The 50773-nt window shown below is 69.2% G+C and carries 90 protein-coding genes (2 of these 90 only partly in view); 84 read left to right on the top strand and 6 right to left on the bottom strand.

The genetic code is table 11. From position 1 onward, the window contains the following. From ABT154_RS21685 to ABT154_RS21675, 3 genes are all read right to left on the bottom strand, one after another. On the bottom strand, positions 1-121 hold the 5' end (the start) of the coding sequence (locus ABT154_RS21685) for a phage integrase SAM-like domain-containing protein (protein WP_351858471.1). The gene continues 1334 nt to the left of window position 1, outside the view; the window shows 121 of its 1455 coding nt (coding positions 1-121); its start codon is at positions 119-121; the stop codon falls past the left edge of the window. A 78-nt stretch (positions 122-199) separates the two neighbouring features. Continuing rightward, positions 200-400 carry a hypothetical protein gene (locus ABT154_RS21680; protein ID WP_351858470.1) on the bottom strand — a complete coding sequence of 67 codons (201 nt, stop codon included), beginning with the start codon at positions 398-400 and terminating at the stop codon, positions 200-202. A gap of 155 nt (positions 401-555) precedes the next feature. Next, entirely contained in the window at positions 556-975 is a 420-nt protein-coding gene (locus ABT154_RS21675) for a hypothetical protein (RefSeq protein ID WP_351858469.1), read from the bottom strand. A 202-nt stretch (positions 976-1177) separates the two neighbouring features. Between ABT154_RS21675 and ABT154_RS21670 the strand changes: the two genes are divergently transcribed. The 38 genes from ABT154_RS21670 to ABT154_RS21485 all read left to right on the top strand — a co-directional run bounded on the left by ABT154_RS21670 (position 1178) and on the right by ABT154_RS21485 (position 18240). Continuing rightward, positions 1178-1423 (top strand): helix-turn-helix domain-containing protein, encoded by a 246-nt coding sequence (locus tag ABT154_RS21670; RefSeq protein ID WP_351858468.1) that lies wholly within the window; start codon positions 1178-1180, stop codon positions 1421-1423. Position 1424: 1 nt separating this feature from the next. Further along, on the top strand, positions 1425-1715 hold the full coding sequence (locus ABT154_RS21665) for a DNA-binding protein (protein WP_351858467.1): 291 nt from the start codon (positions 1425-1427) through the stop codon (positions 1713-1715). Between the two features lie 98 nt (positions 1716-1813). Continuing rightward, on the top strand, positions 1814-2053 hold the full coding sequence (locus tag ABT154_RS21660; RefSeq protein ID WP_351858466.1) for a hypothetical protein: 240 nt from the start codon (positions 1814-1816) through the stop codon (positions 2051-2053). Further along, complete coding sequence (locus ABT154_RS21655; RefSeq protein WP_351858465.1) at positions 2050-2292, top strand: hypothetical protein; 243 nt, start codon at positions 2050-2052, stop codon at positions 2290-2292. Before ABT154_RS21660 ends, ABT154_RS21655 begins: the two co-directional genes overlap by 4 nt. Beyond that, complete coding sequence (locus tag ABT154_RS21650; protein WP_351858464.1) at positions 2289-2582, top strand: hypothetical protein; 294 nt, start codon at positions 2289-2291, stop codon at positions 2580-2582. The genes ABT154_RS21655 and ABT154_RS21650 overlap by 4 nt, the downstream gene beginning before the upstream one ends. Further along, positions 2579-2767, top strand: a complete 189-nt coding sequence (locus tag ABT154_RS21645) for a hypothetical protein (RefSeq protein WP_351858463.1) — start codon at positions 2579-2581, stop codon at positions 2765-2767. The genes ABT154_RS21650 and ABT154_RS21645 overlap by 4 nt, the downstream gene beginning before the upstream one ends. Then, entirely contained in the window at positions 2764-3066 is a 303-nt protein-coding gene (locus ABT154_RS21640) for a hypothetical protein (protein ID WP_351858462.1), read from the top strand. The genes ABT154_RS21645 and ABT154_RS21640 overlap by 4 nt, the downstream gene beginning before the upstream one ends. Continuing rightward, a complete protein-coding gene (locus ABT154_RS21635) occupies positions 3063-3572 on the top strand; it encodes a hypothetical protein (RefSeq protein ID WP_351858461.1) in 510 nt (169 codons plus the stop codon). The genes ABT154_RS21640 and ABT154_RS21635 overlap by 4 nt, the downstream gene beginning before the upstream one ends. Further along, the gene (locus ABT154_RS21630; RefSeq protein WP_351858460.1) at positions 3569-4177 is read left to right on the top strand and encodes a hypothetical protein; all 609 of its coding nucleotides are present in this window, start codon (positions 3569-3571) and stop codon (positions 4175-4177) included. Before ABT154_RS21635 ends, ABT154_RS21630 begins: the two co-directional genes overlap by 4 nt. Before the next feature lie 88 nt (positions 4178-4265). Then, entirely contained in the window at positions 4266-4544 is a 279-nt protein-coding gene (locus ABT154_RS21625) for a hypothetical protein (RefSeq protein ID WP_351858459.1), read from the top strand. Next, positions 4541-4723 (top strand): hypothetical protein, encoded by a 183-nt coding sequence (locus tag ABT154_RS21620; RefSeq protein WP_351858458.1) that lies wholly within the window; start codon positions 4541-4543, stop codon positions 4721-4723. The genes ABT154_RS21625 and ABT154_RS21620 overlap by 4 nt, the downstream gene beginning before the upstream one ends. Before the next feature lie 162 nt (positions 4724-4885). Continuing rightward, positions 4886-5110, top strand: coding sequence for a hypothetical protein (locus ABT154_RS21615; RefSeq protein ID WP_351858457.1), 225 nt, complete (start codon positions 4886-4888; stop codon positions 5108-5110). After that, a complete protein-coding gene (locus ABT154_RS21610) occupies positions 5110-5994 on the top strand; it encodes a YqaJ viral recombinase family nuclease (protein ID WP_351858456.1) in 885 nt (294 codons plus the stop codon). Before ABT154_RS21615 ends, ABT154_RS21610 begins: the two co-directional genes overlap by 1 nt. Next, a complete protein-coding gene (locus ABT154_RS21605) occupies positions 5991-6788 on the top strand; it encodes a recombinase RecT (protein ID WP_351858455.1) in 798 nt (265 codons plus the stop codon). Before ABT154_RS21610 ends, ABT154_RS21605 begins: the two co-directional genes overlap by 4 nt. Before the next feature lie 71 nt (positions 6789-6859). Beyond that, entirely contained in the window at positions 6860-7234 is a 375-nt protein-coding gene (locus tag ABT154_RS21600; protein ID WP_351858454.1) for a hypothetical protein, read from the top strand. Then, complete coding sequence (locus ABT154_RS21595; protein ID WP_351858453.1) at positions 7231-7416, top strand: hypothetical protein; 186 nt, start codon at positions 7231-7233, stop codon at positions 7414-7416. The genes ABT154_RS21600 and ABT154_RS21595 overlap by 4 nt, the downstream gene beginning before the upstream one ends. Continuing rightward, a complete protein-coding gene (locus tag ABT154_RS21590) occupies positions 7413-8219 on the top strand; it encodes a hypothetical protein (RefSeq protein WP_351858452.1) in 807 nt (268 codons plus the stop codon). Before ABT154_RS21595 ends, ABT154_RS21590 begins: the two co-directional genes overlap by 4 nt. Beyond that, positions 8219-9652 carry a DNA cytosine methyltransferase gene (locus ABT154_RS21585; RefSeq protein ID WP_351858451.1) on the top strand — a complete coding sequence of 478 codons (1434 nt, stop codon included), beginning with the start codon at positions 8219-8221 and terminating at the stop codon, positions 9650-9652. Before ABT154_RS21590 ends, ABT154_RS21585 begins: the two co-directional genes overlap by 1 nt. Continuing rightward, positions 9649-10230, top strand: coding sequence for a hypothetical protein (locus ABT154_RS21580; protein WP_351858450.1), 582 nt, complete (start codon positions 9649-9651; stop codon positions 10228-10230). The genes ABT154_RS21585 and ABT154_RS21580 overlap by 4 nt, the downstream gene beginning before the upstream one ends. A 143-nt stretch (positions 10231-10373) precedes the next feature. Then, the gene (locus ABT154_RS21575) at positions 10374-11507 is read left to right on the top strand and encodes a hypothetical protein (protein ID WP_351858449.1); all 1134 of its coding nucleotides are present in this window, start codon (positions 10374-10376) and stop codon (positions 11505-11507) included. Beyond that, entirely contained in the window at positions 11504-12340 is an 837-nt protein-coding gene (locus tag ABT154_RS21570) for a zinc finger domain-containing protein (protein WP_351858448.1), read from the top strand. The genes ABT154_RS21575 and ABT154_RS21570 overlap by 4 nt, the downstream gene beginning before the upstream one ends. Continuing rightward, entirely contained in the window at positions 12333-12671 is a 339-nt protein-coding gene (locus ABT154_RS21565; RefSeq protein ID WP_351858447.1) for a hypothetical protein, read from the top strand. The genes ABT154_RS21570 and ABT154_RS21565 overlap by 8 nt, the downstream gene beginning before the upstream one ends. Beyond that, complete coding sequence (locus ABT154_RS21560; RefSeq protein WP_351858446.1) at positions 12668-12976, top strand: zinc finger domain-containing protein; 309 nt, start codon at positions 12668-12670, stop codon at positions 12974-12976. Before ABT154_RS21565 ends, ABT154_RS21560 begins: the two co-directional genes overlap by 4 nt. After that, positions 12973-13224, top strand: a complete 252-nt coding sequence (locus tag ABT154_RS21555) for a helix-turn-helix domain-containing protein (protein ID WP_351858445.1) — start codon at positions 12973-12975, stop codon at positions 13222-13224. Before ABT154_RS21560 ends, ABT154_RS21555 begins: the two co-directional genes overlap by 4 nt. Before the next feature lie 25 nt (positions 13225-13249). Then, positions 13250-13609, top strand: a complete 360-nt coding sequence (locus ABT154_RS21550) for a hypothetical protein (protein WP_351858444.1) — start codon at positions 13250-13252, stop codon at positions 13607-13609. 24 nt (positions 13610-13633) lie between these two features. Then, positions 13634-13822: a hypothetical protein gene (locus tag ABT154_RS21545; RefSeq protein WP_351858443.1), complete on the top strand. Its 189-nt coding sequence runs from the start codon at positions 13634-13636 to the stop codon at positions 13820-13822. Between the two features lie 28 nt (positions 13823-13850). Next, positions 13851-14261, top strand: coding sequence for a hypothetical protein (locus ABT154_RS21540; RefSeq protein ID WP_351858442.1), 411 nt, complete (start codon positions 13851-13853; stop codon positions 14259-14261). A gap of 83 nt (positions 14262-14344) precedes the next feature. After that, positions 14345-14539: a hypothetical protein gene (locus tag ABT154_RS21535; RefSeq protein ID WP_351858441.1), complete on the top strand. Its 195-nt coding sequence runs from the start codon at positions 14345-14347 to the stop codon at positions 14537-14539. Positions 14540-14590: 51 nt separating this feature from the next. After that, positions 14591-14773 (top strand): hypothetical protein, encoded by a 183-nt coding sequence (locus tag ABT154_RS21530; RefSeq protein WP_351858440.1) that lies wholly within the window; start codon positions 14591-14593, stop codon positions 14771-14773. 18 nt (positions 14774-14791) lie between these two features. After that, complete coding sequence (locus tag ABT154_RS21525; RefSeq protein WP_351858439.1) at positions 14792-15421, top strand: hypothetical protein; 630 nt, start codon at positions 14792-14794, stop codon at positions 15419-15421. Continuing rightward, on the top strand, positions 15418-15624 hold the full coding sequence (locus ABT154_RS21520) for a hypothetical protein (RefSeq protein ID WP_351858438.1): 207 nt from the start codon (positions 15418-15420) through the stop codon (positions 15622-15624). Before ABT154_RS21525 ends, ABT154_RS21520 begins: the two co-directional genes overlap by 4 nt. Beyond that, positions 15621-15998 (top strand): HIT family protein, encoded by a 378-nt coding sequence (locus ABT154_RS21515; protein WP_351858437.1) that lies wholly within the window; start codon positions 15621-15623, stop codon positions 15996-15998. Before ABT154_RS21520 ends, ABT154_RS21515 begins: the two co-directional genes overlap by 4 nt. A 46-nt stretch (positions 15999-16044) precedes the next feature. Next, a complete protein-coding gene (locus tag ABT154_RS21510; protein WP_351858436.1) occupies positions 16045-16371 on the top strand; it encodes a hypothetical protein in 327 nt (108 codons plus the stop codon). Next, on the top strand, positions 16368-16676 hold the full coding sequence (locus ABT154_RS21505; RefSeq protein ID WP_351858435.1) for a hypothetical protein: 309 nt from the start codon (positions 16368-16370) through the stop codon (positions 16674-16676). Before ABT154_RS21510 ends, ABT154_RS21505 begins: the two co-directional genes overlap by 4 nt. Before the next feature lie 61 nt (positions 16677-16737). Beyond that, the gene (locus tag ABT154_RS21500) at positions 16738-16920 is read left to right on the top strand and encodes a hypothetical protein (protein ID WP_351858434.1); all 183 of its coding nucleotides are present in this window, start codon (positions 16738-16740) and stop codon (positions 16918-16920) included. Further along, a complete protein-coding gene (locus ABT154_RS21495; RefSeq protein ID WP_351858433.1) occupies positions 16920-17216 on the top strand; it encodes a hypothetical protein in 297 nt (98 codons plus the stop codon). The genes ABT154_RS21500 and ABT154_RS21495 overlap by 1 nt, the downstream gene beginning before the upstream one ends. 68 nt (positions 17217-17284) lie before the next feature. Beyond that, positions 17285-17587, top strand: a complete 303-nt coding sequence (locus ABT154_RS21490; RefSeq protein ID WP_351858432.1) for a hypothetical protein — start codon at positions 17285-17287, stop codon at positions 17585-17587. 35 nt (positions 17588-17622) lie between these two features. After that, positions 17623-18240 carry a hypothetical protein gene (locus tag ABT154_RS21485; RefSeq protein ID WP_351858431.1) on the top strand — a complete coding sequence of 206 codons (618 nt, stop codon included), beginning with the start codon at positions 17623-17625 and terminating at the stop codon, positions 18238-18240. A gap of 101 nt (positions 18241-18341) precedes the next feature. Here ABT154_RS21485 and ABT154_RS21480 read toward each other — a convergent pair whose 3' ends face one another. From ABT154_RS21480 to ABT154_RS21470, 3 genes are all read right to left on the bottom strand, one after another. Next, positions 18342-18686, bottom strand: a complete 345-nt coding sequence (locus ABT154_RS21480) for a GIY-YIG nuclease family protein (RefSeq protein ID WP_351858430.1) — start codon at positions 18684-18686, stop codon at positions 18342-18344. Further along, entirely contained in the window at positions 18683-20167 is a 1485-nt protein-coding gene (locus ABT154_RS21475) for a peptide deformylase (RefSeq protein WP_351858429.1), read from the bottom strand. The genes ABT154_RS21480 and ABT154_RS21475 overlap by 4 nt, the downstream gene beginning before the upstream one ends. Positions 20168-20276: 109 nt before the next feature. Then, positions 20277-20513 (bottom strand): hypothetical protein, encoded by a 237-nt coding sequence (locus ABT154_RS21470; protein WP_351858428.1) that lies wholly within the window; start codon positions 20511-20513, stop codon positions 20277-20279. Positions 20514-20725: 212 nt separating this feature from the next. Here ABT154_RS21470 and ABT154_RS21465 point away from each other — a divergent pair, with 212 nt between their 5' ends. The 46 genes from ABT154_RS21465 to ABT154_RS21240 all read left to right on the top strand — a co-directional run. Further along, a complete protein-coding gene (locus tag ABT154_RS21465; protein WP_351858427.1) occupies positions 20726-21043 on the top strand; it encodes a hypothetical protein in 318 nt (105 codons plus the stop codon). Continuing rightward, positions 21040-21201, top strand: a complete 162-nt coding sequence (locus ABT154_RS21460; RefSeq protein WP_351858426.1) for a hypothetical protein — start codon at positions 21040-21042, stop codon at positions 21199-21201. Before ABT154_RS21465 ends, ABT154_RS21460 begins: the two co-directional genes overlap by 4 nt. A gap of 14 nt (positions 21202-21215) precedes the next feature. Beyond that, positions 21216-21374 carry a hypothetical protein gene (locus ABT154_RS21455; RefSeq protein WP_351858425.1) on the top strand — a complete coding sequence of 53 codons (159 nt, stop codon included), beginning with the start codon at positions 21216-21218 and terminating at the stop codon, positions 21372-21374. Positions 21375-21483: 109 nt separating this feature from the next. After that, entirely contained in the window at positions 21484-21729 is a 246-nt protein-coding gene (locus ABT154_RS21450; protein ID WP_351858424.1) for a hypothetical protein, read from the top strand. Next, positions 21729-22112 (top strand): RapZ C-terminal domain-containing protein, encoded by a 384-nt coding sequence (locus ABT154_RS21445; RefSeq protein WP_351858423.1) that lies wholly within the window; start codon positions 21729-21731, stop codon positions 22110-22112. Before ABT154_RS21450 ends, ABT154_RS21445 begins: the two co-directional genes overlap by 1 nt. Positions 22113-22252: 140 nt before the next feature. Then, positions 22253-22420: a hypothetical protein gene (locus ABT154_RS21440; RefSeq protein ID WP_351858422.1), complete on the top strand. Its 168-nt coding sequence runs from the start codon at positions 22253-22255 to the stop codon at positions 22418-22420. A gap of 95 nt (positions 22421-22515) precedes the next feature. Beyond that, on the top strand, positions 22516-22749 hold the full coding sequence (locus tag ABT154_RS21435) for a hypothetical protein (protein WP_351858421.1): 234 nt from the start codon (positions 22516-22518) through the stop codon (positions 22747-22749). Then, entirely contained in the window at positions 22746-22907 is a 162-nt protein-coding gene (locus ABT154_RS21430; RefSeq protein ID WP_351858420.1) for a hypothetical protein, read from the top strand. The genes ABT154_RS21435 and ABT154_RS21430 overlap by 4 nt, the downstream gene beginning before the upstream one ends. Before the next feature lie 9 nt (positions 22908-22916). Further along, on the top strand, positions 22917-23126 hold the full coding sequence (locus ABT154_RS21425) for a hypothetical protein (RefSeq protein ID WP_351858419.1): 210 nt from the start codon (positions 22917-22919) through the stop codon (positions 23124-23126). Positions 23127-23144: 18 nt separating this feature from the next. After that, a complete protein-coding gene (locus tag ABT154_RS21420) occupies positions 23145-23447 on the top strand; it encodes a hypothetical protein (RefSeq protein WP_351858418.1) in 303 nt (100 codons plus the stop codon). A gap of 21 nt (positions 23448-23468) precedes the next feature. Further along, positions 23469-23768, top strand: coding sequence for a DUF7739 domain-containing protein (locus ABT154_RS21415; RefSeq protein ID WP_351858417.1), 300 nt, complete (start codon positions 23469-23471; stop codon positions 23766-23768). Continuing rightward, complete coding sequence (locus tag ABT154_RS21410; protein WP_351858416.1) at positions 23768-24307, top strand: DUF6919 domain-containing protein; 540 nt, start codon at positions 23768-23770, stop codon at positions 24305-24307. The genes ABT154_RS21415 and ABT154_RS21410 overlap by 1 nt, the downstream gene beginning before the upstream one ends. Then, positions 24304-24522: a hypothetical protein gene (locus tag ABT154_RS21405; protein WP_351858415.1), complete on the top strand. Its 219-nt coding sequence runs from the start codon at positions 24304-24306 to the stop codon at positions 24520-24522. The genes ABT154_RS21410 and ABT154_RS21405 overlap by 4 nt, the downstream gene beginning before the upstream one ends. Before the next feature lie 25 nt (positions 24523-24547). Next, positions 24548-25936 carry a hypothetical protein gene (locus ABT154_RS21400; RefSeq protein ID WP_351858414.1) on the top strand — a complete coding sequence of 463 codons (1389 nt, stop codon included), beginning with the start codon at positions 24548-24550 and terminating at the stop codon, positions 25934-25936. An 8-nt stretch (positions 25937-25944) separates the two neighbouring features. Next, a complete protein-coding gene (locus tag ABT154_RS21395) occupies positions 25945-27978 on the top strand; it encodes a hypothetical protein (protein WP_351858413.1) in 2034 nt (677 codons plus the stop codon). 275 nt (positions 27979-28253) lie between these two features. Next, positions 28254-28442: a hypothetical protein gene (locus ABT154_RS21390; protein WP_351858412.1), complete on the top strand. Its 189-nt coding sequence runs from the start codon at positions 28254-28256 to the stop codon at positions 28440-28442. Then, positions 28439-28834 (top strand): hypothetical protein, encoded by a 396-nt coding sequence (locus tag ABT154_RS21385; protein WP_351858411.1) that lies wholly within the window; start codon positions 28439-28441, stop codon positions 28832-28834. The genes ABT154_RS21390 and ABT154_RS21385 overlap by 4 nt, the downstream gene beginning before the upstream one ends. Positions 28835-28920: 86 nt before the next feature. Then, positions 28921-29112 (top strand): hypothetical protein, encoded by a 192-nt coding sequence (locus ABT154_RS21380; RefSeq protein WP_351858410.1) that lies wholly within the window; start codon positions 28921-28923, stop codon positions 29110-29112. 70 nt (positions 29113-29182) lie between these two features. Further along, complete coding sequence (locus ABT154_RS21375; protein WP_351858409.1) at positions 29183-29371, top strand: hypothetical protein; 189 nt, start codon at positions 29183-29185, stop codon at positions 29369-29371. 105 nt (positions 29372-29476) lie between these two features. Continuing rightward, positions 29477-29656 carry a hypothetical protein gene (locus ABT154_RS21370; protein WP_351858408.1) on the top strand — a complete coding sequence of 60 codons (180 nt, stop codon included), beginning with the start codon at positions 29477-29479 and terminating at the stop codon, positions 29654-29656. Between the two features lie 40 nt (positions 29657-29696). Next, positions 29697-29888 carry a hypothetical protein gene (locus tag ABT154_RS21365; RefSeq protein ID WP_351858407.1) on the top strand — a complete coding sequence of 64 codons (192 nt, stop codon included), beginning with the start codon at positions 29697-29699 and terminating at the stop codon, positions 29886-29888. A gap of 37 nt (positions 29889-29925) precedes the next feature. Next, positions 29926-30495 carry a DUF6197 family protein gene (locus tag ABT154_RS21360; RefSeq protein WP_351858406.1) on the top strand — a complete coding sequence of 190 codons (570 nt, stop codon included), beginning with the start codon at positions 29926-29928 and terminating at the stop codon, positions 30493-30495. A gap of 24 nt (positions 30496-30519) precedes the next feature. After that, positions 30520-30657: a hypothetical protein gene (locus ABT154_RS21355; RefSeq protein WP_351858405.1), complete on the top strand. Its 138-nt coding sequence runs from the start codon at positions 30520-30522 to the stop codon at positions 30655-30657. Between the two features lie 127 nt (positions 30658-30784). Next, the gene (locus tag ABT154_RS21350; RefSeq protein ID WP_351858404.1) at positions 30785-31024 is read left to right on the top strand and encodes a DNA-binding protein; all 240 of its coding nucleotides are present in this window, start codon (positions 30785-30787) and stop codon (positions 31022-31024) included. A 56-nt stretch (positions 31025-31080) separates the two neighbouring features. After that, positions 31081-31434, top strand: a complete 354-nt coding sequence (locus ABT154_RS21345) for a hypothetical protein (protein WP_351858403.1) — start codon at positions 31081-31083, stop codon at positions 31432-31434. 59 nt (positions 31435-31493) lie between these two features. Beyond that, entirely contained in the window at positions 31494-31727 is a 234-nt protein-coding gene (locus tag ABT154_RS21340; RefSeq protein WP_351858402.1) for an HNH endonuclease, read from the top strand. 2 nt (positions 31728-31729) lie between these two features. Beyond that, complete coding sequence (locus ABT154_RS21335; protein ID WP_351858401.1) at positions 31730-32128, top strand: hypothetical protein; 399 nt, start codon at positions 31730-31732, stop codon at positions 32126-32128. Between the two features lie 785 nt (positions 32129-32913). Beyond that, positions 32914-33354 carry an AAA family ATPase gene (locus ABT154_RS21330; protein ID WP_351858400.1) on the top strand — a complete coding sequence of 147 codons (441 nt, stop codon included), beginning with the start codon at positions 32914-32916 and terminating at the stop codon, positions 33352-33354. 475 nt (positions 33355-33829) lie between these two features. Continuing rightward, a complete protein-coding gene (locus ABT154_RS21325) occupies positions 33830-35356 on the top strand; it encodes a terminase large subunit domain-containing protein (protein ID WP_351858399.1) in 1527 nt (508 codons plus the stop codon). Positions 35357-35367: 11 nt separating this feature from the next. Further along, entirely contained in the window at positions 35368-35562 is a 195-nt protein-coding gene (locus ABT154_RS21320; RefSeq protein WP_351858398.1) for a hypothetical protein, read from the top strand. Next, positions 35559-36719: a phage portal protein gene (locus ABT154_RS21315; RefSeq protein ID WP_351858397.1), complete on the top strand. Its 1161-nt coding sequence runs from the start codon at positions 35559-35561 to the stop codon at positions 36717-36719. Before ABT154_RS21320 ends, ABT154_RS21315 begins: the two co-directional genes overlap by 4 nt. After that, positions 36716-37399, top strand: coding sequence for an HK97 family phage prohead protease (locus ABT154_RS21310; RefSeq protein ID WP_351858396.1), 684 nt, complete (start codon positions 36716-36718; stop codon positions 37397-37399). The genes ABT154_RS21315 and ABT154_RS21310 overlap by 4 nt, the downstream gene beginning before the upstream one ends. Before the next feature lie 145 nt (positions 37400-37544). Then, positions 37545-38912 carry a phage major capsid protein gene (locus ABT154_RS21305; RefSeq protein ID WP_351858395.1) on the top strand — a complete coding sequence of 456 codons (1368 nt, stop codon included), beginning with the start codon at positions 37545-37547 and terminating at the stop codon, positions 38910-38912. Positions 38913-39266: 354 nt separating this feature from the next. Then, the gene (locus tag ABT154_RS21300) at positions 39267-39617 is read left to right on the top strand and encodes an HNH endonuclease (RefSeq protein WP_351858394.1); all 351 of its coding nucleotides are present in this window, start codon (positions 39267-39269) and stop codon (positions 39615-39617) included. A gap of 98 nt (positions 39618-39715) precedes the next feature. Next, positions 39716-39889, top strand: a complete 174-nt coding sequence (locus ABT154_RS21295) for a hypothetical protein (RefSeq protein ID WP_351858393.1) — start codon at positions 39716-39718, stop codon at positions 39887-39889. 13 nt (positions 39890-39902) lie between these two features. After that, positions 39903-40451 (top strand): head-tail connector protein, encoded by a 549-nt coding sequence (locus ABT154_RS21290; RefSeq protein ID WP_351858392.1) that lies wholly within the window; start codon positions 39903-39905, stop codon positions 40449-40451. Further along, the gene (locus tag ABT154_RS21285) at positions 40451-40915 is read left to right on the top strand and encodes a hypothetical protein (RefSeq protein WP_351858391.1); all 465 of its coding nucleotides are present in this window, start codon (positions 40451-40453) and stop codon (positions 40913-40915) included. Before ABT154_RS21290 ends, ABT154_RS21285 begins: the two co-directional genes overlap by 1 nt. A gap of 23 nt (positions 40916-40938) precedes the next feature. Then, positions 40939-41187, top strand: a complete 249-nt coding sequence (locus tag ABT154_RS21280) for a hypothetical protein (RefSeq protein ID WP_351858390.1) — start codon at positions 40939-40941, stop codon at positions 41185-41187. Between the two features lie 3 nt (positions 41188-41190). Next, on the top strand, positions 41191-42177 hold the full coding sequence (locus ABT154_RS21275; RefSeq protein WP_351858389.1) for a phage tail tube protein: 987 nt from the start codon (positions 41191-41193) through the stop codon (positions 42175-42177). A gap of 10 nt (positions 42178-42187) precedes the next feature. Then, positions 42188-42700: a hypothetical protein gene (locus tag ABT154_RS21270; RefSeq protein WP_351858388.1), complete on the top strand. Its 513-nt coding sequence runs from the start codon at positions 42188-42190 to the stop codon at positions 42698-42700. A 10-nt stretch (positions 42701-42710) separates the two neighbouring features. Next, positions 42711-43262, top strand: coding sequence for a hypothetical protein (locus ABT154_RS21265; RefSeq protein ID WP_351858387.1), 552 nt, complete (start codon positions 42711-42713; stop codon positions 43260-43262). A gap of 70 nt (positions 43263-43332) precedes the next feature. Next, positions 43333-47085, top strand: coding sequence for a hypothetical protein (locus tag ABT154_RS21260; RefSeq protein WP_351858386.1), 3753 nt, complete (start codon positions 43333-43335; stop codon positions 47083-47085). Positions 47086-47090: 5 nt separating this feature from the next. Next, a complete protein-coding gene (locus ABT154_RS21255; RefSeq protein ID WP_351858385.1) occupies positions 47091-49421 on the top strand; it encodes a hypothetical protein in 2331 nt (776 codons plus the stop codon). A 10-nt stretch (positions 49422-49431) separates the two neighbouring features. Further along, entirely contained in the window at positions 49432-49821 is a 390-nt protein-coding gene (locus ABT154_RS21250) for a hypothetical protein (RefSeq protein WP_351858384.1), read from the top strand. A 45-nt stretch (positions 49822-49866) separates the two neighbouring features. Next, positions 49867-50325, top strand: coding sequence for a hypothetical protein (locus tag ABT154_RS21245; RefSeq protein ID WP_351858383.1), 459 nt, complete (start codon positions 49867-49869; stop codon positions 50323-50325). Between the two features lie 67 nt (positions 50326-50392). Continuing rightward, a protein-coding gene (locus ABT154_RS21240; protein WP_351858382.1) for an endolysin crosses the window boundary here: on the top strand, positions 50393-50773 show its 5' end (the start). The gene runs 528 nt beyond the window's last position; only the first 381 of its 909 coding nucleotides appear in the window; its start codon is at positions 50393-50395; its stop codon lies beyond the right edge, outside the window.

The raw sequence follows: 50773 nt of genomic DNA, 5'->3' as shown, positions 1-50773 counted from the left end.
TGAAGCCACCCTTGGACTCGTACCGTTTCCGCCCGTTGGGGTGGCACTCGCCAGTCCACCACTTGACCCGACACGTGCCGCCCCGCCACTCGACGTAGACGTGCTGGTCGACGCTGGCCATGGCTCGCTCCCCTCTGTCGCTGGAGGACGCGGTGCCCGGCCGGTTCCCCAACCGCCGGGCCTCCGCGATGCCATGATCTCAGGGAAGGCTGCCGAGAGGGCAACCCGCGCACTGACCACAGCGACCTCCCAGTCCCTCGACCAGCTCCTTGAGGACGGTGCCGTCCTCGTCACGCCGAAGCTGGCGGGGGATCACGCAGACGATCCCGTCGTCGGTCTTGAGGGCCGTTCCATGGAAGACCGGCCCGTAGTCGACTATGAGTGCGTCCGTTTTCTGCATGGGCTCCCCCTGTCGGGTTGATGCGGGAGCCTTCGAGGGTGTGCACCGACTCTGCCACGGAAAGTGGAAGTTGGGACTAGTTGTGACGGAAGTTAGACGCTCGGTTTTGTCAGCATCTGAACTTCCCTGATGGTTGTACGACCATCGGATGAGTTTCAGCCGCCGAGGAGGCCTTTCTCCTTGAGGTCGCGCACCACCTTCTCGCTGAGGGCGCGGATCTCATCCGCCGTCAGGCCGCTGGTCGTAGCGATGGCGGCGAGCTGGACGACGTCCTTCACCGTTTCCAGCGCTTCGGGTGGCATCGGCGAGATCGAGACGCCCGCCTCGCCCTCCATGGGAGCCACTAGAACTGGCGACCGCCCGTCGAGGACTGCCGTGCAGCTGCCGGGGGCCCAGTGCAGCACCGGGTCCACCTTGGCGTAGCTGATCTCGCGGACTGGCAGCCCAGTCTCGATGCGCTTCCAGGTGTCGGGGGCGATGCCGGCGTCGTTGGCGGCCCTCTTGTAGCCGAGGGCGAGCTCGATGCGGCGCTTCTTGACGGCCTTCGCGAGGGCGTCCAGGTCACGGGGTGCCATGGACCCATCTTGACAGGGCCAGCTAGGGCCAGCCAGGACCGGGGTCAACTTAGGCCGAATCCTTGACCAGCCATTAACGCCCACTTAAGGCCTGCCGACCAGGCACCCGATGCCAGGAGAGTCGATCTATTTGACCAACACGCTCCATCTAGGGGCTAACTGGCGCTGGACAAGGAGGTCTAGGTAGGTCTAACTTCAAGGCATGCACCAAGCCCCAACCACCCTCCCGGTGGACGGGTCGGAGCTGCGCAGACGGCGTAAGGACGCAGGTCTCGAAATCGACGACCTCGCCACGGCCGCCGGCATAAGCCGCCGATACCTGAGCCACCTGGAAACCGGGTCCCGCACCCGCATGCGACCCACGCGCCACAAGCGCCTGTTCGACGCCCTCGCGGCAGCAGAACAGAGCCGAACTACCCCCACCCGGGGAGACCAAGACAAGGAGTGACATGCCTGCCGAAAGCGACAGGTCCCAGCGAGTCCTCAAGTACGAGACCCCCACCGCCCCCGCCGACCCCAACGCGGAGTACATGACCGTGCAGGAGACGGCCTTCATCCTCATGTGCAGCGTGCCGACCATCCGGCGCCGCCTCAAGGAACTGGGGCTCACCAGGAAGCCCGGCCGCAGGGTCGTCACCACCAAGGCCGACCGCGACGCCCTCATCGAGTCGAGCCTGGTCCGGCCGCCCAGCGGCCGCCGCGGCCGCGGCCGTAAGCCGCTGCGCCCCCTCGCCGCTTAGAGCGGTATGCGGGCTGCCGCCGGAGGTCAGAGCCCGACGGCCGCCCTACGAGATCCACCCCTCTACACGCATGCATCTGCGAGAGAGATGAGGACCCCGTGTCCAGCAACGTTACCCCCCGCCCCACCAACACCCACCCGGCCACCACGTACCGCGCCGCCGCACAGGCCGCCCACGAGGAGCGCTGTAACCACTGCCGCACCCTCACCGAGGCCGCCGACGCCCGCCGCACCTCGATGGCCCGCCTCACCCGCCTCGAACACAAGCAGCTCGGCCTGATCCTCGACATGAGCGACGGCACCTTCGCCACCCGGCTCGTCAAGGCGGTGGCCTCGTGATCGCCCTCGCCTACACGGGAGTCCCCATCCCGGACGCCGTGGTCACCCTGATCGGCCGCCAGATCCCCGAGCACGTGCTGGACGCCGAGATCGAGGCGACGAAGCTCGCCTACAACATCAGCCTCTGCCGGGGCGACCGGTACCGCGAGGCCCGCGAGCAGTGCATCGCCGACCTGGCCCGCGCCAACAAGACCCTCGCCCAGTTCGACCCGCGGCTCATCGTGCGAGGTGCGGCATGAGCGCGAACCCCAAGCTGATCAACGCGACGGCTGACGTGATCCAGGCGTCGATGGCCCGGGGCAACCGCGAGGCCCTTTCGTTCGCCTTCGACCTGGACGCCGCCGGTCTGCTCCAGACGCCGGGGGCTGGGCCGCTCGCATGGGCCAACGAGCTGGACGCGAAGTCGCTCGACAACTTCCTCACCACGCTCGGCCTCGCAACGGAGCACGAGCCGATGGACGAGGCGATCGACCAGATCCACGAGCTGATTCGGTCGTTCCGCGAAGCGGTCCAGGGCGGTGCCCGGTGACCGTCAACCCGATTGAGCGCCTGGACGTGCCGACCGCCGACGTGGAGCAGCAGATCGCCGACATCCGCGCTCACGCCCTCGCCGCCAACCCGATCCCCGACGGCAACCACTGGGACCAGTGGCACGCCTTCCTCGACATCGACCCCGACCTCCGCGGACGGGACTACACCGGAGGCACCCGATGAGCTTCAGCGCAACGTGGTTCCTGACCCCGCAGACGTCGATCCGTAGCTCCACAGCCGTGGGCCCGGTCCTGTACATCGAGCCGGACGGCATGGCCTACGGGGCCATCAACCTGCAGATGAAGTCCGGTCTCACGCTCGACGAGAAGGTGCAGATCGCGGACCGCGTCGCCTCCGAGGTCACCCGCTGGCGCGACGGGATCGCCGCCCGCGCGGACAAGGAGCGCACGGCCGCCGACGAGCTGGCCGCTGCCCACGCCGAGATCGCCCGCCTCAAGGCCGAAGCCGAGGGGGCGGCATGAGCTACCGCGATCGCCTCGAGAAGGCCAAGGCCAAGGGTCAGCAGACCGCCGATGCCTGGAACGCCGCTCACGCGGTCGGCACCCGCGTCATCGCCTACCCCGCCTGCCGGCCCGAGTACGACGCGGCTGACGCGGCCAGGACGCGCCTTGTCACCACGACCCGCACCCCGGCCTGGATTCTCGGCCACGGAACGCCTGTCGTGTCCGTCCACGGCTACGCCGGCGGCATCACCCTCGACCACGTCGACATCGACCACGACAGCCCGCTTGGCGACGGCAAGATCCTCGCCCACACCCTGACCGTCGAGAACCTGAACCGATTCGACGACTGGCTCGACGACCTCGGCATCTACGCGAAGGGCTACTGGGAGGACGTCGACGGGAAGCTGACCGTCACCGGCCTCCGGATCGGCTCCGGCTCGGACCGGGTGGTCGCCAGGTTCGGCGACACGATCATCCGGCGCGCCGACGGCAGCTTCACCGTCCGGCAGGCGGTGGCGTCGTGACCGACATGCAGAAGGCCGCTGCCCGGTTCGCCGACGACGTCAGCGAGCACGAGCTGGAGATCATCCTCGACCAGGGCGTACACCGGCACCTGCTCTTCAAGGCCCCGGGCCACAGCTTCTACTGGTTCGAGATCGTCACCTGGCCCGGCAGCCTCGTCATCCGCGGGGACGTCAGCGACCACGCGTTCTCCCAGCAGACCACGTTCATACTCAACCTGGCCGAGGACATGCTGCCGTACTTTCGCGGCAACGGCTTCAACCCGTCGTACTGGGTACAGAAGGTCCGCGGCGGCGAGGGCGCCAAGCGCTACTCCCCGGACGCGTTCCGCCGGCAGGTCGTCGAGGAGCTCAAGACCTACGGAGCCGACGCCCAGCTGACGGCCGCAGTCCGCGAGGAGCTGCTGGAGGACTCCGATCTCCGAACGGAGGAAGCCGCCCGCGAAGCCCTGGACTCCTTCTCCGCCGGCGACTTCCGGTTCCACGACACCTTCGAGTGGGACCTGACCGAGTTCACGCCGCAGTTCCTCTGGTGCCTCCGGGCCATTTTGTGGGGCATCGCCCGCTACGACGAGGCCAAGGCCGACGTCCCCGAGGCCGCCTCGTGACCCGGGCCTGGCTGCAGCTCGCCGCCACCACCGCCGCTTCCGTCGTGCTGTTGGCCCTCGGCCGCCACCTCTCCAAGGAGCCTGCCGCATGAAGCTCATCGTCCAGATCGGCGACACCCTCATCCCGCTCTCCCAGTGCTTCTGGGTCCGCGCCAACCCGGCCGGCTGCGTCTACAGCAGCAGCCACGGCAACACCGCGATCAACCCGGGCGAGGCCCACAAGGACTTCACTCCGCGGCAGCGCGACCGCGACCGCGAGCTGAAGAACGGCTGGACGATCCGGCTCATCACCCGCAAGCAGTGGAACGAGCAGGCCGCCCCCTGCATCAAGGGCAGCTGCGAGCACCGGAAGCAGGCCGCAGCATGACCGCCTACCTGCGCTGCCCGGCACCCGGCTGCACCCACCACGAGCACGTCACCCCCGCCCGGACCGCGGCCGAGGACATGACCGACCACCTCGTCGCCAAGCACCAGCTGCCCGAGGTCTCCGCCAGCTACCAGGCGCAGATGCTCCTCCCCATCACCGGCCCCCGCGCCGCCGCCTGAACCGCCCGCCGGCCTGACGTGCACGACAACCGCCCGGCCGGCGGGACAAGCGCCACAACCCGATAGACCGGCGCGTCGAGCCACCCCCCGGCTCCGCGCCAGCCAGCCGCCCCGACCCCCCAGCGCGGGGCGGCTGGCACCCCACACCCTCAGGAGCCCCAGATGACCGTGCGTATCGGCCGAGTACTCCTCGATCTCCACCGAAGCGCCCTCTACATCGCCAGGGAACCCGACCCCAACTGCCCGGACTGCAGGGGCAGCTGCGGCGGCTGGATCCCCAACGGAGCCAACACCGACTGGGACGAGTGCCACTGCCTTAGCCAGCTCCGCACCTGGACCCTCCGCCTCTGGCCCCGCCGCAACCCCGCGAAGGAGTACCCCTTCTAATGCTCACCGTCCAGCCCCCGACCGGCGTCCTCCTCGGCCGGTACGTCCCCGGAACCGAAGAGTGGGAGAAGGCCCGCAGCGGCCTGTGCATCACCGCCACCGAAATCGCCGCGGTCGTCAACCTGTCCCCGTGGCAGTCCCGCTTCAGCCTCTGGCACAAGAAGGCAGGCCTGCCGACCGCGCCGTTCCAGCCCAACCCGGCCGTGGAGTGGGGCAACCGCCTTGAGGACGCCGTCGCCCGCAAGTTCGCCGACGAACACGGCATGGAGCTCCACGAGACCGGCACGTGGCGCCACAGCGACCGGGACTGGCAGCGTGCCACCCCCGACCGTATCGGCGACAACTGCCTCGTCGAGGTGAAGACGTCCCCGTTCGGCGAAGGCTGGGGACCGGCCGGCAGCGACGAGATCCCCGTCTACTACCGCTGCCAGGTCCAGTGGCAGATGGACGTCACCGGCTACCGCACCACCCACGTTGCTCTTCTCGTCTCCGGCCACGACTACCGCGAATACACCGTCGAGTACGACAAGGCCGACGCGAGGATCCTCCGCGAGGCCGCCTGGCGGTTCCTCGACGACGTCCGCCACGGCAACCGGCCCCCCATCGACGGAGCCGACGCCACCTACCAGACCATCCGCGTCCAGCCCACCGGGCGCGAGGACCGCGACGTCGACATCCCCCTCGAACTCGCCGCCCGCTACGAGGTCATCGGCGACCAGCGGCGCACCGTCGACGCCGAGTTCACCCAGGTCCGCGGCGAAGTCCTCGACCTCATCGGCAACGGCTACCGGGCCGTCTGTGGAGAGCGCCGCATCGCCTACCGGACGGTCAACCCCGACGGCACGACCCTCGCCCTCCAGCCGTACAGGAGCACCCACGCATGAGCCAGATCGGCAACGAGATCGCCCGCCAGTCCCACACACCGGCGGCCATGATCGAGCAGTACAAGCCCGAGCTCGCCGTCGTCGCCGCCAGCCACGTCCGTGTTGACACGTTCGCCCGACTTGCCGTCGGCGTCCTCCGCCAGAACGAGAAGCTCGCGGCTGCCGCACAGAACAACCCCGGCAGCCTCATGAGCGCCCTCATGACCGCCGCCCGCCTCGGCCTCGAACCCGGCACCGAGCAGTTCTACCTCCGCCCGATCAAGCGCAAGGGGCAGCTCGAAGTCCAGGGCATCGTCGGCTACCAGGGCATCGTCGAGCTCATCTACAACGCCGGTGCCGCCCAGTCCGTCGTCGTCGAAGTCGTCCGCACCAACGACGAGTTCGCCTGGACGCCCGGCGCCCTCGACGACCACCGGCCGCCGCGCTGGCCCGGAGCGATGAAGCAGCCCCACCACAAGGTCGACTGGTTCGGCGAACGCGGCCCCCTCGTCGGCGCCTACGCCTACGCCGTCATGCAGGGCGGGGCGATCAGCAAAGTCGTCGTCCTCAACCGCGACCACATCGCCCGAGCCAAGGCCAAGTCCGACGGCGCCGACAGCGACTACAGCCCCTGGCGGACGGACGAGGAAGCCATGTGGCTGAAGACGGCGGCCCGCCGGCTCGGCAAGTGGGTGCCCACCTCGGCCGAGAAGCGCAACGGGGTCATCGAACGCCTCGACGCCCCCGCCCTCCCGCTCGGCGAGATCGACCCCGACGAGGACGACGAGCCCATCGACGGCGAACTCGTCGACTAACCCGCGTCACAACTCGCCCCCTGCCGCCCCATAACTAACTCGTCCAAAGGAACCGTCGAAGGGAACCCGTCATGGCCCGCCGCCTCACCGTCGCCGAGCAGCTCGCGGCCGAGGAGAAGGACTTCCGCCTCGCCAGCATCGCCGATCAGTCCGACTGGTCCCAGTTCCTCGTCATGCAGGCCGTGCTCGCCTTCGGCCAGGAGCACGACACCTTCAGCTGCAACCAGCTGCGGGACGTTCTCCCCGAGATGGGCCACGGGTTCCTCGGCGCCGCGATCAACGCCCTCCGGCAGGGCGGCATCCTCCAGCACACCGGCCAGTACGTGCCCTCCACGTCGCCAGCCACCCACGGCCACCCCATCGCCCTGTGGCGGTTGTCTGTCAAGGGCCTACTGATAGCCGAGCAGCGCCGCGCACGGGCCCAGCAGACGAGGCCTGCGGCATGAGCTTCCGCGACCGGCAGGAACGCCGCTGCAAGCGCGAGATCGCCGCGCTACGAATCCTCGCCGACCTCCACCGATGGCGAGCCGACCAGCGCATGCGCGAAGACCGCGAATCCCTCGCCCTCTGCCAGACCCTCTACGACCTCCCCGCACACCAGCCCGCCCGGAAGGAGACAGGACAGTGACCAAGCCGGTTCCCGCGCACGGCACCGAGGCTCGCTACCAGGGAAGCATCACCCGCCCGCCATGCCGCTGCCCCAAGTGCATCACGGGCTGGACCCAGGCTGGCCAAAAGCGCCTCCTGGCACGTCTTCAAGGCCGCCCCGCCACCATCCCCGCAGAATCTGTGACCCGGTACATCGCTCTCCTCCACGCCGCCGACATGACCACCGGCCAGATCGCCGCAGCATCCGGCGTGAACGCCAGCACGGTTCGTGATCACGCTCGGGCGGCGTTCCCCACCATTCGCCGTACCACCGCAGAGAAGATCCTCGCTGTTCGGCCTCGATGCCAGGTCAACCTCGGACACGTCCCCGCTCTCGCCAGCACACGCCGCTGCCGAGCCCTCTACGCCGCAGGGCACGCGCCCGCCACTATCGCGGCCGCCCATCCCAACCTGCAGATCCGCACCGTCGAGTACGTCGTCCAAGGCGCCCGGCGCCTTGTATCGGTGGCGAATCACAGCGCCATCGCAGAGGCGTACCAGAAGCTCGCGGCTACGCCGGGCGCCAGCCACCGGGTCCGCGAGCGTGCCGCCGCTGAAGGCTGGGCAGGCCCCGACTTCTGGGACGACGAGGACTTCGACAATCCGGACTTCACCCCGGCGCTGAGCGACGACCTGAACGTCCTCAAGCTCGGCTCGCACCGGCGCCACGAGATCCAGCACCTGGCCTCGTTCAACGTCCCCGAGCACGAGATCGCCGATCGCCTCGGCATGGCCCGCGCATACGTCCACGACCTCATCCGAGACATGGGAAAGGCCGCCTGATGACCATCTCGTTCACTGACATCTTCTGCGGCGCGGGGGGCTCGTCGACCGGGCTCGTCGCCGCCGGGTACGAGCTGAAGCTCGCCGCGAACCACTGGCAGCGCGCCATCGAGACCCACGCCGCGAACCACCCGGATGCCGACCACCTCTGCGCCGACGTCAACAACTACGACATGCGGCGCCTGCCCCGCACCGACATCCTGTGGGCGTCGCCGATCTGCACCGAGATCAGCCCCGCCGGCGGCCGCAAGCGCACCAAGGGCCAGATGTCCCTGCTCGACTACGGCTCCGTCCCGGACGCCGCGTGGGAGCGCACCAGGGCGACCGCCTACGACGTGATCCGCGCAACCGAGGTCCACCGGTACAAGGCCATCCTCTGCGAGAACGTCGTCGAGTTCGCCGTCGACTGGGAGCTGTTCGCCTGGTGGCGCACGGGCATGGAGATGCTCGGCTACAACTCCCAGGTGGTGTCCGCCTCCTCGGCGCACATCGGCGGCGACGACAACGCCCACGCCCCACAGTGGCGCGACCGGATCTACATCGTCTTCACCCGCAAGGGCATCCCCCTGCCCGACCTGAAGCCCCGTCCCCTCGCCTGGTGCCAGGAGTGCAGCGAGGACGTCCACGCCGTCCAGTCGTGGCGCAACGGCCGCACGATTGGGAAGTACAAGCAGCAGTACGACTACCGCTGCCCGAACACCCGCTGCCGCCACACCCTCGTCGAGCCGTACATCCGCCCCGCAGCCGACATCATCGACTGGTCCAACACCGGCTCCCGTATCGGCGACCGGGCCCGGCCGCTCGCCGAGGCCACGATGCGCCGCATCCGCAAGGGCCTGGAGCAGTACCCCGAGACCCGCACTGTCCTCACGGTCAACCACTCCGGCCACGACGGGCGCGCGTTCCCCGCCGACGGGGCGCCGCTGCCGTCCCGTACCGTGAAGATCGGCGAGGGCCTTCTCGTCCCGTCCGGCGGCACGTGGAACACCGAGCCCACCCACACCGGGCAGCCGATGCGGACCCGCATGGCCAACCCAAAGGGCTTCGAGGCCCTGGTCGCCTCGCCGTTCGTCGTCGAGTACCGGCGCAACGGCGGTGCGGAGAGCGTCCGTCAGCCCCTGGCCACCGTCACCGCCGGCGGGAACCACCACGGCCTCGTCATCCCGTACCGCAACGCCGCGCCCAAGACCACGGCCGAGCCGATGCTCACCCTCAGCACGAAGGACTCCGCCGGCCTCCTCGCCCCGGCCCCCGCAGTCGAGGACTGCTACTTCCGCATGGTGCAGCCGCGCGAGCAGCTCCTCGCGCAGCGGTTCCCCCACGACTACGTCGTCCTCGGCAACAAGGGCGAGCAGACCATGCAGGCCGGGAACGCCGTGTCGGTGAACGCCGCACAGTGGCTCGGCGAGCGCGTCAAGGCGGTGCTGGCATGAAGCGGCAGGCACGTGGGTGCTCCGTCGCCGAGTGCCCGAAACCTCACCGACGTAACGGTCTGTGCGACACGCACGATCAGCGGCTGAAGCGCACCGGAACAACGGACGATCCGCAGAAGCAGACGCTCGCCGACCGGTTCTGGTCCAAGGTCGATCGTCGCGGCCCCAACGACTGCTGGCCTTGGACTGCTGCGACCAACGAGCACGGGTACGGCGTAATGCGCCCGGAAGGCCGGCGCTCCGGTCCGACGGTGAAGGCTCACCGGGCGTCACTGCAGCTTTCCGGCCTCGAGGTCGACGGCATGTACGTCCTGCACTCGTGCGACAACCCGCCTTGTGTGAATCCTGCGCACCTCTCTGTCGGAACCCCTGCCGAGAACGCGGCTGACAGGAACCGGCGCGGCCGGACGGCTCAGGGCTCCCGGTCTGGCACTCACAAGCTGGCTGAGGGCCAGGTCGGCGAGATCAGGCGCCGGGCCGCAGCAGGTGAGCTTCACCGCCTTCTTGCCGCCGAATTCGGAGTGAGCCGGCCGACGATCTCGCGAGTCGTGAACGGCAAGGGCTGGACCCATGTCTAACGCCGTCACCCCGAACGCCGCCGAGATCCTCGTCTGCGCCCTCGTCGAAGCAGTCACCGGCGAGCAGATCGACAGGCACGCCGAGCCCGCCTTCGCGGCCGCCGCCTAGACCACCACCTCTTACTTCAGGAAGCAGACCTCCCATGGCACGTGGCCACGGCCGGATCCTCTCCAGCATCTGGGAGGACGGCGACTTCATCTCCCTCGACGAGCAGCAGCAGCGGCTCTTCTTCTTCCTCATCTCCCAGCCGAACCTCAACCACGCCGGTCTGCTCCCGCTCACCCTGCGCCGCTGGTCCCGCAAGGCCCGGGGTCTCACCTCGCTGGAGCTGGAGAAGCGTCTGGACGCTCTGGAGGCCGCGCGCTTCGTCGTCATCGACGAGGACACCGAGGAACTCCTCATCCGGTCCTTCGTCCGCAACGACCGCGTCTACAAGCAGCCGAGGGTCATGGGCGCCATGGTGTCCGACGCTCTGGAGATCTCCTCGAAGCACCTGCGGAGGGCCCTCCTCGACGAGATGGACCGGATCCCGCTCGGCGAACTGAGCGACGAGCCGACGAAGTACCGCGGCGAGGAAGGGCCGTCGATCCGGACCCAGATCGCCACCCACATCCAGGACCTTCGCAAGGCGTTCGGAGACCCCACACCGGACCCCTCCGGAAGGGGTTACGCAACCCCCTCGGGATCCCCTTCGACAACCCCTTCGGCAACCCCCTCCGATACCCCTTCCGAAGGGGGTGACCAGGGGGATCCGAGACCCTCTACGCGCGGGCGCGCGCGGGCATCACGCGCGCATTCCCCTTCCCCTTCCCCTTCCCCTACCCCAGCCCCGGAAGAGAGAGGGGTCGCTGCGGAGGTCGGTCAGGGCGAGATCGTCGTGGTCACCGAGGCCGACTTCGTCGGAGCGGCAGAAGCCGCCCCTGAAGTCGATGCCGAGACCGTCAGCGCCCAGACGATCGTCGGCGAGTGGCTGAGTCGCGTGAACAAGCGGCCCCCGAGCAACGTCATCGGCCAGACCAGCAAGCAGATCAAGAAGCTGCTCGACGAAGGCATCGAGCCGGACGACATCCGAGCCGGCCTCAGCCGCTGGATGCACAAGGGCTCCGCCCCCTCCGCGATCCCCAGCTTCGTCAACGAGGCCATGAACGCCGCCCCCCAGCCAGCGGCCAACGTCTTCCGGCTGCCCACCGGCCAGCCCCTCGTCGGCACCGACGCGAAGGCCGCCGGCTGGCTGGCCCTCGCCGAACAACTCCGCCAGGAAGGAGACCCCGCATGAACGCCGACGAGGCAGCAGAGCTCCTCGGCCACTGCTCAGGCTTCGACAACCGGCAGCCCTCCATCGTTGCTGCCAAGTCCTGGGCCTCGGCCCTGTACGACGTGCCCCTCGACAACGACACCAAGGCCGCCGTCGCCGCCTACTACGCGACCCCGCCGCAGAACCCGAACGACCGTCTGTGGATCCTGCCCCACCACGTCCGCACCCTCCGCTCCAAGATCCGGTCCGCCCGGCTGGAGAACTTCCAGTACGAGCCCCGCCCCGACGAGACCACCGGCGAGTACCTCGCCCGGTACCGCGGCCAGGTCCAGGCCATCGCCAGCGGTCGTTTCCCGGCCCCCACCGGCAGGCTGCAGCTCGAAGGCGGACCCCACCCCCGCGTCCTGGACGGGCTCGAAGCCCGCGGCTGGGGCGGCAACCGGTCCGTGCCCGACGACGAGGCCGCCGCCATCCCCCAGCCCCGGCTGGCCGACACTGTCCGCCGCCCCGGACCGCTCGGCGTCATCTGCCCCGCGTGCTCGGCCGAGCTCGGGCACCCCTGCAAGGGCCCTGTCGCCACCGCCAAGCACCCGCTGGGCAAGCCTCTCGCCAAGCCGCACACCGCCCGGCGACGGGCCGCGGCCGGCGAACCGGAAGTCGAGCGTGCCCGGCAGGCCGCTGAGGAAGAGCGAGTCCGCGAAGCCTCACGCCTGGCCCTCGCCCGCATCGAGGCCGAGCAGGCCGAGCGGGAAGCCGCGGCCGCAGCCAAGCAGCCCACCGCCGCCTCCGAGAGCCCGGCCGAGCAGGCCATTCCGGACGCCGAGATCGTCGATGAGGAGCCCGCCGATGAGTGACGACTTCAGCACCGAGGACATCGCGGCCATGCGACGCGAGGGCGACCTGTCCAGCTTCCTCCGCGAACAGCTCCGCGCCGGACGGGCCCAGCGCGACCAGCCCGCCATCCCGGCCCCTCGGAGGCCCACAGGGCGCCCGCCAGGCGCCTGGCCGGCAGGCACCACCCCCGCCGAACGCCAGCCCTCCAGGCACACGGCAGCCGACTGGACCCGCGCCCTCGACGAGTACCGCGAATGGCTCCGCACCGCTGACCACCCCGAGCTCATGGACCAAGGCCAGATCTGCGGCTGCACCGGCTGCACCCCGCCCACCCGCAAGGAGGACCAGTGACCATCCGCCCCGCCGCCCCCATGCCGAACGAACTCCGGCACTTCATGCGCGCTGGCCAGCACCCCGCCCGCTCCGTCGCCTGCCCCCACTGCGCCGCCGCCACCCACCGGCCCTGCCGCGTCATGTCCAGCGGCCGCACCCTCACCGACATCCACCCCGCCCGACGCTCCGCCTGGGCCGAACTCACCGCCGTCTGCCCCCACTGCCAGGTCGCCCCCGGCACCCCCTGCCACACCGACGGCATCCCGCTCCCCGACCAGGTCCACGCCCGCCGCTACCTCGAAGCAGAGGAGATGGCCGCGTGAAGATCCGGACCGACATCGCCGCCCTGGTCCGCGCTGGCCACTCCGACGCCTCCATCGCACTCCGCCTCGGATGCGGCCGCGGCACCGCCAACCAGACCCGCCGTGCCCTCGCATCCCTGGCCCGCCTGTACGCCGAGGCAGCCCCGACCGGACAGGTCCGCGACTACCGGCCCGAACGGATGCCCACCTCGCCCGCACAACAAGCCGCCAACCGGGCACGGCTCCTCGCCGCCCTCACCGCCGCCTGACCCGCTCCCGCGAAGGAGACACCCCATGACCACCGTGACGCCCCTCGACTCGCTCGTCGACAAGCCCTCCATGGCCGGCATGTACTACGGCATCGGCGTCTCCGACTTCGGCGAGGACGGCGGCATGATCGCCCTCGGCCACCACACCCCCCGCCGCGCCCTCGCCGTGTTCAACGCCCACGCCCGCCGCCACTGGGGCATGCGCAACCTCGCGGACGACCGGAACGCCCACGCCCAGCCGTGGCTCGACGTGATCGTCACCCGCTGGGCCCTCTTCCGCCGCCCCGACCCGTCGCAGGGCGAACACCCCGACTGGCTCTGGTACGCGGAGTCCACGGTGCCCGGCACACCAGACGCGCAGCCCGTCACGATCCTCACCGCCTGACCCGACCGCCACGAAGGAGACCCCGTGCGTAGCAATCGAACCGCCACTGTCCAGACCACCTGCGACAACGAGGACTGCACCGCCTACGCGATCACTGCCGGGCTGTCGGCAACCCGCGAGGAGCGGGACGCCAAGCACCGCCGAATGCTGGCCGACGACGGCTGGACGGACCTGGAGGGCCGCGACTACTGCCCCGACCACCCCGCCGCCTGACCCGCCCACCACGAAGGAGACACACGACATGACCGAGAAGCCCACCCCCAAGGCCACCATCACCCTCGACACCACGGGCGACCCCGAGTTCCCGATTTACCAGCTCAGCATCAACGCCATGCTCGACGAGACCCACGGCCACGGTTACCGGCTCATGGGGCCCAAGTACATCGGTCGGTCCCGGAACCTGCGGACCGAGAAGCTGACGCAGCGTGACGCCGACGAGATCCGCGCCGTGCTGGACGAGGCGTTCCCGCTGGGCCTGCGCACCCTCACCCCGCTGGAGCACGACCGCGCCTGGCATGCCATCGAAGGCACCGCCGGAGCCGAGGACGCCGACCCCGGGACCGTCCTCGCCGCCGTCCTCCGCGCCCTCCGCATCAACGCTCCGACGGCCGAGGACGAGACGGCCGCCATCCTCCGCAAGCGCACCGCCTGACCCCGCACGCAAGCCGGCCGCCCCGCAGGCGAAGTGCGGGGCGGCCACCCACAGCATCCCACCACCAAGGAGCAGCAGCCCCCATGCGAATCGGCCCCCGCACCGACGAGTACGAGAACCACGTCCAGCACTTCTGGAGCCGCCGAATCAACGGCGCCCGCTACAGCTTCGTCCACGTCAAGGTGTCACGCCTTGGCCACCCGTACATCGCCGTCTCGCGCGACAACGTGCCGATCCGGTGCACGTGCCGCCGCTCCGACTGTCCGACCCCCGCCTGACCTTCACCCCGTCGGGCCGTCCTCCGGGACAGCCCCCACCAAGGAGCCCTCGTGTCCGCTGGCGTCATCCCCACCATCCGCTGCGACCACCACGACCCCGCCGGCGAGCAGTGCGACGCCGAACGGTTCGCCCCCGTGACGATGCCCCACCACCGCGCCCTCCGCGCCTTCCTCCGCGCCCAGGGCTGGCGCCGCCGCCGCGACGGCCGCGACCTCTGCCCCGACCACGCCTGACCACCAGGAGCCGCCACCATGACCGAGCCCATCCGCACCCTCACGCCGCTGGAGCACGACCGCGCCTGGCACGCCATCGAGGGCGCCGAGGATCCCGACCCCGGCACCATCCTCGCCGCCGTCCTCCACGCCCTGCGCATCGTCCCGCCGACCGTCGAGGACGAGCAGGCCGCGAGCCCCCGCCTCCGGGACGCCGCCCGCACGGCCGCCGCCCGCCAGACCAAGCCCGCCGTCGCGTACAGCGACGGCAAGGGACGCGCCTACTGCGTGCGCTGCGCCCGCACGGTCGAGGCCGCGAACGCACCTCTCACCGTCGACCACGTCGACCACTGGGAGCTCTGCCCGAGCTGCGGGCGCCACGTGGTCGACGTCGCCCGCCAGACCACCGGACAGGACGACACCGAGCCGAGCTCCAGGCCGACAGCAGCCGTCACGCTGGCCACGCCGTGCGACAACTGCGACCACGCACTGAACTGGCACGGGAACCACGCCGCGTGCATCTTCGCTTTCTGCGGCTGCGGGCGGTTCCGTGCGCCCGAGCCCGCTGTCGGGCAGCCGGCCGAAGCACACGACACCGACGCCCAGCCCGACGCCGAGTTCGCGCTCGTGCGGGAGACGACCACCTGGACCGTGGAGGACGAGCGATGACCCAGCCCACCACCAACGAGGCCCGCGCCCGCCTGGCCGCCCTCATCGGCTACGAGCCCGGCGAGCACGACGCTTTGTTCGAGTCGCACCTCGACACGTACCGGGCCGCCGTCCTCCGCGAAGCCGCCGATCGGTTCGCCGCGTTCGACCTCCACACCGAAGCCGCAGCGCTCCGCCGGATGGCCGAGGAGGCCCGCTCATGACCACCCCCGCCGCGCCCTGCCCGTTCTGCGAGATCAACACCGGCCGCGCGCCCGCCACGTTCGTGCACGAGTGGTCCGACGCCTTCGCGATCACCCCTCTGAACCCCGTGGTCGAGGGGCACACCCTCGTAATCCCCAAGACCCACGTCACCGACTTTGCCGAGAACCCCGACGTATCCGGGGCGACCGCGCGGCGGGCGGCGCAGCTCTGCCGCGACCTGGACCTGGCACACGCCAACCTCATCACCAGCAAGGGCCGCGAGGCCACCCAGTCCGTGTTCCACCTCCACCTGCACCTGGTGCCGCGCGCCGAGAACGACGGTCTCGCGCTGCCCTGGTACAGCGGGCGCACCCGAAAGGCAGACACCCGATGACCCAGCCCAGCCTTGGCCAGCACCAAACCCAGGAGATGACCTGACCATGGACAAACACCAGCGCCGCGCCCGCGCCATCCGCCTGCGTCAGGAAAACCCCCTGCCCCACCGACGCCTCGGCAACCTCCACGAGAAAATCCTCCCGGACCTCGACGCCATCGACGCCGCCACCACCGACCCGGTCGTCCGCGCAGCCACCGCCCGGATCCGCGCCACCCTCGGGCCCCGGCCCGACACCCCATGCGCGGCCACCCAACCCGACTCTGCGGGAGGCGCCCCCTACACCTGCTCCCACACCATCCACATCGACGGCTCCCCGCACTTCGACGAGCAGCGCCAAGTGCACTGGCTCCCCACCCAGGAGACCCGATGACCCAGACCCCGGACCGGCCCGGCATCGACCACCTCACCAGCGATGGGCTTGACCAGCTGTACGGCGAGCGAGACCTGACCCGCCACCTTCTCGCCAAGGTCAGAGAGACCAGCGCCGAACTCATCAACCGCGAGCAGCTGCGTGCCGAGCGGGCCGAGGCCACCCTCACCGCCGTGCGCGCCGAGCTCGGCGCCATCGAGCAGGGCCACAAGCACCTCGACTGCGAATGCGAAGCCGAAGCATCCGCCGCCGTGATCGCCCGCATCCTCACCGTCCTCGACCAGCACGGCCAGACCCCCGCGTAACCCCAGACCCGCCCGGGGCGCGCCACCTACCGGCGCGCCCCGACCCCCCGCAAGGAGCACCGTGACCACCACCTGTGAACCCCTCTGGCTGGACGGCTGGGAGCAGGAAGCCGACGAGAAGGCCAGCATCCACCGCCGACAGCCCCGGCGCCGGGCCAAGAAGATCCCCGCCGACTACGGCCGGCCCTGCAGCCGTCCTGACATACCCAGCCGACGAGCCGTCGACGTCATCAGGAGTCTGTGATGGCCAGACACATCACCACAAAGCAGCTGCTGAACCTTGTCGACCGAGCCGAACGCGGACGCCTCTCCACCGAGGAGGCCGTGCGGCTCCGGTCCGGAATTGTTCAGCTCAAGACCGACCGGGCCTCCCTGCAGTCGCGGCTCCGCGTACAGAGCCGGCGCACCAACGAGGCCACCACCGAACTCAAGGCCCTCCACGGCCTCATCACGCGAAGCCAGGAGCGGGGCGTGGCTCAGGTTCCCGTCTGGGCCGTGGCCGCACTACTCAGCGACGAACCGAACCGGGAGGCAGCATGAACCCCAACACGACCCCGCCAGAGGGACTGTGCGCCCGCTGGAGCGACTCAGAGGCAGAGCAGGTATCCGTGGAGGTTCGACCGGAGAACGGGCCGCAGACGGGCACGCAGGGGCTTCGCGCGCCGGATGCGGAGCTCCACGCCCGACGCGCCGGCGAGGACCAGACCCTCATCGATCAGATCGCCGCAGCGATCTACGAGTGGTCCTGCCAGCCGCACAAGTGGCCAGACGCGCACCCCCACGACGTCCTCGCCTACCGCGGCGACGCACACGCCGTCATGGCAGCCGTCGTTCGGCCCCTCCTAGACCGTGCCAAGCAGGCCGAGGCCGCCGTGGAGCGCGCCCGCGCCGCCCTCGACGCCACCGCCTGACCGTCCCGCCCCGCACTGCCGCAAGGAGAGCCGCTGTGAACGACCTGCCCACCTGCACCTGCTGCCGCCGCGATCTCCGCGACTACGAGGCCGGCCGGTACGCCTGCACCCCGTGTGAGGACCGCATCGCCGTCCATCTCGGCGCCATCCCCGGCCTGTTCGAGCGGCTCGACGACCACCTCGCCCGCGGTTCCGCCATTGGCCCGGCAGTCTCCGGCAGCAAGGCCGCGCCCGCCCCGTGCCGCATCGACGTGCTGAACCTGCGCACAGCGGCCGGTCCCGCCCTCGCCCCGCTGGAGACCTGGGTCCGGGACTGGGCGGAGGGCGGCTACGCGGAGATCGGTGAGCGCGGCAGCTCCGTCGCCCGCGTCACCCACGCCTGCCGCACCCTCCGGTTCAACCTGTCCCAGGCCGTCGCTAGGCACGAGGCACTGGACGAGTTCGCCGGCGAGGTGGCCGCTGTGTGGCGCACGCTCAGCCGCATCGTCGACGGCGACACCCCGCCCCGCCGCATCGCCGTCACCTGCCCCTGCCAGCAGACCATCCGCATCACCCTCGACACCCGCGGCGAGACCTGCCCGGGGTGCGGAGTGGAGTACGGGCACAGTGAGGTGCTGCGGCTGCCGTTGGCGGAGAGGCGGGCTGCGGCGTAGCCGCCTCGATAGGGTGGCCGCCGATCCGGAGGCAGGAGACGCAATGGGTGATCAAGACCTTTCAGACCTCATCCGCCGTGTCCAAGATCAGCGACCCCGACTCACCCAAACGTTCTCCGGGTGATGCCGCGCGCGTGCCGGAGGTTGTCCAGCGCCTTCTGCGTGGCCTGCAGGACAGGGTCGCGGCGCTGGTTGAACCTGCTGTTGAAACGGGGCTTCTCCTGCTTGATGGCGAGCTTCTCGGCGTCTTCGGCCTCCGCCCTGGAGTCGAACCAGCCCACGCGGCGGCTGGCTGCGAGGGGGTACCAGGTGTCGGCAGCCGTTACGGCGTGCTCGTCTCTGCGTCGATCTGGGTCGTCGCTGATGCCGATGTACAACAAGCTGTCGGCTTCGTCGTAGTAGCGGTAGAGAGCCGTCCTGCCGTCGGCAATCCGGGGACCGGTCATCGCCCCTCCGCCTGGTAGGTCCACTGGCTGCCGGTGCCCCTGTACTCGGACACCGGGATGGGTTCGACGCCTGGCCGCATCTTCGACCGGTACAGCTGGCCGTGCAGGTGGTCGACCTCGTGGGCGACGAGCCGGGCGTGGCCACGCTCGAAGATGGTGATGTGCTGCTGGCCGTCGATGCCGGTGTGCTCGACGCTGATCGACATCGGGCGAGGCACCATCCCGCGGACGTCGAAGAAGCTCAGGCAGCCCTCGTACTGCTCGTCGAAGCCGCCGGCCTCCTCGATGATCCGGGGGTTGAAGAGCGTGATCGCCTCACCCTCCGGCGTGCGGATGATCGCGACGGCGCGGTTGATACCGATCTGCGGAGCGGCGATGCCCATGCCCTTGCCGAAGTTGTGGACGCCGGACGCCCGGTCGGCGGCGGAGTTCAGCTCGGCCACGACGCGGCGAGCGTCCTCAGCCTCGTCCGGCAGCGAGAACGGTCGGGCAGGGGTCGTCAGGATCGGGTCGCCCTCCTGGACGATGCCGATCGCCTGCATGCGGCCACTGGCCGTGTCAGCGGTCAGGTGAGTCTCCTTGATCGGTTTGGCCCGGAACTTCCACTCCAGGCGGAAACGTGCATGAAGGGGTGGTTCGTCGGTACTCCAGGAGAACACGCGGCGCCCGCCCTCGGCGGCCGAACGGACGGGATTCCGGAAGGGATTGCCGGTCGCGGTCATCGTCGTCTCGGTACCCCACACCGCCGGCTCCAGCTCGGCGGGGAAGTCGAGGGAGACGCTCAGGCGCTTCGTCGGCAGCCGGACCGCGCGCTGGAACCAAGATCCCCATTTGGTGTCCTCGACGGTGTAGCTGTACTCCAGCCACGCCGACTCGCCGGGGTACAGCGGGTAGCGCCCGTCCTCGTTCTCGAAGAGAAGCCACAGTTCCTTGAAGGCGTCGCGGTCGTGCTGCACGCGCCAGCCGATCGGTTCGCCGTCGACGCTGGCGCTGAGGTTGATCTCTTCCCACGTAAGCGGGTTCTCGCGGTAGTGGGCGTTCGATCGCTCCGGGTCCCCCGGGTAGCGGTCCACAGAGATCCGGATGAGGTAGCTGGTGATCGGCTCCGTGCCGCCGTTCAGCAGTAGTCGGCGCTGGGTCGCCCGGTACACGCGGCCGTCGTAATGCAGCGACGTGTCCTCATGCTCGACGATCAGGCTCGACAGAGGATCGGGCGCCGGAGTCGGGCGGGGAACCTCGGCCTTCGACTTCGCTCCGAGCGCCTGGAAAGCCCGCCGGATCGCGCCGCCGGCCTGGAGGTGCTGGTCGGCGAGCGCGGCGAACTCACGCGACGGCAAGAGCAGGCCGTTCTCCACCTTTGAGATGTACGACGGCGCGTATCCAACCAACTGCGCGAGCGCCTTCTGAGACAGGCCGCGGACGTCCCGCCAGCGCTTCAGTTCGGCAATGAACTCGTCCGTCGCTAACGCGCGGTCCGCCATCGCGTCCCCCTGTGAGTGTGAGTGATGTGTGAGTGATCGGCGCTCAGGCTGTTGTCACAGCTTGCGATTGAGGTGTCCTGAGGTCGGCCACTGAAGCGACCGAAAGGAGTTACTCACCCTCGCCGGCTACAGCGGATCGACGCTCGGACCATGGGCCGGCCGGCGGGCGTTCGGGGAGCTTGGCTCCCGGCTGGCGCATGTACCAGTCCATGAACTCCTTGATGACTCGGCTGCGAGGCGGCCGGCCAGTCGGATGCACGGAACCGGCGGCATCACCGAAGTCGTCCCACACGCCCTTCAAGGTCCGGACCTTCGCCCAAATCTCCTTCTCGCGGTCATCACTCATGTCGCGAGGTTAGTGGCCGTGACCACGACCTGCAACATTCAGGCCACATCAATCGTGGCCACTAAAAGTTTGCGCACCTGCTTGCGTCGTGGCCACCAATGGGTCTAACTTGGTGGCCACAAGGCAGCTTCGGAAACGAAGCAGCCCCGCCCGGTGCGACAACACCAAACGGGGCCTAGGCCGCACCCCCTTCATCACAAGGGAGTACCACCATGAGCACTACTGTACCCACTCGCACCTGCGAGAAGAGCTCTACCCCCCTCACCACCGCCCGTCTCCTCTCGGCCCCGCTGCCGGAGCTGCTGGCGGAGGCGGGCGCGGAGATCGTCGACGCGCCGTTCGAGTTCGACGCCTTCGAGGGTGTCGCCCTGAAGTACCACGCCGGCCCGATCCAGGTCGTCCTGCCGAAGGCCCGCAGTGCCGCCCACCGGGACGCGATGGCGCGTCTCGTCGTCGGCCAGCTCTTCGGTGCCGACCTCGGCCCGCTCCCCGCCTCGCTCGAGGTCCGCACCTACGGTGGCGAGCAGTGAGCGCCCCCGCGGTCGAGGCCGCCATCGTCGTCCCGCAGCGTCGTCGGATCGCCGTCGGCAAGAAGATCGGCCGTGGCCCGTTCGTGGTCGAGATGTCCGCTGCTGACAAGGCCGCTCACGCCGCCGCCTCGCACGTCCGCACCAAGCCGGCCCGGTGATCGCCGTGTACGAGATGTCTGCGGCTGACCGTGCCGCTCACGCTGCCGCGACCTACGTCCGCCGGTCCGACGCCCCCGTTCGCCGCACGGCTGCTACGCCGCTGACGGACGAGGAGCGCGAGGAGCTGTCGAAGAAGCTGGCCGAGCGGAACAAGAACAGCTCCCGCCGCTAGTCCTTCCTTCCGCCGCCGTCGCGACACCCCGTTGTCGGAGTCGGCGTCCGGCCAAGGCGTCTGCCGGCCCTGCACATCCCCGTCCTTCATTCCAGCCCTAGGAGTCTTCATGAGCAGGAACCGCACCAGCAGCGGTAAGGCCTACGACATGAGCAAGGTCCGCACCAGTAGCGGGAAGGTCCACGACTTGAGCAGGAGGTGCGACGGGGAGCTCCTTCATCTCGCCGAATACCTCGAGGACTACTGCCGCGAATTCGAGGCGGCGGGCGAGGTCATGGCGTACCGCGTCATGATCCAGGAGTTGGGTGGCAAGCAGTGCAAGGACCGACTCTGCTGCGTCACCCCCCGCCGCTAATGGCCGCCGACGTCGTAGTCGTCTCCTTCGGGTACGGCCACGGGGCCGCCCCCGACGCCACGATCACTCTCGATCTGAGGCACGCGTTCCGGGATCCGCACGTCGACCCGCGTCTCCGCTACATGACTGCGGTGGACCGCCCGGTCCGGGTGGCTGTCCTTCGCACCCCGGGGATCCGGTCGCTGCTCAAGTCGAGCGTGGCGCAGGTGCAGGCCTTCCGTCAGGGGCCGTCCGCCGGTCAGATCGTCGTTGCCGTCGGTTGTGTCGGAGGCCGGCACAGGAGTGCGACGGTCGCCCACTATCTCGCTCGACGTCTGCGCCGCCGCGGGCTTCAGGTCGACGTGCATCACCGGGATCTGGCGAAGCCGGTCATCACCCGCTAGCCCCCCGTACTGCCGGGGCCGGCAGTCCATCCCCCTGCTGCCGGCCCCGGCCACCCACCCCACTCCGCACCTCTGCCACGAGGAGATTCGCCATGCCCGAGACCACCAGCAAGCCGGCTACTCAGGACTTCCACTAGGTCATGACCGTCCAGACCCAGGACGGCCGGGTCGCCACCCGCGAGGCCCTCATCACGGTGCCCGTCGGCTTCACCGCCTCCGACGCCTACAAGTTCGTCATCGACCAGTTCAAGGCGGACTACGGCTCCGTCGTGGTCCTGTTCTACGCCCTCACCCCCAACCAGCTCTGACCCGCCCAGCCCCGGACCCGGCGTGACGCTGCCGGATCGGATCCGGCCCGGGGCACTCCACCCGACCATCCCGCACGCCATGAAGGAGACCCGCCATGCCCGCTCTCGCCCTGATCCCGTCCGACGGCCCGTCCGAGCAGGAGCTCGCGGAGGCCGAGGCCACGGTCCGCGCCGGCATCGTCGCCGACTACGTGCTCGCCGTCCGCACCCGTGACCTCCTCGGTCAGCTCGCGGCCGAGTACCTGGCCAAGCAGATCGACCAGTCCACCGTCGACGGTCCGCGGCTCCTCGACGAGCTCGCCGGCCTCAACTTGCCCGCCGCGGCGTGATGGTCACCGCCGACCAGGCGCTCGCCGCCGCGGCCTACGGGCTCACGGTCCTCGCCGCCGAGAAGCAGGCGGGCGGCAACCCGGCCACCGACGAGCAGCTCGACGCCCTCCTCGACGCGGCCGCCCTCATCGCCCGCGACATCCCCGACCACTGCTAGGAGCCCGTCGTGCGCCTCATCCGCCTCGCCGTCTCAATCCTCATCGTCCTCGGCCTGTCGCTGATCGGCCTGTACCTCGGCCCGGTTCTCGCCGAGGCCGCCGACCTCACCGACATCCAGGCCGGGCTCATCACCGGCGTCGTCATCACCTGGGCCACGTTCCAGGTCAACGCGATGCTCTCCGACTCCGAGCCGGCCGCCACCACCGACCAGATCTGACCCGAAAGGAGCCCTGCCATGGGGCTGTTCAGCCGCAAGACCCACGAGACCGCCGAGCAGAGCTATATCCGCGCCGCAGCCGCCCAGCAGGCCGAGATCGCCCGCAAGCGGGCCTACGCCGCCGACCAGGAAGCCCAGAAGCAGCAGATGACCGCCGACGTCTACGGCCGCCCTGGCGCCGACTACCACGACCCCGGCATCGCCGCCGAAGCCGTCGCCAAGCGGGACGCCGCCCTGGGCCGCCGCGATCGACACCGCCAGGACGCCGACCGCCAGAAGCAGATCGCCACCCAGCCTCCGGCCAAGCGTCGCTGGCTCTGACCACCCCGAAAGGAGCCCGTCATGGGCTACCGCATCTCCCACAACGGCACCCAGTCGACCCTCTCCGCCCTCCAGATCGAGAACCTGGGCAAGGAGGTGAAGCGCGCCGCCGGCTTCACCGACTGGCGGACCCTGAAGCCCCTGTTCGCCCCGCGCCGCGACGGCTACGAGGAGATCGATCCGAAGCAGGCCAGCCGCTACGGCAACGCGCTCCTCAAGTCTGCCGCCAAGATGCCCGACGACTGGGCGCAGATCGCCCGCCAGATCGGTCAGTCCGCCCAGGCCGCCGCGTCCGCCAACGAGATGTGGGTGTGGTCCTGATGAGCGACGTGTGGCGTAGCGCCCGCACCATCGACGACCTCGGCCAGAACATGGCCGCCTGGCTGGAAGGCCGGGTCCCGAACTGGCCCGGTTACGACGGTCCGTTCGGCCAGGAGGAGACGAACGGCGCCCGGCACCTCGTGCCGACCCTGATCGCCGCCAACAAGGCCGGGTTCGTCACTACCGAGTCCCAGCCCGGCGAGATCGGCGGCGGATACCGGCAGCGCGCGTTCGTCGAGGGCGTCGTCCACGACCACAGCCCGATCCTCGGCCGCCTCCTCGGCCTGCAGCATCACGGCCTCACCGTGGTCTGCGGCTGGCCGAAGCAACAGATCGTCCTCACCGAGGACGCCGGCCGCCCGTTCAGCACACTCGGCGGCTGGAAGATGCGCCGCAACGACATTCACTACAACTGGCGGGGCGTCGGCCGGCAGGCTCTGCGCGAGCTGAGGGAGCACGGCGTCAAGCTCCACATCATCGACACCGACTGGGGCCGTGACGACCGCCTGTGGCCCGCGCTGGCGGGAGCGGTCCGGTGAGCCTCGGCTGGCTGATCGGCCTCACCCGGGCCCGCGTCTTCCTCATCTTCACCGGCCTGGCATGGCTCGTCGGTCTCCAGGTCCCGTTCCTCACCCGTCTCGCTCTCGTAGTCCTCGCCGCTGCTGCCGTCGCCTTCGACGGCTTCCTCGACGGCCAGAGGACCCGCACCCCCACCCAGACCTCCACCATCCCGCCGCAGCGGACCCCCGCCTAACCAACCCCCGAAGGGATTGATTGCCGTGAGCAGCAGCTACCGCTCCTGGGAGGAGCGCGAGGCCGACGCCACGAAGACCCGCGCCGAAGCAGCACTGCTCGAAGCCCGAGCCGAGGCCGCCAAGCAGGAACTCGGCGCTGGCGCGTCCAAGACGGCGACCGAGCAGCTGGCCGAGGAGGTCAAGCAGGCCCGGCTCCGCAAGCAGCTCACGGCCGTCCAGGACGACGCCGCCGACGACAAGGCCCTGCGCAACGAGAAGCGCCGTGAGGTCGCCCTCGACAAGGGTGCCCTGTTCAAGCAACTCGTTACGGTCATCTTCGTCCTCGGGCTCCTCGCCTCTCTGCCGTCGCTGATCACGTACTTCCTCGGCCTGCGAGCCGAGAAGGGACCCGACGAGCCGGCGCTGTACCTGCTGCCGGTGCCGTTCTTCTTGGAGCTCCTTGCCTTCACGGCGGTCAAGGGCACCCAGTGGGCGGTGCGGAAGGGCTTTGCCCGCTGGCCGTTCTGGGTCCTCACTGCGGCGCTCGCCGGGTTTGCCGGGTTCATCAACGGCGCGAAGGGCGCCGAGCTGTTCGGCCCGATCGCCGGCCTCGCGCTCGCCGCGACCTCGATTGTCGGCCCGGTCCTCGTCGAGGTCCGCGAGATCATCGAGGCCCGGACCGTGGGCGACAACCGGGACGCCGCCCAGCGTGCCGCCGACAAGGCCAAGGCCCGCGCCGAGGCCGCAGCGAAGAAGGAGAAGGAGCAGCAGGAGAAGCGGCAGGACGCCGACCGCAAGACGATGTTCCCGAAGCAGCACGAGGCGTACCTGCGGATCCTCGCCTCCGTCCCGGCCGGCTCCATGGACCGCAACGAGGCGTGGGAGGAAGCCGGCGCCGCCGTCCGCTTTCCCGACGTCCACGACCGGATGCTGTCGCTCATCGCCCTGCCCGGTGCGCCGTCCCGCCCGGAGGCGTTCGCCGCCTCGTGGCGTGACCTGTACGGCGGCCCGCTCGGCGTCACAGCGAATGTCCTCGACCGCCGGTTGAAGGCCGAGGCGGACCTCGCCTCCGTCCTGGAGGCCGCCGAAGTCACCCCCGAGCGGGTTGCGGTCGAGCAGCTCCTCGCCGACCTGTTCCCGACCCGAACGGGAGGCGACGAGGGCCCGGCCGGCGCCGTTACCAAGAAGGGCCCCCAGGGTCCGTCCAAGACGCCTGGAGCCCTTGCGGGTAAAGGGAAGCGGCCAGTTCGCCAGCAGGCCGCCCACGAGGCCGTGAGGCCCCTCGAAGCTGTGCACGTCGAGCAGGTCAAGAAGCTCGCCGAAGCCCTTGGTGGAACGGACCGTCTCAGTGTCCGCAAAATCCGCGAGGCCGTCGGCTGCAGGACCGAGTACGCGATCCGACTCCGCGACACCGTCCAGTCCGAGCAGAGCTGAGGCCCGCCATGACCACCGCAGCCCACACCCCGCAGGACACCGAGCGGCCGACGCTCACCATCGTCAAGGACAACGCGCCCAAGCCTGTCGAGGGCACGGTCGTCGAGCACCAGGGCGACGCGGTCGCCACCCGACCCGGATGGATGCTGTCCGCCAGTGAGCAGGCCCGGCTCGGCCGGAAGCACGCCGCCGACAACTGGCTGTACGTCGGCTGGGCCACCCGCGGCTACTGGCGGCTCGCCAGCCGCTGGGCCGACGGCTTGCGCGACGACTACCCGCAGATGATCCGCACCGCCCGCGCCGACCTCAAGGCCGCCCGCGGCAACAGCGACGCCGAGCAGGCCGCCAAGCGAAACGTGCAGCGCCTCCGCGAGGCCTACACGCACCACCGGCTCGTCTACGGCGCCAAGACCGGCGCCTGGGTGGGCACCACCGGCCTCGCCGGCAGCATCGCAGTCGCCACCGGAGGCGTGTGGACCAGCCTCCTCCTCGGCATCGCCACCATCGGCTACGGCGCCTGGCGCGGCCAGCCCAGCATCATCGCCGCCGAAGACGACCCCGGACGTATCGAAATCCTCTCCGAGGAAGGCGAGCCGTTCCCGATCGCCGACGCCACCAACCGCACCGAAGCCGCCGAATGCGTCCGCCGGGCCCTCGTCTCCGAAGGCATCGCGGTCGCCGAAGTGGAAGCCGGCCGCCGCTACGACTGGGGCTGGGAGATCAACGTCCGCCTCAAGAAGGGAACCCCCGCCGACCTCATCGCCAAGGCCGGCGACCTGGAGACCCCGCTCGACCTCCCCGTCGACGGACTCCTCTGCCAGCCGCTTCGCACCAGTCGGGCCCGCGCCACCCTCCGCCTCGTCGAAGGCGACCCGTTCGTGAGGATGCCGGCTCTGCCCGACCGGGCCCCGAACAGCCTCCGACTGCGGGACAAGGCGCTCCTCGCGCTGCGGATGGACGGCCAGAACACCGAGATGTCGTTCCTCGGACTGCACTTCATCGTCATCGCCTCGTCCGGCGGCGGAAAGTCCGTCACCATGAGGTCCATCGGCGATGTCCTCACCGCCTGTGAGGACACCGTCGTCATCGACCTCGACCCGGGCGGCAACGGCCTCGAACCGCTTGCCGAAGCGGTCGGCGTGCGGGTCGTCGGCGCCGACCAGATGCATCTCATCGAGGCTGTCCTCGAGCGGCTCCTGAAGATTGCCAAGGCGCGGGCCACGCTCCTCGGCAAGCTCGGTATGGACGACAACTGGATCCCGTCCCGCGAGTACCCGGCGATCGTCGCGCTCATCGACGAGTACCCGCAGCTGTCTCAGAAGGCCAAGGCCATCGTCGTCGCCATCCTCCGTGTCGGCCGCAAGGCCCGCGTTCAGATTGGCCTCGCTGCCCAGGAGGCCACGAAGGACTCCATCGGTGCCGCCATCGCCGACAGTATCGCCCTGAAGATCGTGGGCCCCTCGCGGCACCAGGACATCGTGCAGGTCCTCGGGGCCGGTGCCGGCGCCAACGGCTGGCGGCCCGACCGGCTGCACCCCGCCCAGGGCATGGACCCGGCAGACGCCGGCAAGGCCTACATCATGGGCGGAGGGTCGGCCGACCCTCTCATCCACAAGTTCATCGCCATGAGCCGAGACGAAGGCAAGGCCCGCGCCGCTGAGCGTGCCGCCGCCGGCCGACCGTGGATTGACGACATCTCCCTGGAGGCCGCCGGGGTTACCTTCGATGACCTCCACACCGTCAAGCCCAGCACCGCCCTTCCGGAGGCTGTTGAGCTCGCCCGGCTGGCCTTCACCGCCAACGACGACCCGGAGCGCATGACCAGCGAGGAGATCTACGAGTACGTCTCCTCCGCCTCCGAGACGTGGGCCCCGCAGGAGGACGAGGACCAGGCGAAGGCCATGGCTCGCTTCCAGGACGCCCTCCGCAAGCAGGCCGCCCAGCTCGACCCGAACGTCGACATGAAGACCAAGCAGTGGCGCGGAGGCCGCGGCTACTACCTCTCCACGATCGACGCCCTGACCGCCGAATCGGCGCCCTAGCCGGCTCCCGGCGGGTGTGACGCCGCAGGTCACGGCCGTGACGTACCCCGTGACGGGGGCGTGACAGCCCCTTCCAGGCCGTGACGCGTCACACCCCCGTCACACCCTCCCGCAATGCGCTGACCTGCGACGTCACGGGCCGTACCAGGCCCCGTCACGCCCCATATGTGAAGAACATCCCGACCTGAAAGGAGACCCCGACGGACGGTCTCAGGCCCACCTATCACCGCACCCGAGCCGACTCCGAAGCCCTCGCCGCCGCCATCCAGCCCGGCATGAGCCTCTACATCCACCACGACGGCCGCGACCACGAGTTCACCGTCACCGGCGACACCGGAGCCCTCCGCAACGCCCCGCTCCTCGCCCCAGCCAGCCACAGCACCGCACGCATCAGCCTCCACCAACTCCTCGCCATCTACGGCGCCATCCACACCCAGCCACCCACCGAAAGGACCCCGACATGAGCCTCAAGCCCTACTACCAGGCCACCCGCGGCGGCGAGAAGAGCCTCCTTCGCGACATCAAGCCCGGCGACCAGCTGTTCGTCATCAACGAGCACTCCGACCGCGGCAAGACCTACAGCGAGTGGGTCGTGACCAACAAGATCGACTGGCTCGGTCACCGCGAGGTCGAGTCGCCCAGCCACGGCGGACGCATGACCGCGCAGAGCCTGCTCCGCAAGGAGCGCGAAGTCCTCACCCAGCGACCCAGCCACCTCCCCAACCTCGGCGTCCGGGACAACCACAGCGCGTACACCGAGGAAGCCCACCGAGCCGCCAAGCTCGCCGGCGACCTCCACGCCAGGGAAGCGTCCGCCTCCATGTCCGAGCGCTACCGCCGCCTGGCCCGCCGCTGACGGACTGCCCGCTGCCCAATCCGCCCGCCACGCACGGGCGGTGAGGGGAGCCGGGACAGCCCCGAGCCCAGGAAGGACGCCACCCCATGTTCGGACGCAAGGCCGCTCAGAAGCTCGACAACGCAGCCGCCGCCCTCCACGACGCCGGCGAGAAGGTCGCCGGCAAGGCAGGCGGCCGAGCGGGCAACGCCGTCGCCAACGCCGTCATCGCCCCCATCCGCCGCCAGATCGACGAGAGCTGCACCAACTGCAGCCGCGGCAAGTGCAAGAAGCACTGACCGACCACTCGCCACTCCCGCCGCCGTGACTGGCGGTGGGAGCACCCATCACCCACACGAAGGAGAACCGATGACCAAGCCGAGCATCGCCGACCGCATCGGAATCGCGCTCCACAACGGCGCCGTCCGAGTCGCCGGCACGACGGGCGCCAAGGCCGCAGCAGCGCTCTCCAACGCTGTCATCGGACGCCACCTGGAGGAGTGCGACGACCGCTGCGGCAACTGCGGAGAGACCGAAATGCTCCGCCGCCAGCGCTGACACAACCATCCGCCGATCCGCTAACCCGCACCGGCACAGATGCTCTCGGGCGGCGAACAGCACCCGAGAGCGCCCCGCCCGCCCACCGCTAGAAGGAGACCCCATATGGGATCCGCAGACCGATGGCCCGACCTCACCGGCAAGACCTGGGCCAACAAGACCACCCCTGAGATGACCGACGCCGAGGTCGATGATGCCCGCGCCACATTCGAAGCAGTCGGCCGCAACGACTACGAGGCCGAATGGCTGCGCCGCCACGGCTTCCCCGAGAACTACGGCATCTGACCTCGCCCCGGCCCTACATCACCCACCAAGGAGCACCCCCATGGACACCCCCACCCTGCACGGCCTCGAACTGTCCCACGGCGACCACGTCGGCACCGACGCCCAGCCGCGCTGCTGTGCCCAGGACATGACGCTGAACCCGCTGATGAGCGACGACCTCACGTTCAAGTGCGGTAGCTGCTCGACCGTCGTCGTCATCGACAACCAGGGCCTCGTCTTCGACATCCGCTGACCACCCACACCCGAGACCTCACCGAAGGAGAGCCGCCATGGCAGCGTCCACCGCCATCCGCCCCGCCGACCTGGCAGTCGACGCGGCCACCCTCATCGCCGACATCGAGGCCTACCTCGCCGCACAGGCGCCCAAGACCGCGCACCCGCTCGTCACCAAGACCACGGCGGAGCTCGTAGCAGAAGCGCTCCACGCCCCGGCCACCGAGCCCGACAACACGGCCCCGGCCCTCGCCGCCCCCGCACGCTGGTGGCGGATCATCCCCGACTGGGCGCTCGCCCTCACCCCCGCCCGACGCCTCCACGGCGCCGGCCGCCAGATCACCGTCACCCAGCACCTCGAACTCACCGCGCTCGTCATCCAGCAGTACGGCCACCACCGCGGCGGACTCCGATCCCGCTCCGGCCGCCGCTGCATCCTCGGCGCCCAGGCCGTGCTCTTTCGCCTCGGCTACGGCGACGAGAACACCGCCATCGCCGCCGGCCGGGCCATGCAGAGCGTCCTCACGCGCCGCGGCATCGAGGACGCCTACCACGCCTGGAACGACAAGCCCGAGCGGACCGCCGACGAAGTCCTGTACCTGATCCGCGAAGCCACCAACGGATAGCCCGAAGAGAGAGAAGCTATACCTATGACCGACAACATGCCCTGCGGCGAGGCCGGCTGCTTCTGCCACGGTGCCGGGCCCGAGCATGCCGACTGCGCCTGTGGCTGCGACTGCCCCCGCTGCTGGGACTGTCAGCAGAAGACCGACAACTGCGACTGCTGACAGCAAGCTGGAAAGTTGAAGCTTGCAACGAACTGTCCGTGAGCGTAAGGTGTGCTTCGCTGGACACTTTGTGACTCCCGAAGGCCGCCCATGATGGGCGGCCTTTCGCGTTCCCGCGGAGGTGACCATGCCCGGAGGCCCCGCGCTCGTCGACGACGAGACCCTCGCCTACTACACGGGCCGCCCGGCCTCCACGATCCGCCGCTGGCGAGCCGAAGGACGCATAGCCCAGTACGGCAGCGGGCGAGGCAAGGTCCTCTATGACGCCCACGAATTCGTTGCCGCAGAACGCGACGAGTGGACCGGCGAGGTATTGAAGGTCGGCGGCATCCCCGAGTTGATGGACTTGCAATCCAGGGCCGCGTAGGTCACAGCACGGCTACACCGACCCTGTGGCATCCTCCGGTCCGGCACGCTGGCCCGATGCGCAGACACACCGCCGTCGCCGCGACCCTGCTCCTCGCCCTCGTCGGGTGCAGCGGCCAAGAGGCCAGCACCACGCCGACCCCTGCGGTCGCGACTACAGAGCCGGGGGTGTTCCCGGCCGAGCAGCGGCAGGTCTGCGTCGACGCCTGGGCCGTCACCATCGGCAACCGCCCGGACGACTTCAACCCCGAGACCGACACCGACCCCACGCCCGAAGCGTGCACCGGCATCCCCGAGTCCGACTGGGTCGACGCCTACATGGACGGCCTCTTTCAGTCCAACCGGGCAGCACGCGACGCCGCGCAGGAGCGCAGCGACGCCGAAGCATCCAAGGACGCCCAGAACCCGTGATCCGCAAGGAGGCGCCCGTGGCCGGCAACCCCCGCAACGGGCGCCCCTACCGTCGGCTGGTGGCAGCACAGAAGGCCAAGGGTCTGCCCTGCGCGCGCTGCGGCGGCTACATCAACCCCAACCTCGACCCGCGGTCACCCTGGAGCTTCACCCTCGACCACAAGGTCCCCCTCAGCCGCGGAGGCAGCCTCCTCGACCCCGCCAACGCCCGCTCGATGCACAGGCGGTGCAACAGCGCCAGGGGCAACAGGACGGGCACCACAGCACCGCTACGCTCGTCCCGGAGGTGGTAGCCGTGACCGAGTCGCACCTGACCCTGTTCAGCAGCAGCCTGCTCTCGAAGTGGGGCTTCAACGACGGCGATGACCCCGACGCCTGGCTCGACTGGTGCGAAGGCCAGGGCATCGACTACAACGCGCTACCGTTCCCGCTCATCCCGCTGGTGCGCACCCACCTGCTGCCCCGGATCGAGCAGGCCGTCTCCCTCGTCGAGGTTGAGACAAGCCACAACCCGATCCGCGTCGAGACAGTCGACGGCGTGGACGTCACCGAAGTCTGGTACGGGCGCGCACCCGCGCCCACCCTGACACCCGATCACGTCAACGTCCCTATGGCCGAAGCCCTGAGCCTGGCACTCGCCGAGGCAGGGCTCACCGAACCCCCACGGTTCGATCCACCGCTGCCACTGACCTGACACGGGAGGTGACGCCGTGCTGTACGTCGTCACCGGCCCGATTGTCAGTGCCCCCTGAGAGAATGACGGAACACCCCGGCGGCTGCGTCAACAGCCCCGGGGCATGGCCCACCTGACGGAAGCAGGTAGACATGACAGAGCGTACATGCAGCATCGAAGGGTGCGAGCGCACAGTCGTAGCGCGTGGCTGGTGCCAGACCCACTGGCGTAGGTGGCGACGCAATGGAGACCCTGGCATCGGCGAGGTCCGCAGCCTTACCCAAGCCAAGGGGCTGGAGTGCAGCATCGACGGTTGCCCAAAGGAACGCAGCCGAGGCGGCCTGTGCGGCGCTCACTACCAGCGTCAGTGGCGCACAGGCGACACCGGATCCGCTGGCATCTTCGACCGCTCAACCGCGGCTGGCTGCAACGCCGATGGATGCGATAGCCCTCACGACAGCAATGGATACTGCAGTGCGCACTCCCACAGGCTGAAGAGGTACGGCGACCCCACGCACGTTCCGTCACGCCCCAAGTCCGGCGACCCCAAGGCGTGGCGAAGCGACACGGTCGGCTACCTCGGAGCACACAACCGAGTGCGTCGGCTGCGAGGCAAGGCCAGGACCCACACCTGTCAGCACTGCGGACAGGACGCGTGTGACTGGGCGTATGACCATCAGGACCCGAACGAGTCCCACGAGGTCGTGAACGGCTATCGAATGGCGTACAGCGCAGATCCCTCGCACTACATGCCGCTCTGCAAGCCCTGCCACACGAGGTTCGACCAGTAGCCAAACGGGGGCCGCATGGCATTGATCGTGGTGTGCGGTCCCCCCGCGGCCGGCAAGTCCAGCTGGATCCAGGCTCACGCCACAGCGCGGGACATCGTCATCGACCTCGACCTCATCACCCGCGCCCTGTCCGGCCCCGGCGCACCGCAATGGAACCAGGACCCCATCGTCCTGCGCGTCGCCCACAAGGCCCGATACGCAGCGATGTACGAGGCGTTCGAGCTGCGCGACAAGGTCGACGTGTACCTCATCCACACCATGCCGAGCGCCAAGGCGTTGGCCAAGTACAAGCGTCTCGACGCTGAGATCGTGGCCGTGGATCCCGGGCGGGACATCGTGATGGAACGCATCGCAGCGATGAGGTCGCCTGAGATGCAGCGCGTCGCCACCCGCTGGTACAACCAGCGCAAGCGCCTCCCCCAGCCGGCCATGCCGCAGGCCTCTCGCCAGTGGTGACCCACTGCCACCGGGCCACATCGCACTGAGTCACGCAGGGCGCAGAGGGGTGGGACAGACCCCCACGATCAAGCTCATCGAGAGCCACGACATCGACGGCCGGCCCATTCTTTGAGCACAAGACCGGGCGACCCACAAGCCCTTCTCGCCCGATTTTTTGCGCGGCCAATTTTGAAGCCGCTAATCACCCGAAATCTGATTCGACCGAATTAGTGGCGCTCACTCTGAGTGATGTCACTCCGTGTGACGGGGGTGATCATGGTCGCCGATTCGATCGCCGAAGAGCTTGACAACCTCGGTGTGACCAGTACCGCTCCCGGTCTCGCAGCTACCGCGCTGAAACTCGCCCGAGCCCTGGACAACATCCCAGACGGTGACGCTCCGACATCACAGGCCGTCGTCGCCGACAAGCTCCACGCCCTCATGGTCCGCCTCCGCGCACTCGCGCCTGTCCAGTCGGAGGGGGACGGAGTCGATGACATCACTCGCAAGCGAGAAGAGCGCCAAGCCGAAGTCCGCCGCAAGGCCGCCGGAGGCTGACGGGCCGGTCCGCGGCTGGCAGCGACCGCCCATCGAGATCGTCCCGCCGTCCGTCTCCAGCGCCGGGCAGGAGGCCATCGACCTCGCCGCGCGAGCAGGCCTGGAGCTCGACCCGTGGCAGCAGCACGTCCTGCGGCAGGGCATGGGGGAGGCGCCCGACGGAAGCTGGGCAGCCTTCGAGTGCTGCGTGAACGTCCCTCGCCAGAACGGGAAGGGCGGGATCATCGAGGCCCGCGAGCTCTGGGGCCTCTTCATCGGCGGCGAGAAGCTAATCCTGCACAGCGCCCACGAATTCAAGACCGCCAAGGCCGCGTTCAAGCGCGTGGAACGCCTCATACGCGGGTGTCCTGACCTGCACAAACGCGTCAAGACGTACCGGTACACCGTCGGCGAGGAAGCGATCGAGCTTCACACCGGCCAGACCCTCCGTTTCATCGCCCGCAGCAAGGGATCCGGCCGCGGCTTCACCGGCGACTGCAACATCCTCGACGAGGACATGATCCTGGGCGATGACGCGATGGACGCCCTGCTGCCGACGATGGCGGCCGTCGAGAACCCGCAGATCTGGTACCTCGGGTCCGCCGGCATCGGCCCGCTGTCGGTCCAGCTCGGCCGCCTGCGGCGACGCGCCTTGGCGGCGATCGAGGCGGGCACGGTAGACCCCTCGCTGGCCTACTTCGAGTGGTCTGCGGCCCTCCACCTGGACGAATGCCCGCCAGGATGCACAGCCCACGACGATGCGGCCTCCGACGAGGCGGTCCTGAAGGCCAATCCGGCGGTCGGCTACCGGCTGACGCTGGAGAAGGTCCGCAACGAGCGAATGACGCTCTCTACGGTCGGCTATGCCCGCGAGCGTCTCGGCGTAGGCGACTACCCCTCGGACGGCACCGACACCTGGCAGGTCATCGGGGAGGACGCATGGCGGGCCCTGGCCGACGCCAAGGCCAAGCCGGAGAGGCCGTACTCGTTCTCCATCGACGCGACCCCGGAACGGGACTACGCGTCGATCGTGGTGGCTTGCCCGTGGCGGGGCGGGACGCATCTCGAAGTCGTCGAGCACCGTCAGGGCATGGGCTGGGTCGTGGAACGCGCGAAGCAGCTCAATGAGAAGTGGGGCCCACGCTGCTGGGTCGTAGACGGGGGCGGCCCTGCCGGCTCGCTCATCCCTGACCTCGAGGACGCCCTCGGTATCACGGTGGTGCAACCGAAGGCCAGGGAGATCGCGCAGGCGACCGGCCAGTTCTACGACGCGGTGGCCGACCAGTCCATCAGCCACCTCGACCCGCCGCCCCTCGCCGTGGCCCTCGCAGGCGCCCAGAAGCGCCCGCTGGGGGACGCCTGGGCATGGGCACGCCGCGGCGTCGGCGTCGACATCAGCCCGCTCGTGGCGGCCACGCTCGCGAAGTGGGGGCTGACGGCCGAGGTCGAAGAGGCCACCGACCCGCTCGACAACATCTGGTGAGAGGAGGCGGCATGGGTCGCAGGCTGCTGCAGAGCGCTGCAGGCATTGCTGGCAGCGTGACGGGCGCGGCCCTCCGCTTCGGGCCCGCGGCTGCGGGCGTGGGCCTCGTCTCCTACGGAGCGTGGCTCGCGTGGGCGCCGTCCGGCTTCATCGTTGCCGGCGTACTGATTCTGGCCGACCAGGTTGCGGGACGGAGGGCCAGGTGAGCTTCCTTTTCGGGCGCCGCGAGCAGCGGGCTCCATGGATCCCAGAGCCGCCCATCCCGACGAACGGCACCCAGGGCAGTGGCAACTTCGCCCGCGTGGACCTGTCGCGCACTGAGGCGTCATTGCAGAAGGTGGCCGTCTGGTCGTGCGTGGACCTGGTGGCCACGGTCGCCGAGACGATGCCCCTGGACTACTTTCCGCGTCCCCGGCAGACTCAGGCGCTGCCGTCGTGGATGGCGGACCTTGCCGGCGACGGGTACGGCCTTCCGGACTGGATCCACCAGTTCGTCTGGTCGGACATGCTGCGCGGCAACGTCTACGGCCTTGTAGGTGGCCGCGATGTGAAGCGGGGCACGCCGACGCAGATCGTGCTACAGCATCCTGATCTGGTCGGCGTGATGCTGGGCGAGGACGGCCAGCCTGAGTGGCGGGTGAACGGCGAGACGGTCTCCCGGGACGCCATGTGGCACCAGCGGGCCCACACCGCCCCTGGGCGTCTCCTTGGCCTGTCTCCGATCGCGCTACAGGCCACAACCATCTCGACCGGCATCTCCGCGCTCCGGTTCGGGGCCAGTTGGTTCGAGGACGGCGCCCACCCGTCGGGCATCCTCTCCAGCGACCAGGCACTGGACGCCCGGCAGGCACTGACGGCCAAGGAACGGTTCATGGCGGCCGTACATGGCCGCAGAGAGCCCGCAGTGCTGGGGAACGGCTGGAAGTACCAGTCGATCCAGATCAGCCCCAACGAGTCCCAGTTCCTGGAGACCAACAACTACACGGCTGCCGAGTGCTGCCGTATCTTCGGCCCCGGGTTCGCCGAGATCTTCGGCTACGAGACGGGCGGCAGCCTGACGTACTCGAACATCGAGCAGCGGAGTCTGGACCTTCTGACCTACGCCGTGGATCCATGGCTGGTGCGCATTGAGCGCGCCCTGAGCGCCTTGCTGCCCTGCGGCCAGGTCGTCCGCTTCAACCGGGCAGCGCTCGTCCGAACGGACCTGCTGACCCGCTACCGGGCTCACGCGATCGCCCTGCAGAACCGCTTCAAGGTTGTCAACGAGGTCCGTGATCTCGAAGAGCTGAAGCCCGTGCCATGGGGCGACGCGCCGAACTTGCCCGGCCCGACACCGTCAACCCCCGAAGGAGGTCAGCTGTGACCGACAAGAGCGAACGCGCCTCCGCCAAGGGGATCGTGCGGCGCGCATTCCCAGTCCAGCTCGAGACCCGCGCCAAGGAAGGCGCGTCCGGCGTGACCACGGTCAGTGGCTATGCCTCTGTCGTTGAGGAGCCCTACGAGATGTGGGACTTCCTCGGCTCCTACGCGGAGGTCGTCCGCTCCGGCGCCTTCGCAAAGACGCTCAACGAGACCCCGCAGGTGCAGCTCCTGCTCAACCATGGCGGCCTCGCCATGGCGTACACGAAGGCCGGCAGCCTTCGCCTGTCGGAGGACTCCAGCGGCCTCCACATGGAAGCCGACGTCACCTCGTCGCGCAGCGACGTGCAGGACATGCTCCTGGCCCTGGAGGACGGCAGCGTCGACGAGATGAGCTTCGCCTTCCGTGTGACGCGGCAGATCTGGTCTCCGGACTACGACCAGCGCGACATTCTCGAGGTCGACCTCCACCGCGGCGACGTCTCCGTCGTCAACTTCGGAGCGAACCCCGCTACCTCGGTGAGCGCCATGCGCGCGGCTGACTTCGACCAACTCGCCGACGATGACGCCCGAGTGCTCATGGAACGACTCCAGCGGCGTTTCGAACCCCGGGCGGAGCCTGCCCGCAAGGCCGGGCATCCGCTGTCTCTCTACGTGGCTCAGTCCCAGGCTCTGGAGCTGTAGCCGTACCCGCCTGCCTCACCTGACGCGCCGGAGCCCACGCCGGAGCGCTCCTCGGCATGCCCGAGTGCAGCGCCACCACCTGGGTCACCACCCGGACGGATTGCAGGCGCGACCCACCCCCATCACCTCCCGAAAGGAGCGAGCCATGCTCGCATTCCTGCGTAAGCAGCTGCAGGACGCGCTCGAGCAGCGGGCCGCGCTGAAGACCGACCTGGACGGCATCCTCGAAGCCCCTGGCACGGAGCAGCGCGACCTCACCGACGCGGAGAAGTCGGCGTTCGAAGAGAAGCACGACGCCATCAAGGCCAAGGACGTCGAGATCAAGGACTTCGAGGCTCGGATCGCCAAGCTCGCCGAAGCCGAGGAGCGCGACGCCAAGGCTGCGGAGCTGCGCGCCAAGTACGCGCCGGCCGGCCCGCAGGCCACCGGTATCAAGGTCGTGTCCGAGCCGGAGACGTACCGCAAGGGCAGCCAGCAGTCCTACTTCCGGGACCTGTTCCGGGCCCAGCAGCGCGGAGACCACGAGGCCATCGGCCGCCTCCAGCGCAACGACCGCGAGGTCCAGGAGAAGCGCGCCCTGACGACGACCGACGGCGGTGTCGGCGAGTTCGTGCCCCCGCTGTGGATGGTCGAGGACTACGTCCGCCTCGCCCGCGCCGGCCGGGTCGTCGCCGACCAGATCGCCCACGAGGCGCTCCCGGCCGGCACGGACAGCATCAACCTGCCGCGCCTCGCCACCGGAACCTCCACCGCGGAGCAGGCCACCCAGAACTCCGCGGTCTCCAACACGGACGCAACGTCGAACAGCGTCAGCGCGTCGGTCGCCACGATCGCCGGCCAGCAGGTCGTCTCCCAGCAGCTCCTGGACCAGTCACCTATCAACATGGACGCGATCCTGCTGGCCGACCTCGCCGCCGACTACGCCGTCCGCCTGGACACGTTCGTCATCAGCAACAACGCGGCCAACAAGCGGGGCCTGCTCAACGTCTCCGGCTCCAACGCCATCACCTACACCGACGCCACCCCCACCGTGGGTGAGGCCTACGCCAAGACCGGTGACGGCATCCAGCAGATCCACACCGGGCGCTTCATGCCGCCCGACAAGATCTTCATGCACCCGCGGCGCTGGGCCTGGTACACCGTGTCCCTCGACACCGCGGGCCGGCCTCTCGTCGTCCCGGTCGCGCAGATGCCGCAGAACGTGCTGGCGCAGATGGGCGACGTGTCGTCCGAGGGCTTCGTCGGCACGCTCCAGGGCCTGCCCGTGTACGTCGACCCGAACATCCCGACCAACCTCGGCGCTGGCACGAACGAGGACCGCGTCATCATCGTGCGCTCCAGCGACGTGATCCTCTTCGAGGGCTCCCCGCGGGCGGAGGCGTTCCGCGAGACCTACGCCAACCAGCTGTCGGTACTGCTGCGGTTCTACAACTACGCGGCGCTGCACTCGGAGCGCTACCCGAAGTCGATCAGCGTCGTGAGTGGGACCGGCTTGATCACGCCATCGTTTTAGCCTCTAATCACTCCCACCTTCTGAGACCATGGTGGGGTGACTGACGCTACGAGCCAACAGTGCGGCCGGTGCAAGACTTCACGGCTGATAACCGACTTCTCGCCGTCCTACCGAGGCAAGCCTGGGACGTGGTGCCGAAGTTGCTTCGCGGCGTATGCCCGGGGCGAGCGAAGCACCGCGGCCCATGCACCTCGGCGCTGTAGTCACTGCGGCAAGAGCTACGTCCCGAAGCAGCTCAAGCAGGCTGCGGCCTTCTGTTCCCGCGTGTGCAAGACGGCAGCGAGGAATTCGCAAGAGGCCAGGCGACGCGAAGCCAGTAAGCCTCCTCGCGCTTGCGTGTGGTGCGCAACGGACATGCCGCAGCGAATGCGAGCTGATGCCAAGTTCTGCTCTGAGCGCTGCAACTCAGCGGCTCACCAAGGGATGCGGAAGATGTGGCGCCGCCTCGGTGTACCCAAAGGCGACGTGCCTCTCGTTTCACGCTCATACCTAGCAGACCGAGATGGCCTCAAGTGCCATCTCTGTGCACGCAAGCTCAGCCTCGTCACGAAGCGCCCCAACCCGGGATACGCCTCGATTGACCACGTAATTCCGCTCTCCGTGGGCGGCACCAATGACCTCGCGAACCTGCGGCTTGCGCACCTGGTGTGCAACTTGCGGAAGCGCGCCAAAGCCATGGGGGAGCAGCTCGCATTGATCGGCTGACTCCTCCTCTTGGAAGGAGCCCAGCCATGCCTCCCCGAGCACGGAAGACCGCCGACGATTCCCCCGAGCAGGATGCTGACTCGACAGGGGCATCGGAGGTGACCGAGGTCGCCTCCAAGCCTGAGTCTGGTGCTGCCGAGAAGGTCGGCCACACGGCGCTGGAGCGGGCCTACATCGACGCTCTGCAGCGCGAACGCGCCGGCTACGAGCAGCGTGGCCTCACGAACCGGGTGGCCCAGGTGGACGCCGAGCTGAAGCGCTACCAGCGATAGTCAGGGGGACCAGATGCCCCTTCTGACGCTGGCCGAGGCCAAAGCTCAGCTCGACATCGAATCGACGGCACACGACCAAGAGCTCACCGCCTACATCGAGGCTTTGACGCCGATGATCGAGCGGTACGTCGGGCCGGTCGAGAACCGCACGGTCACGGAGACTGTGGACAGCAAGGGCCTGGCCCTGGCGGTCACGCAGGTCCCAGTTGTCGGGCTCACCTCCATCACGCCGATCCTCGCTGGCGGCCTGGCCCTGGCTGTGGAAGACGTGAGGCTCGATGGAGCCGCAGGAATCATCCGCCGCGTCGACGGCAGCTTCTTCGGCGGTGGACCCTGGGACGTTGTGTACGTCGCGGGACGTGGGGAAATCCACCCCACGATCAACGTGGCCGCACGGATCCTGCTGCAGCACCTTTGGCGGACCCAGTATGGCGCCGCCCGCGGCAACTCGGGCAGTGACGACTTCGACGTCAACGAGCCTGTCGTCGGCTGGGGCTATGCGATTCCCAACCGGGTCTTGCAGATGCTCGAAGCCTTCAAAGTACCCCCGGGGGTGGCGTGATGGTGACCTCCCGGGTCCCGGCTGCGGTCGCGGCCCTTCTCGACATCCTGCGCGCGGCACCGTCCCTGGCCGACGTGCGGATCGTGGATGGGCCGCCCGCGGTCAACCTCACCGAACGGGACAGGATCTACATCGGCTGGCAGCCCTCGGCGGAGTCGGCTGTGGCGCTGCAGCAGGACTTCAACGCGGCCGGCGCCAGAACGAGGGATGAGACGTTCGTGATCGCCTGCTACGCGGAAACCCGCACAGGCGACAAGGACATGTCCATCCAGCGTAATCGGGTCTACGAGCTGCTCGGCGTCATCGAGACCGAGCTGCGGGCCACGGACACGGCGACCATGGCGCCGACCTTGAACGGGACTGTGCTGTGGGCCCACCTCACTGCGGGCGATCTGCACGAGGAGCAGGCAGAGGGGTCCCTGGCCGGCCTGAACTTCGCCATCACCTGTTTCGCCCGTATCTGATCACCCCCACCTGAGGAGTAGCGATGGCGCGTGTGCGCTTCATCGGCCCGGAGCCGGTCACCGTGCCGGAGCTCGGCAGCCGAGCCGTCCAGCCCGACCAGGTCGTCGAGGTTCCCGACGCCCGCTTCGAAGGCTACGTCTGCCAGACCACGAACTGGAAGGCGGTCGAAGAGCCCGTCCGTCACCGCGGCGAACACGGCCCCAAGGTGGTCGGCTTCACCGGCACCGAGGCAGTGGCCCCGAAGAAGACCACCACGAAGAAGGAGGGCTGAGCCATGGCGATCGGATCCGGACTCGGCGCACAGATCGGCATCGCACCCGAGGTGACCTACGGCACCTACGTGGCGCCGACCAAGTTCCCGGAATTCACCAAGCACTCGCTCGTGCTGAAGAAGACGACCGCGCAGAGCCAGGGCATCGCCGCTGGCCGCCTGATGGCGCTGTCGTCGCGGCGTGTGGTGACGCAGCGCGAGGTGTCGGGCAGCATCGACCTGGAGGTCGCCACCCGCGGCATGGGTCTGCTGCTGCAGGCCCTCATGGGGACGACGGTCACGCCCGTCCAGCAGGCTGTCACCGCGGCCTACCTCCAGACGCACACTCTGGCCGACACCTGGGGCAAGAGCCTGACGATCCAGGCCGGCATCCCCATGACGACCGGCACCGTCACCGACAAGACCTTCGTCGGCTGCAAGGTCGTGTCGGCCGAGTTCAGCTGCGAGGTCGGCGGCATGCTCACCGCCACCTTCGAGATCGACGGCAAGGACTGCTCGGAGACACAGACCCTGGCCGTCGCGAGCTACTCGGCCGCCAGCCCGTTCCACTTCGGCCAGATGGGGCTCAAGTACGGCAGCTTCGGCTCCGAGACCGCGCTCGACGGAGTGCGCAAGGTGTCCGTGAAGTTCGAGAGGCCGCAGGCTGTCGACCGCTTCTACGCGAACCAGAGCGCGCTGAAGGCGCAGCCGATCCTGAACGACCTGACGAAGGTGACGGCTTCGATCGAGCAGGACTACGTGGCGACCACCATCGACGACCTGCACACCAGCGACGCGACGACGAGCCTGGTCTGGGAGTTCCTCGGGGCGGAGATCGCTCCGACCTACCCCGAGACGTTCCGGATCAAGCTTCCCGCGACCAAGGTCGACGACACGCCTCCGACGGTCGACGGCTACAACGTCGTCCGGACCAGCTACAACCTGACCGCCCTGTACGACGGGACCAACCCGGTCGCCATCGAGTACATGTCTGCGGACACCGCTCTGTAGGAGGTGCCCGATGGCCGTCAGCTCCGTACAGATCACCGGAACCGGCCAGCTCCTCGACCTGTCCCGCCGCTTGCGTTCGGCCGGCGGCCCTCGGCTGCGCGCCAACCTGCAGCGGCGGGTCCGTCGCGCAGCCGAGCCGCTGCACGGCGACATGCAGCAGACCATCAGGAACCTGCCGATCACCTCGAAGGGCCGCAAGGCCGGGTCGCGCGGCGGACCTTCGCCAACCACCCGGCCTCTGCGGGACACGATCGCTGACGCGGTACGGATCTCGGTCCGCACCAGCAGCAACCCTGGCGCCCGGGTCTGGATCGACCGGTCTCTGCTGCCGTCCGATCTGCGCGGCATGCCGACCACCCTGAACTCTGGCCGCATCCGCCACCCCGTCTACGGCAACCGGCGCCGCTGGGCACAGCAGGACACGACACCCCTGTGGTGGGAGCGCGTAGTCCGTACTCACACCCCCCGCATGCGCGCCGAAGTCGAGCGTGTCCTCAGCGACGTTCGGCGCGACCTCACCTAGGAGCCTCCCCTTGATCATCGTGCACACCCCCACCGACGCAGAGATCGAGCGGTTCGACGTCCGCAGCATCCGCACCTCCGAGGCCTCGATCATCACCCGCCTGGTATCCGCCGATCTTTCCTGGCAGCAGGTCAAGGCACGGGCCGGGGACGGAGACCCCGACGCCCTGCGGAGTATCGCGTTCGTCCTCAAGAAGCGGTCCGAACCGTCCCTCCGCATCGACGACTTCGACCCGGTTGCCGACGATCTCCAGGTCAAGCTGGACCACAAGGAGATCGACACGTGGGCGGAGATCGCGGCCGAGCGCCTTGCCACGTTCGACGGCCCGATCGAAGCGGCCAGGCCCGCCCTCGCCGTCGTCCTCGACGACGCCGACGACCCCGCCTATGCCGAGGCCCACATCGAGCGGATCCTGGCGGGAAAATTCCCCCCCGCCCCCGACGAGACGACCAGCGGCGGCGACCCGTCGACGAGCGACCCGTCGACCAGCTCCGAGCCCGCTATCTCGGTCTCATCGCCCACCTCCTCCACATCGACGGCACCCGACTCGACGACCTCCTGATCGACGACTTCGAGGTCTACGTCGAGTGGATCGAGCAGCACCTCGCCCAGCAGCAAGGAGGCGGTGACTGATGTCCGAGCGGCTGACCTTCACCCTCGAAGGACGCGACCAGCTGTCCCGGGTCCTCGGCCACGCCGGCGACTCCGCCGAGCGCCTGCGCCGCTCCATGGAGGACGCCTCCGACGGATCAGGCCGCGCGATCCTCACCCTCACCCAGGACGCCGACGGCCGTCTGCGCGACCTCGAGGGCCGGTTCATCTCCACGGCGGACGCGGCCGCGCTCATGGGGCACCGCACCGGCGAGGCGTCCCACCCGGTCGCCGACTGGTCCCGCGTCGCCCAGGACGCCAGCAAGGCCGGGGCCGAGCTCCGCACCTCGCTGCTCACGCTGATCCCCGCGGCGATCCCCCTGGCGGCGGCAATCGCTCCGATCGCGGCAACGACGGCTGCTGCCGGCGCGGGCCTGGCCGTGTTCGGGCTCGCGGCCGGACGCCAGGTAGCGGCGATGACCGAGGCCGCCGCGGCGGAGAAGAAGTACACGGACGCCGTCGAGCAGTCCGGCGCCCGGTCGCAGGAGGCGGTCAAGGCACAGATCTCCTACGCCAAGCACATGGCCCAGCTTCCGCCCGCTACGCGGCAGGCGGCGGCCGCGCTGAGCGTGTTCAAGGACACCTACGCCGACTGGTCCGATTCCCTCGCCGCGGACACCACCGCGCCGCTGATCAAGGGCATGGGCGCACTGCAGGGAATCTTCCCCAAGCTGACGCCGTCGGTGAAGGGCGCGGCCGAGCAGCTGGACCGTGTGCTCACCCTCGCGGGCGGCGGGGTCGCAAGCCCCGGGTTCGACGCGTTCATGGCGAAGTTCGACGTGTGGACCACGGGCGCGCTCACCCGTGCGACGGACGGAGTCGTTCACCTGCTGCGGGTGTCGAGCCAGGGAGAGGGCGGCGGCGGCCTGACGGAGTTCATGGCGTTCGCCCGCGACCAGGGCCCGGCCGTCGCCGCGACCATGAAGGACCTGGGCCGCGCGCTGCTGAACGTGATGGAGGCAGGCGCCGACGTCGGTGTCGGCATGCTCGCCGTGGTCCAGGTCATCAGCCGCCTGGTGGGGGCGGTGCCCCCTGAGGCGATCACGATGATGCTGCAGCTGGTGATCGCCATCAAGGCCACCTCTCTCGCGATGGCAGGGCTGGCCGCCGCACGCGGCGCCGCCACGGCGTTCAGCGCCCAACTCGTGACGATGAGCGCCGCGAGCGGTACCGCGACGGGGCGGATGGCCGGCCTCACCGCCGGCTTCGGCGCGATGTCCCGGGGCGCGAAGGCCGCACTCGTCGGCTCCGGTATCGGCCTGCTGGTGATCGCCCTGTCGGAACTGTCAGCGAACTCGGCGAAGGCGCCGCCGGACGTCGACAAGCTGACCGTCTCCCTCAAGCAGCTCGGCGGCACGGGCAAGGCGACAGGCGAGGCGGCGAAGGCATTCGGGGCGGACCTGGGCGGCCTGTACGACAAGGTCCGCGCAGCCACCGACCCGAGCACCACCGACCAGATCCAGCAGTGGATCGTCACCCTCGGCGGACTGGGCTCCTGGGACTCCACCCCCGTCAAGCAGGGCAAGGAGAACCTCGACGCGATCGACCAGTCGCTCGCCTCTCTCGTCTCCAGCGGGAAGGCAGACCTGGCCGCCGCGGCGGCGCAACGCCTGGGCGCCGAGTACGCCAAGTCCGGGGGCAGCACCAAGGAGTTCAGCGACGCCCTCGACGGCTACCAGTCGGCCCTGGCCGACGCGAAGTTCGAGCAGGAGCTGGCCGCCCAGGCGATGGGCATGTACGGCCAGCAGGCGATGGACGCCAAGACGAAGCTGGACGCACAGAAGCAGTCGGCCGACGCGCTACGGCAGGCTCTGTTCGCCCTGTCGAACGTCAACCGGGACGCCACCGGTTCCATGAGCGCCTACGAGGCATCCGTCGACGCTGCAACCGAAGCAGCCAAGACCAACGGCCGCAGCCTGCAGTACGTCAACGGCGAGCTGGACCTCAGCAGTGCCAAGGCCCGCGCCAACGAGGCCGCTCTGCGGGACCTAGCGTCCAAGACCGAGGAGGCCGCTGCAGCGGCCAGCGAGCAGGGCCGGTCCAATGCCTACGTCAACGGCATCCTCGACCAGGGCAAACAGCAGCTCATCGAGCACGCCCGGCAAATGGGCCTCGACAAGGACGCTGCCAACAAGCTCGCCCAGTCCTACCTGGCCGTGCCCAACCGGACCGTCCGGCTGAAGGGCAACCTCGAGGACCTCCAGGCGAAGCTGACCGACGCAAAGCGCAGGCTGGCGTCGGTCCCGGACAGCAAGAAGGCCGCGATCCGGGCGGAAATCTCGCAGCTCCAGGCCCAGATTGCGAGGGCCAAGGGCGCGATCAACTCGGTCCAGGGCAAGACCGTGAGCGTCATGGTCCAGTACCGGGCCTCGCACAGTGGCGCGAGCGACTTCACCAAGTCGATCGGCGGCTACGCCGGTGGCGGTACGCCGCGTGCTGGCGAGTGGGCGTGGGTGGGTGAAGAGGGCCCGGAGCTGGTGCAGTTCAAGGGCGGCGATGCCCGGGTCTACGACCACCGGACCTCGATGGGCATGGCCGGACAGGCGGGTGCCGGGCAGGACGTGGGCGCCGGGCTGATGGCAGGCATGCTCGGGTCCCGGTCCGGGGTGGAGCAGGCCGCGCGGAACATGGCGGCCGGCGTCGAGGCAGGTGTCCGGGCCGAGCTGCAGATCGCCAGCCCGTCGAAGAAGATGCTCGCCCTGATGCAGGACGTCCGGAACGGTGTCGTCGTAGGGCTGACCGGCTCGAAGGCCAAGATCAAGGCCACGGCGATGGACTTGGTCAAGGACATCTGGAAGGCCTGGGAAGGCACCAAGTCCACCACGGACACGGGCCTGGTCCGCATGGTCAACCGCGAGCACGCCAAGCTCCAATCGCTTGCCAGCCAGCGGGACGCACTGCGGGCCCGGCTCGGAAGCGCACAGGCTCTCCTGAAAGCTCGGATCGAGGAGCGAAACCGGTACGCGGCCGACGTGCGGTCGCAGGCCCGGTCGGCGTCGGGCCTGTCCAGCCTGAACTTGGAGCCCGCCCGGGTGAACGCCGGGTCGATCAAGCAGGGCCTCGGGCAGAAGCTCAGCAGGCTGCGCCAGTTCAGCCGCTGGATCAGCATCCTCACGAAGCGGGGCACCAACAAGAACCTCCTCAGGGAGGTCATCGCCATGGGCCCGGAGGAGGGCTACGCCTACGCGTCCACGCTGGTCGGCATGTCCAACGCCGACCTCAAGGCCGTCAACTCGCTGCAGTCGCAGATCGACAAGGAGAGCGACACCCTCGGCAAAAGGGCAGCGAGCACCATGTACGACGCTGGCGTGAACTCCGCCAAGGGTCTCGTGGCAGGGCTCAAGTCCGAGGAGAAGGCCGTCGTCGACCAGATGTACAGGCTGGCGAAGGCGATGGAGACGGCCATCAAGCGGGCCCTCGGCATCAAGTCGCCGAGTCGCGTTGCCCACGGCATCGGCCTGAACTTCGGGCAGGGGTTGTCCGGCGGCACGCTCGCTTCGCTGCCGGTGGTCGGCCGCGCGGTCGACGCCGTCGCGGGCCGGATGGCAGGCATGCGACCCGCGCCCGGGCTGCCTTCTGCCGGGCTCGGCGTCGGCGCTTCGGCTGCGGCCATGATCGTCAACCACTTCCACATCGAGGGAGCCATGGACCCGATCAGGGTCGGCCAGGAGGTTCAGAAGGTGCTGATCACGTTGAAGCGCACCAACGGTGGCGGGGGGCTGGGGCTCGGATGACGAGAGTGACAGTGCAAGCGGGGTTCGGCTACTCGCTGGTGGCGTCGGGCATCGTGTGGACGGATCTCACCGGACGGGTGAAGCTCGCGGGTGGTGGGGAGATCTCCATCACCCGCGGGGCGTCCGATGAGCTGTCGGAGACGCAGACCGGGACCATGTCTCTGGAGCTGGACAACCGGGACGGCTGGCTCACTCCGGGCAACACGTCCTCGCCCTACAGCGTGCGCCGCGGTACACCCGTTCGCGCCCTGACGACTGTGGTGGAGGGGAAGAACTTCCTGACCCAGCCTGGCTTCGAGGTCAGTGACAACGGGTGGGACGCGGCGCCTGGGCTGGCGCCGGCCTCGGCCACGATCGACACGACGCATGTCCGGTCCGGCACTTACGGCTTCAAGATCGGGTGGGCCACGTCGGGCACCGGCGGCGTCATGCAGTGCCCGCTCTACGGGCTCACGATCGGCGTGCCGTACACCGCGTCCGTCTACGTGTGGGTCCCGGCTGGAAACCCTGCGGTCCGGCTCGATATCGACGGGACCACGGTCGGCGCCGCGTCCACGACGACGGGCGCGTTCCAGCGGATCTCTGTCACATGGACGACGACTGCGGCCTCCCACATGCTGCGGATCACTACCAACACCACCTCCCCGGTGGCGGGTGACCTCGTGTGGATGGACGAGGCGCAGGTCGAGGAAGGCTCCACGGCCACAACCTGGAGCGCGACACCGGCCACCCATCACGCACGGTTCTACGGTGCGGTCGGGTCCTGGCCCATGGGCTGGGAAGGGCTCCAGTCGACCGTGCGGATCATCGCGTCGGACGTGCTGAAGTGGCCGTCCCGGCGGCCGGCCCTGGGGCCGATGCTCGTTGAGGAGATTCAGGGTGACGAGGCCAAGCTCTACTACCCGCTGTCCGAGCCAGAGAGCAGCACGACGGCAGGTGACCAGTCCGGGTACAGCCGGCCATCGATGACCATTCAGCAGACTGGGGCGGGCGGAACGCTCACGTTCGGGGCCGGCACGGGCGCTCCGTCGGACGACCTCCCTGCGCCGATCTTCGCCCCGGCCTCGTCGACGGCGGGCAAGTTCTTGCAGTGCTTCGTCTCGCCGCTGCTCACCTCCAGCGGCGCCACGGGCAACCCGATCGTCGGCGACCAGGCATTCGAAGTGTGGTTCTCCACGTCCACATCCGGTCGCGCCATCATGACCTGGACGTCTGGCTCACCTGCGGCCTTCGACGCGGGCCTCCGGTTCCAGCTCGAATCGGGCACTGGCAAGCTCCAGATCGTCGAGTACTTCTCGTTCGGGCCGACCATCCACACGATCGCCACCCCGAACCTCGCGGACGGCGGTGCGCATCACCTTGTGTGGGACGAGGCCGGCCACGATGTGTGGGTTGACGGCGTGCAGTACGCGGCCGGGACCACTGAATGGGCGGACCGCATCGTCCTGAACGTCGGCGCCAACGAAACCGGGACCCAGCTGTGGGTGGGCTCGATCAGCCACGTAGCGGCCTACGTCCGCAACGGCGGGTTCCCGGCAATCTCCGAGCTCGTCGAGCACTACACCGCGGGCATGACGGGGTTCGCTGGCGAGTCGGCGTGGATCCGGATGTACCGGCTCGCAGGGTACGCGCGCATCCCGGGGGTGACCCCTCAGGGAACCTTCTCGAACGTGGCGAGCCAGGGCACGTTGGGATCGTCGCCGCTCACGCACATGCGGGACATCGAGCGCACCGAGTCGGGCAAGCTGTTCGCTGACCGCGGTTCATCGTGGCTGATCTTCCAGGGACGCACGGTCCGCTACAACCCGACAGCCTCGCTCACGATCTCCTACGCCGATCTGGAAACTGGCAACGTCGAGTTCACAGACGACGACCAAAAGGAGATCAACCTCGTGGTCGCGAGCCGGCCGGGCGGTGCGACGCAGCGGATCAAGAACGCGGACTCGATCGCCCGTGACGGCATCTACGAGGAACAGCTCGACATCCTCAAGACCAGCGACTCGGAGGTCACCGACGCTGCCATGTGGCTTGTCATCCGGTACGCGGATCCGCAGCCGGAGATGCGACAGCTCCCTGTCGAGGCGTCCACGCTCGGCGCCGCCACCTACCGGGCACTCCTCAACGCTGACATCTCCACCGTCACCCGTGTGACCACCCTGCCCGACCAGGCCCCGGCGCCATCGGCGACCGTCACGGTCGAGGGCTACACCGAGCGCATCAGCCAGGCACAGCACCACCTGAACTTCCACACGAGCCGCTCGGACACGGACAGCGTGTGGGTCCTCGACGATCCGGTCTACAGCGTGCTCGGCACCACCACCCGCCTCGCCTACTGAAGGGCACCTCATGACGATCCTCCGGGCGGAGACGTTCTACCTCCCCCCGCCCTATCTGCCGCCAACGGTCTGGGCGGCAGAGCCCCCCGCGATGCTCGTGGTCCGCTGGTACGAGGAGCGGGCCAGCCGCCGTATCCACACCGACCCGGCGTCGAACGCGGGCACGCAGTTCGCCCGCATCAATCACGGCCGCTGGCTGGCCGACTGCTCGTGCGGCTCCGCCGAGGTCGTCACACCGACCGACCCCCGCATGTGGTGCGTGATCTGCGGTACCGGCTGGTGGCAACTCACCTTCCCGAGCGACGTCTTCGCGGTCGAGCAGTCCCTCGAAGGGCTCCCCCTGGCCGAGCAGAACTGGTGGGCCGAAGAGACGGTGGCCCGCCCGACCCTGGAGGTCTGACCCATGGCCCTGGCCACTCCCCGCACGTGGGTCGTTGGTGAGGTCGTGACTGCGGCCTACCTCAACGCCGAGGTGCGCGACCAGTTCAACGACATCATCGCCGCGTGGCAGACATACACCCCGACGTGGACGGCGGCCACTACCAACCCTGTTCTCGGCAACGGCAGCATCGTCGGCCGGTACAAGCGGATCGGGAAGACCGTCCACCTCCAGATCGACCTGGCCATGGGCAGTACAACCACCTACGGCTCCGGTGCCTGGTCGGTCACGCTGCCGCTGGTGGCAGCCGCAGCTTCCGGTAGCCGGATCGGCACCGCGCAGGCCCTCGGCGGCACCCGATTCCAGGGACAGGTCGTCATCTCAAGTGCCGCCAGCGGCACGTCTGCGTTCTTCCCCGCGTCCGCTTCCGTCTCCAACCTGTCGTCCGTCGCCAGCAACGTCCCGTTCGCCTGGGCCAGCGGCAACGAGCTGCGCATCACGGTCACCTACGAGGCCGCGACCTAGTAGCCGGTCTTCAACCCGCCCGCCCCGAGCCAACCGGCCGGGGCTTTCGTCATTCCTGGAGAGACACATGCCTGAGCTGTGGATGCCGGGCGCGACCCGGCTCGACATAGGCGACCACGCGCCTACCGACGGCGGGCCGGCGAAAGCCATCGCCCACATCACCTGGGATCGCAACGCGACCGCAACAAAGCCCGCCGACCTCGTGCCCTACGAGACCCTCCGCGACTACTTCGGCCGCAACCCGTCCGGAAAGGCCACTGCGCCGCACATCCTGTGGGATCCGTTCACAGGGCGGGTCACCCAGTTCGTCCCCGCGGACTCGCGCTCGAAGAGCCTCGCTGACAAGGCCGGGGGGACTCGCACCAATCGTGCAGGGCGGGTGGTCCTACAGGTCGAAGCCGTGTTCTTTCCGTACTGCCGTGTCAGCAGCACTGTGTACGCCAAGCTG

Source organism: Streptomyces sp. NPDC001728, from assembly GCF_040297565.1.
Taxonomy (GTDB): Bacteria; Actinomycetota; Actinomycetes; order Streptomycetales; family Streptomycetaceae; genus Streptomyces.
The sequence above is the reverse complement of the archived record's forward strand: the minus strand, read 5'-3'. Positions and strand labels throughout refer to the sequence as shown.

Excerpts from the sequence above, each read along its gene's own strand:
- ABT154_RS21270 (WP_351858388.1), top strand. The coding sequence starts at position 42,188 with ATGGCCGTCAGCTCCGTACAGATCACCGGAACCGGCCAGCTCCTCGAC.
- ABT154_RS21565 (WP_351858447.1), top strand. The coding sequence starts at position 12,333 with ATGAGTGACGACTTCAGCACCGAGGACATCGCGGCCATGCGACGCGAG.
- ABT154_RS21250 (WP_351858384.1), top strand. The coding sequence starts at position 49,432 with ATGACGATCCTCCGGGCGGAGACGTTCTACCTCCCCCCGCCCTATCTG.
- ABT154_RS21550 (WP_351858444.1), top strand. The coding sequence starts at position 13,250 with ATGACCACCGTGACGCCCCTCGACTCGCTCGTCGACAAGCCCTCCATG.
- ABT154_RS21390 (WP_351858412.1), top strand. The coding sequence starts at position 28,254 with ATGAGCCTCTACATCCACCACGACGGCCGCGACCACGAGTTCACCGTC.
- ABT154_RS21360 (WP_351858406.1), top strand. The coding sequence starts at position 29,926 with ATGGCAGCGTCCACCGCCATCCGCCCCGCCGACCTGGCAGTCGACGCG.
- ABT154_RS21290 (WP_351858392.1), top strand. The coding sequence starts at position 39,903 with ATGCCCCTTCTGACGCTGGCCGAGGCCAAAGCTCAGCTCGACATCGAA.
- ABT154_RS21615 (WP_351858457.1), top strand. The coding sequence starts at position 4,886 with ATGACCGTGCGTATCGGCCGAGTACTCCTCGATCTCCACCGAAGCGCC.
- ABT154_RS21355 (WP_351858405.1), top strand. The coding sequence starts at position 30,520 with ATGACCGACAACATGCCCTGCGGCGAGGCCGGCTGCTTCTGCCACGGT.
- ABT154_RS21325 (WP_351858399.1), top strand. The coding sequence starts at position 33,830 with ATGACATCACTCGCAAGCGAGAAGAGCGCCAAGCCGAAGTCCGCCGCA.
- ABT154_RS21410 (WP_351858416.1), top strand. The coding sequence starts at position 23,768 with ATGAGCGACGTGTGGCGTAGCGCCCGCACCATCGACGACCTCGGCCAG.
- ABT154_RS21650 (WP_351858464.1), top strand. The coding sequence starts at position 2,289 with ATGAGCGCGAACCCCAAGCTGATCAACGCGACGGCTGACGTGATCCAG.
- ABT154_RS21585 (WP_351858451.1), top strand. The coding sequence starts at position 8,219 with ATGACCATCTCGTTCACTGACATCTTCTGCGGCGCGGGGGGCTCGTCG.
- ABT154_RS21675 (WP_351858469.1), bottom strand. The coding sequence starts at position 975 with ATGGCACCCCGTGACCTGGACGCCCTCGCGAAGGCCGTCAAGAAGCGC.
- ABT154_RS21395 (WP_351858413.1), top strand. The coding sequence starts at position 25,945 with ATGACCACCGCAGCCCACACCCCGCAGGACACCGAGCGGCCGACGCTC.
- ABT154_RS21465 (WP_351858427.1), top strand. The coding sequence starts at position 20,726 with ATGAGCACTACTGTACCCACTCGCACCTGCGAGAAGAGCTCTACCCCC.
- ABT154_RS21380 (WP_351858410.1), top strand. The coding sequence starts at position 28,921 with ATGTTCGGACGCAAGGCCGCTCAGAAGCTCGACAACGCAGCCGCCGCC.
- ABT154_RS21480 (WP_351858430.1), bottom strand. The coding sequence starts at position 18,686 with ATGACCGGTCCCCGGATTGCCGACGGCAGGACGGCTCTCTACCGCTAC.
- ABT154_RS21260 (WP_351858386.1), top strand. The coding sequence starts at position 43,333 with ATGTCCGAGCGGCTGACCTTCACCCTCGAAGGACGCGACCAGCTGTCC.
- ABT154_RS21475 (WP_351858429.1), bottom strand. The coding sequence starts at position 20,167 with ATGGCGGACCGCGCGTTAGCGACGGACGAGTTCATTGCCGAACTGAAG.
- ABT154_RS21415 (WP_351858417.1), top strand. The coding sequence starts at position 23,469 with ATGGGCTACCGCATCTCCCACAACGGCACCCAGTCGACCCTCTCCGCC.
- ABT154_RS21640 (WP_351858462.1), top strand. The coding sequence starts at position 2,764 with ATGAGCTTCAGCGCAACGTGGTTCCTGACCCCGCAGACGTCGATCCGT.
- ABT154_RS21620 (WP_351858458.1), top strand. The coding sequence starts at position 4,541 with ATGACCGCCTACCTGCGCTGCCCGGCACCCGGCTGCACCCACCACGAG.
- ABT154_RS21320 (WP_351858398.1), top strand. The coding sequence starts at position 35,368 with ATGGGTCGCAGGCTGCTGCAGAGCGCTGCAGGCATTGCTGGCAGCGTG.
- ABT154_RS21350 (WP_351858404.1), top strand. The coding sequence starts at position 30,785 with ATGCCCGGAGGCCCCGCGCTCGTCGACGACGAGACCCTCGCCTACTAC.
- ABT154_RS21505 (WP_351858435.1), top strand. The coding sequence starts at position 16,368 with ATGACCCAGACCCCGGACCGGCCCGGCATCGACCACCTCACCAGCGAT.
- ABT154_RS21300 (WP_351858394.1), top strand. The coding sequence starts at position 39,267 with ATGCCGCAGCGAATGCGAGCTGATGCCAAGTTCTGCTCTGAGCGCTGC.
- ABT154_RS21305 (WP_351858395.1), top strand. The coding sequence starts at position 37,545 with ATGCTCGCATTCCTGCGTAAGCAGCTGCAGGACGCGCTCGAGCAGCGG.
- ABT154_RS21595 (WP_351858453.1), top strand. The coding sequence starts at position 7,231 with ATGAGCTTCCGCGACCGGCAGGAACGCCGCTGCAAGCGCGAGATCGCC.
- ABT154_RS21450 (WP_351858424.1), top strand. The coding sequence starts at position 21,484 with ATGAGCAGGAACCGCACCAGCAGCGGTAAGGCCTACGACATGAGCAAG.
- ABT154_RS21515 (WP_351858437.1), top strand. The coding sequence starts at position 15,621 with ATGACCACCCCCGCCGCGCCCTGCCCGTTCTGCGAGATCAACACCGGC.
- ABT154_RS21680 (WP_351858470.1), bottom strand. The coding sequence starts at position 400 with ATGCAGAAAACGGACGCACTCATAGTCGACTACGGGCCGGTCTTCCAT.
- ABT154_RS21635 (WP_351858461.1), top strand. The coding sequence starts at position 3,063 with ATGAGCTACCGCGATCGCCTCGAGAAGGCCAAGGCCAAGGGTCAGCAG.
- ABT154_RS21625 (WP_351858459.1), top strand. The coding sequence starts at position 4,266 with ATGAAGCTCATCGTCCAGATCGGCGACACCCTCATCCCGCTCTCCCAG.
- ABT154_RS21580 (WP_351858450.1), top strand. The coding sequence starts at position 9,649 with ATGAAGCGGCAGGCACGTGGGTGCTCCGTCGCCGAGTGCCCGAAACCT.
- ABT154_RS21420 (WP_351858418.1), top strand. The coding sequence starts at position 23,145 with ATGGGGCTGTTCAGCCGCAAGACCCACGAGACCGCCGAGCAGAGCTAT.
- ABT154_RS21440 (WP_351858422.1), top strand. The coding sequence starts at position 22,253 with ATGACCGTCCAGACCCAGGACGGCCGGGTCGCCACCCGCGAGGCCCTC.
- ABT154_RS21365 (WP_351858407.1), top strand. The coding sequence starts at position 29,697 with ATGGACACCCCCACCCTGCACGGCCTCGAACTGTCCCACGGCGACCAC.
- ABT154_RS21570 (WP_351858448.1), top strand. The coding sequence starts at position 11,504 with ATGAACGCCGACGAGGCAGCAGAGCTCCTCGGCCACTGCTCAGGCTTC.
- ABT154_RS21665 (WP_351858467.1), top strand. The coding sequence starts at position 1,425 with ATGCCTGCCGAAAGCGACAGGTCCCAGCGAGTCCTCAAGTACGAGACC.
- ABT154_RS21600 (WP_351858454.1), top strand. The coding sequence starts at position 6,860 with ATGGCCCGCCGCCTCACCGTCGCCGAGCAGCTCGCGGCCGAGGAGAAG.
- ABT154_RS21345 (WP_351858403.1), top strand. The coding sequence starts at position 31,081 with ATGCGCAGACACACCGCCGTCGCCGCGACCCTGCTCCTCGCCCTCGTC.
- ABT154_RS21280 (WP_351858390.1), top strand. The coding sequence starts at position 40,939 with ATGGCGCGTGTGCGCTTCATCGGCCCGGAGCCGGTCACCGTGCCGGAG.
- ABT154_RS21540 (WP_351858442.1), top strand. The coding sequence starts at position 13,851 with ATGACCGAGAAGCCCACCCCCAAGGCCACCATCACCCTCGACACCACG.
- ABT154_RS21610 (WP_351858456.1), top strand. The coding sequence starts at position 5,110 with ATGCTCACCGTCCAGCCCCCGACCGGCGTCCTCCTCGGCCGGTACGTC.
- ABT154_RS21535 (WP_351858441.1), top strand. The coding sequence starts at position 14,345 with ATGCGAATCGGCCCCCGCACCGACGAGTACGAGAACCACGTCCAGCAC.
- ABT154_RS21275 (WP_351858389.1), top strand. The coding sequence starts at position 41,191 with ATGGCGATCGGATCCGGACTCGGCGCACAGATCGGCATCGCACCCGAG.
- ABT154_RS21520 (WP_351858438.1), top strand. The coding sequence starts at position 15,418 with ATGACCCAGCCCACCACCAACGAGGCCCGCGCCCGCCTGGCCGCCCTC.
- ABT154_RS21330 (WP_351858400.1), top strand. The coding sequence starts at position 32,914 with ATGGCATTGATCGTGGTGTGCGGTCCCCCCGCGGCCGGCAAGTCCAGC.
- ABT154_RS21670 (WP_351858468.1), top strand. The coding sequence starts at position 1,178 with ATGCACCAAGCCCCAACCACCCTCCCGGTGGACGGGTCGGAGCTGCGC.
- ABT154_RS21575 (WP_351858449.1), top strand. The coding sequence starts at position 10,374 with ATGGCACGTGGCCACGGCCGGATCCTCTCCAGCATCTGGGAGGACGGC.
- ABT154_RS21470 (WP_351858428.1), bottom strand. The coding sequence starts at position 20,513 with ATGAGTGATGACCGCGAGAAGGAGATTTGGGCGAAGGTCCGGACCTTG.
- ABT154_RS21435 (WP_351858421.1), top strand. The coding sequence starts at position 22,516 with ATGCCCGCTCTCGCCCTGATCCCGTCCGACGGCCCGTCCGAGCAGGAG.
- ABT154_RS21445 (WP_351858423.1), top strand. The coding sequence starts at position 21,729 with ATGGCCGCCGACGTCGTAGTCGTCTCCTTCGGGTACGGCCACGGGGCC.
- ABT154_RS21370 (WP_351858408.1), top strand. The coding sequence starts at position 29,477 with ATGGGATCCGCAGACCGATGGCCCGACCTCACCGGCAAGACCTGGGCC.
- ABT154_RS21605 (WP_351858455.1), top strand. The coding sequence starts at position 5,991 with ATGAGCCAGATCGGCAACGAGATCGCCCGCCAGTCCCACACACCGGCG.
- ABT154_RS21385 (WP_351858411.1), top strand. The coding sequence starts at position 28,439 with ATGAGCCTCAAGCCCTACTACCAGGCCACCCGCGGCGGCGAGAAGAGC.
- ABT154_RS21375 (WP_351858409.1), top strand. The coding sequence starts at position 29,183 with ATGACCAAGCCGAGCATCGCCGACCGCATCGGAATCGCGCTCCACAAC.
- ABT154_RS21455 (WP_351858425.1), top strand. The coding sequence starts at position 21,216 with ATGTCTGCGGCTGACCGTGCCGCTCACGCTGCCGCGACCTACGTCCGC.
- ABT154_RS21510 (WP_351858436.1), top strand. The coding sequence starts at position 16,045 with ATGGACAAACACCAGCGCCGCGCCCGCGCCATCCGCCTGCGTCAGGAA.
- ABT154_RS21525 (WP_351858439.1), top strand. The coding sequence starts at position 14,792 with ATGACCGAGCCCATCCGCACCCTCACGCCGCTGGAGCACGACCGCGCC.
- ABT154_RS21495 (WP_351858433.1), top strand. The coding sequence starts at position 16,920 with ATGGCCAGACACATCACCACAAAGCAGCTGCTGAACCTTGTCGACCGA.
- ABT154_RS21285 (WP_351858391.1), top strand. The coding sequence starts at position 40,451 with ATGGTGACCTCCCGGGTCCCGGCTGCGGTCGCGGCCCTTCTCGACATC.